Genomic DNA, 54502 nt, shown 5'->3' with positions numbered 1-54502 from the left:
CCTCGGTGGTGTTGGCGAAGTCGGCCTCGGTGGCCTCGTAGTAGTTGTTCCAGGCTTCGGTGTCCCAGATCTCAGCGCGATTACCCGCACCAATGACAGTCAGGTCTCGCCCCAGCCCGGCGTACTCGCGAAGCGAGGCAGGGATGGTGACGCGGTGTTGTTTGTCCGGCGTCTCTTGATTTGCGCCCGAAAGGAACAGACGCAAGAAGTCGCGACCCTGCTTGCTCGTTACGGGAGCTTTGCGGATCGCTTCGTGCATCACTTCGAATTCGCGCTGACTGAAGACGTACAGGCACCGTTCCTGGCCACGAGTGACCACAACACCGGAGGCGAGTTCTTCACGAAACTTCGCCGGCAGGATGATGCGGCCCTTGTCGTCGAGCTTGGGGGCGTAGGTGCCTAGAAACACGGCGCCCTCCCCTCAATCTCCGGCCCGGATTCTGGTTGCCTCCACTTTACTCCACTTTCAACCACATATCTAAGGTTTTCGACGAAGTTGCGTGAAAGTTATCCACAGATACCAGTAAATACAAGGATTTCCGGGGTGGAGGGAAATGGAGCAATTTTCCACGTTGGGGAGCAATCAACCCTGTTCAGGGCACAAAAAAAGGACCAGCCCGAAGGCTGGTCCTTGAAAGTGGAGTAAGTGGGAGCGCTAGCTGCGGCCGTCCTGGCGGCGATCCCAACGCTGGTTGATGGTGTCCATGAAGGACGAACCACGCTTCGGGGAACGCGCCGCTGAAGCCGGCGAGATATCCGGTTCGGTCTCGGCAGCACCGGAACGAGAAGGAGACACAAACAGGAGGACTCCGGCGAACATCACAACGAAACCGAGAACTCCAATGAGTGGCTGCTGAATGATTACACCGGTAAGCAGCGCGATGATTCCAGCGACGCCTACCAAGACGCCAATAACCATCATTCGATAGTTGGGCTTGCCTTTGCGGGGACTGACTGCGCTGACGAAATCGGCGTCGTTTTGATAGAGGCTGCGCTCCATCTCATCGAGGGCCCGCTGCTCTTGCTCTGAAAGCGGCATTCCGTTCCCCTCTCTCTGGGATTTACGGCTAGGTCTCCATAGTACGCCCCGATTCACTAGGTAGGCTAGACGAGTGCCTGAGAGTAACCAGTTAGTTGACCTTGTCCAGCTGAAGATTGACGAGTTTCTGAGCGAAAAGCGCAGCGAACTCGAAGCGATCGCCCCCGAGTTGACAGCCCTCACCGATGTGGGAGGTTCCCTTCTTGCTGGCGGCAAGCGCTTTCGTGCTCTCTTTTGCTACTGGGGGTGGCAGTCGATAGCGGGACTGGCTTCGCCACAGGACCCTTTCGCTGACGAGACCGACAGTCACGACCTCACAGGAGTGCTGCTTTCCGCCTCGGCGCTGGAACTTTTCCATGCAGCCGCGCTCGTCCACGACGACATCATGGACCGCTCCGACACCCGCCGCGGCGCCCCCTCAGCCCACCGACGCTTTGAGGGCATGCACAACGAAGGCGGCTGGAGCGGCAGCGCCGAAGCCTACGGCGAGGCCTCCGCGCTTTTGCTCGGTGACCTCCTGCTCGGCTGGAGCGACGAACTTCTCGGTCGAGGCATCGCCACACTCCCCCGCCCGTCAGCTCTTGCGGCGCGCAAGGAGTTCATGACCATGCGCACGGAGGTTATGGCAGGCCAATTCCTCGACATCCACGATGAGAGTGCCTGGGCTAGCTATCCCGAGTCCGAGGCCCTTGAACGCGCTCAGCGAGTACTGATCTACAAATCGGCCAAGTACAGCGTTGAAGCACCCCTAGTACTCGGTGCAAGCCTCGGAGCGGGCAGCGACGAGCAGTTAGCATCGCTCCGCGCCTTCGGCTTGCCGCTCGGAGTCGCGTTCCAGCTGCGCGACGACGTTCTCGGAGTATTTGGGGATCCCGAAGTCACAGGCAAGCCGGCCGGCGACGACCTTCGCGAGGGCAAGCGCACGGCAATAATCGCAATCGCACGCCAAAAGCTCTCGGCCAGCGCGAACTCGATCCTCGACGAGCTTCTCGGCGACCCTGACTTGAGTGACGAGCAAGTCAACATAATTCGCTCCACGCTCCAAGAATCCGGCGCAGTCGACCAGGTAGAGAGAGTTATCTCTCGCAACCTCGAGCGCGCATGTGAAGCGATTGAGACTGCGAACCTCGCACCGACGGCTCGAGCACGACTTCTTGAGCTCGCTACTGCCGCCACTACGCGTTCGTTCTAAGGGCTGAGGCGTCCGCTTACTCGCGTCAACGTGGGTGAGCGGACGCGATCGTCTTTCATCTCACCACGCGAGGCCGCCGAGCAGAATCGCGACTATGGCGCGAGGCGCAAAAAGAAAACGCGCTTAGAAGCCGAGCGCCTGAGCAACGCGACGTACTTCTGCCTTACGCCCGGCGCGTAGTGCCTCCACCGGAGAGACTCCCAAGCTCGGCTCGCTCGAGAGCAGCCAATTCATCGCCTCGTCGGAGCTGAATCCCGCGTCAGACAAGACGACAACGGTTCCTTTGAGTTCACGCAACGGAGCGCCATTAACGATGAAGACATCGGGAACTTGCCAGACGCCATCAATCTTGCTGGCGAGCAGGGCGCCCTCTTCGATAAGGCGACGCACTTGGCTCACCTTGAGCCCGAGGAGCTCGGTGAGGTCTGGAACAGTAAGCCAGTTGGTGGTGGGTGATTCATTCACACGTAAAGACTGCCACGGCATTGCGGGAAAACCTGACAGTTCGCACGGCATCCGCACATATTCATAAGTGAACTTAGGTAACACCAGTCACATCAGTCACTCCTGCCACAATGGTTGACACTAGATCGCTTCTGTGACAACTTTGGAGCGGTGATCTCAGTGATCACATACACCTTCTCGGGGCCGGGAGCAGGAAGAACGACATGACACAATTCACAATGGATGACACAGACAGCGTCGCATCGAGCGTTTTCGCAGGGCTAGTTCCCGCGACATCCGCTCGCGTTGACGAACGCGCACGCCGCACGGCGCAGCAGCGAGCTCGAGTTAATCGCAGCGTCATGAACACCGTTCCGGTATTGCTCGTGGGTTCGCTCGCCGCAGCGACGTTCAATCTGACTGGGCCTGTTGAGCCAGTCAACGCCAAAACGCCCGACGATCCCCGGCTATCCGCCGAACGCGCCAATAAACCCACCACCATCACAGCAAGCACGGTCAGTGAAGCCTCGGTGGCTGTCATCGGTCCGGCTCCCGCGAGCTACCGCGTGGTCGAAGGTGACACGGTCAGTGACATTGCCTCTCGGTACGGGCTCTCGACGGCATCCGTACTCGCTCTTAATGGGCTGAGCTGGTCGTCGATGATCTTCCCCGGCCAAGAGCTCAAGCTCACGAAAGAAACAGTGGAAACGCTGCCAAGCGTCAACCACGTCAAAACCACCAACGGGCAGTACACCATCGTTGCTGGCGACACCGTGAGCGGCATCGCCAACAAGTTCGGTGTATCCACTATCTCCGTGATGTCGGCAAACGGCTTGGGCTGGTCAAGCATTATCTACCCCGGCCAGACCATCATCATTCCCGGCAACCTGAGTTCACCCACTCAGGAAACCGAGGAGTACGACTTCACCCTCGACGAGGACTACGCCGACGATTCAGTTTCGTCAGAGGCACGCTCCAGCCACGTCGTCGAAGACGATGTCGCTGTCGAAGCCCCCGTCGAAGAAGTCGTCGAGGCCCCCGCAGCCGTCGTCGAACCAGAGCCGGATCCTGCGCCGGTGCCGGAGCCCGTTTCTGTTTCGGGAACTACGTACCTCGTCGTATCGGGCGACACGATTTCAGCAATCGCTTCACGCGTCGGAGTCTCAACTCAAGCGCTTCTCGACGCTAACGGCCTCACCGCATCGAGCATGATTTACATCGGCGACAAGCTCACGATTCCCTCGTCGAGCTCGGTTCCTGCTAGCAGCGGTGACAGTGTCACTTACTTGAATGCTGAAATGCGGGCGAACGCCGAAGTCATCATTCAGGCGGGCCGCGACCTGGGAGTCTCGGATTACGGCATTACGATCGCCCTCGCAACAGCGATGCAAGAGTCGAGCCTGCGCAACTTGAACTGGGGCGACCGCGACTCGGTCGGGCTATTCCAACAGCGGCCAAGCTCAGGTTGGGGCACGGTCAGCCAACTCACCACGCCCACACACGCAGCACGCCTGTTCTACGGCGGACCGAGCAACCCGAACAAGGGCATTACGCGCGGATTGCTTGATATCTCGGGCTGGCAAAACATGACTCTGACGCGCGCCGCGCAGGCCGTGCAGATCTCCGGACACCCCGATGCGTACGCAAAGTGGGAAACATCCGCCCGTTCTTGGCTCCAACAGCTCGGCTAACCGGCAGAACAGCCGTGTCTAGCGGCACTCTCGAAGCTCAGAACTTTAGACTCTCAGAGTGAATGCGAACTCTACTGATCCGATGATCGGCCGTCTGCTCGACGGCCGCTATCAGATTCGTTCGCGGATCGCCCGTGGCGGCATGGCTACCGTCTACCTGGCAACCGACCTGCGCCTTGAGCGCAAGGTTGCCATCAAGGTGATGCATGGCCACCTTGCCGACGACAGCAAGTTCAAAGAACGCTTCGTTCAAGAAGCACGTTCCTCCGCTCGCCTCGCCCACCCCAACGTGGTGAATGTCTTCGACCAGGGTCAAGACAGCGACATGGCGTACCTCGTCATGGAGTACCTGCCCGGCATCACGCTGCGCGACCTCTTGCAAGAGCACCGCATCCTGACAACCGAGCAAACGCTCGACATCATGGAAGCAGTACTCGCCGGTCTTGCCGCGGCCCACAAAGCGGGAATCGTCCACCGCGACCTCAAGCCGGAAAACGTTCTTCTCGCCGATGACGGGCGTATCAAGATCGGTGACTTCGGCCTCGCCCGCGCGGCCAGCGCCAACACGGCCACTGGCGCAGCACTTCTCGGCACCATTGCTTATCTCTCCCCCGAACTCGTCACGCGGGGTCTGGCTGATACCCGCAGCGACATCTACGCCGTTGGCATCATGATGTACGAAATGCTTGTCGGCGAGCAGCCCTTCAAGGGCGAGCAGCCCATGCAGATCGCCTATCAGCACGCCAACGAAGTGGTGCCCAGCCCCAGTGCAGCCAACCACCTCGTTCCTGCTGAGCTTGACGATCTTGTTCTCTGGGCGACTGCGCGGGAACCGGATGACCGCCCCAAGGACGCTCGCGCCCTTCTCGACCAGCTTTACCAAACGCACAGCTCGCTCATGACGGCGCTGCCGCCCACGGCATCCACTGCGGTGCAGCGCACGATGGTCTTGCCGAGCGCTCCCGCTGCCGAGCCGCAAAACTCCACCGCGGACACTCAAGTGTTCGGCGCCGAGCTTCAGCAAGTGGCCGCTCCTGCCCCCACTCAGGTTTCGGAGAACACCACGACGCTCTCGACACGCGCCACCAAGCGCAAGTCGCGCGGCTGGTGGCTCGTCGTTTTGATCGTGCTGCTCGTCGGCGGTGCTGCCGGCGCAGGCTGGTACTTCGGCGCCGGCCCCGGCTCTCAAGTCACCATTCCCGAAAGCATCAAGAGCGCGACTCCCGCCGAAGCTCAAGCCATGCTCGAAGAGCTCGGACTCGTGGTTAGCGACGAGCTGGGCGAAACCTACGACCCTGTCGTAGCCATTGATCTTGTCGCCAACGCCACTCCCGAAATCGGCACCGCCGTGCCGAACGGGTCGACCGTTCAACTTCTGATCTCGCAAGGACCACGCCCGATTGCTGTCCCCGACTTTCTCGGGATGACAGAGGAAGAAGCGCGCACCGCCATCAGCGAGGCGCCCTTCACCCTTGTGGAGCCGACCATCAAACAGTTCGACGGCGACATCGCTGCCGGCCTCGTTGTCGACGTTCTCGGCGCTGACGGGGCTTCTATCGTGGGTGCCGAAACGTACGGTGAGCTTCAAGACGTGAGCCTCATTGTCTCAGCTGGCGCCCTCCCCGACGTGAGCTGTTCAACTGTCGATGAAGCGACTCAAATTCTGGCGGGAGTGGGGCTCAACGCCCAGCTCGGCATCGAGGTGTTCAGCGATTGCGCCGAAGGCAGCGTTGTGACGATCGATTCGGAAAAGAACTCTGACGGAGTTGCTCGCACATTCCGCGAAGGCGACACCGTGACACTCATCACGTCCCGCGGTCCGGACCTCGTTCAGGTACCGGATGTGTCAGGCGAGACCATCAACGGCGCGATCTCGGAACTCGAATCTCTCGACTTTGTCGTCAACGTCGAAACTGATCTACCCCAGGGATTCTGGGGATCAGGCCTCGCCATCGTCTCAGGCACTGACCCGGCAGCAGGTGAAGCTATCAAACGCGGCTCAGAGGTCACGATTTTCGGGCCTCAGATCTAGCGAGGTTCTTCCTGCCCCGGGCTTGCGGGAATCTCGTTCGCGGCGGCGCCTTTGCACTGTTCACGTGGTGCTGTTCGCGTCGCATTTGGGCTAACTCCTGCGAAACAGGTTGACGTTTCTGTCGGATCAGTACGCAAAAACGCCCGCCACCCGCGCACTTTTCAGTGCGTCGCGGTGACGGGCGTTTGTTGTTGTTAGAAAGCGCGAAGCTCTTCAGCTACCAAGAACGCGAGTTCGAGGGACTGCATGTGGTTGAGTCGAGGATCGCAGAGCGACTCGTACCGTGTTGCGAGAGTCGCTTCGTCGATTTGCTCCGAGCCGCCCAAGCACTCCGTGACGTCGTCGCCGGTGAGCTCGATGTGGATGCCCCCAGGGTAGGTTCCTGCAGCGCGGTGCGCCTCGAAGAATCCCTTGACCTCATCGACAACGTCGTCGAAACGACGCGTCTTGTAGCCGGTGGGCGTGGTGAGACCGTTGCCGTGCATCGGGTCGGTTACCCAGAGCGGCGTAGCATCCATGCTCTTGATGGCCTCGAGTAGGGGCGGAAGCGCGTCGCGAACCTTTCCAGCACCCATGCGGGTGATGAAGGTGAGTCGGCCGGGCTCGCGCTCGGGGTCGAGCTTGTCGATGAGCTGCTTCATCGTTTCGGGCGTCGTGGTCGGACCGAGCTTGACGCCGATCGGATTACGCAGTCGCGAGAAGTAATCGATGTGAGCGCCGTCGAGATCGCGGGTGCGCTCACCGATCCACAAGAAGTGGGCACTCGTGTTGTACGGGGTGCCGGTGCGCGAGTCGATGCGCGTCATGGGGCGCTCATAGTCCATCAGCAAGCCTTCGTGGCTGGCGTAAAACTCGGTGCGCTTGAGCTCGTCGAAGTCGGCGCCCGCGGCCTCCATGAAGCGCACGGCCTTGTCGATTTCCTTAGCGAGGCTCTCGTACTGGCGGTTCGCAGGGTTAGCTGCGAAGCCCTTGTTCCACGAGTGAACCTGGCGCAGGTCAGCAAAGCCGCCCTGCGTGAAGGCACGAATGAGGTTCAGCGTCGAGGCAGCCGTGTGGTAGCCCTCGACGAGACGGGCAGGGTCTGCAGTGCGGGACTCTGGCGTGAAGTCAAAACCGTTGACGATGTCGCCACGGTAGGCGGGGAGCGTCACGTCGCCCCGCGTCTCTGAATCACTCGAACGCGGCTTAGCGAACTGGCCAGCCATGCGCCCCATCTTGACGATGGGCTTCGATGCTCCATAAGTGAGCACGACGGCCATCTGCAGAATGGTCTTGACGCGATCGCTGATCTGCTGTGCAGTCGCGCCGGCAAACGTTTCGGCACAGTCACCGCCCTGCAGCAAGAAAGCGTCGCCCTGAGCAGCACGCGCGAGGCGTGTGCGGAGGCGATCCACTTCGCCCGCGAAGACGAGAGGCGGCAGCGAGGCAATCTTGCTGGATGCTTCGCCTACGGCGTCGGCATCCGGCCACTGCGGCTGCTGCTTGATGGGGAGAGTGCGCCAGTTGTCTAGACCGGCAATCACGGCGGGATCAGCGAGCACGACTGGTTCTGACGGGTCGACCACGAGGAGTTTCCTTCATACATTTACTACGAGAATGACTGGGTTTGTGACCCACTAAGAGCCTACGGCACCGCACGGCGCTCAATGTCACCGTTACGAGGCTGTAAGGAGAGAGTTGCACGCCTTCTGGGCGGCGAAGAAGCTAGCGACGAGCTGCGCTGCGATCCTTGACGGAAGTGGCATACACATCGACGTACTCTTGCCCGCTAATGCGGTTGAGCTCGTACATGATCTCGTCGGTGATCGAGCGAAGGATGAACCGGTCGCCCTCCATGCCTTCAAAACGGCTGAAGTCGAGCGGTTCGCCGAAAACGATGCCGATGCGACCCATGCGAGGAATCTTGGTTCCAATAGGCATGACTTTTTCGGTGTCGATCATCGCTACTGGAACGACCGGCACGTGACCCTCAAGAATCATGCGCGCCACGCCCGTGCGGCCGCGATACATTTTTCCGTCGGGGCTACGGGTGCCCTCGGGATAGATACCGAGAACTTCTCCGCGAGCGAGAACAGCGAGCCCAGTGTTCAAGGAAGCCTCGGAGGCTTTGCCACCGGAGCGGTCGATCGGGAGCATGCCCGTGCCGTTGAAGAACGCACGCGAGAGGAAGCCCTTAATACCTTTGCCGGTGAAGTAGTCGCTCTTGGCAAGGAAGAAAATGCGACGATCCATCACAAGCGGCAAGAAGACTGAGTCAATGAAAGACAAGTGATTGCTTGCTAAGATCACTCCACCTTTACGCGGAATATTCTCCAAACCGGATACCCACGGACGGAAGACGGTCTTCAAGATGGGACCGGCAACCAGATTCTTCATAAACCAATAGAACATGGCACCTCTTCTCCTCGTCGCGGGACTACCCACTCTACCGTCCGGCGCCGCGCACCCAACAAACGGGTGCAAATATTCTCATGCGCCAATTCGCACGTGGTGTGTGCCCCCTCACCTAGCTAGAGTGGAGTAGACCACCTAACCGGTGCCAAAGGAGTTGCCGTGAAACAGTTTGATGTAACAGCCCTAGTTGAGGCTGACCCGGAAGCAAACGCTACCGATCTCTTGATAGATCGCGTTGCGGCCACACCCAATAACGCGTTGTTCTCGCTCCCTACAGCCAATGGAGGCTGGAGCGATGTGACGTCGACCGAGTTCCTTGCCCAAGTCAAGGCCCTCGCCAAGGGCCTTGTTGCTGCAGGCATTGAGCCCGGCGACAAAATTGGTCTTATGTGCAAGACCCGTTACGAGTGGACTCTGATCGACTTCGCGACGTGGTTTGCGGGAGCAGTACTCGTACCGATCTACGAGACAAGTTCGCCCAGCCAAATCCACTGGAACATTACGGATTCAGGCGCGACGGCAATGATCACCGAAACGCCGGATCACTTCGCTCGCTTCGACGAAATTCGCGCCGATGTTCCCGCCATCACCAATGTGTGGCAGATCGACCTTGGCGACCTCGACAAACTTGCTAAGTCAGGTTCCGAGGTCACCGACGAAGAGATCGAACGTCGCCGCAACCTTGCCAAAGGATCGGACCTTGCGACCCTGATCTACACGTCAGGGACCACAGGAAAGCCCAAGGGTTGCGTCATTACCCACTCGAACTTTGTCGAGTTGTGCCGCAACTCGCAGAAGGCGATCCCCGAGGTCGTCAATCCCGATTCGAGCACACTGCTGTTCATCACGACAGCGCACATCTTTGCTCGCTTCATTTCGATCCTCTGCATCCACGGTGGAGTGAAGGTCGGCCACCAGCCCGACACCAAGCTCCTGCTGCCGTCGATGGCGTCGTTCAAGCCGACCTTCCTCCTAGCAGTGCCACGCGTCTTCGAGAAGGTCTATAACTCGTCGGAGCAGAAGGCCGAAGCCGGCGGCAAGGGCAAGATTTTCCGCAAGGCTGCCGAAGTCGCTATCGCGCACTCCAAAGCGATCGATGCCGGTCACGTACCGCTGGGTCTCAAGATCCAGTTCGCGGTTTTCGATCGCCTCGTGCTCTCGAAAATCCGTGCTGCACTCGGTGGACGTGTCAAATACGCCGTTTCAGGTTCTGCACCTCTCGGCCTTCGCCTGGGACACTTCTACCGCAGCCTCGGACTGACCATTCTTGAGGGCTACGGTCTCACCGAGACCACCGCTCCCATCTCGGTCAACAAGCCGTCGAACTTCAAAATTGGCAAGGTCGGTCCCCCGCTTCCTGGAGTATCGGTCCGCATCGCTGAAGATGGCGAGATTCAGGCCAAGGGCGTCTGCGTGTTCGACGGATACTGGAACAACCAAGCTGCCACAGACGAAGTGTTCGAAGACGGTTGGTTCAAGACCGGCGACATCGGACAAATCGATGAAGAGGGCTACCTCGAGATCACCGGCCGCAAGAAGGAGATCATCGTGACCGCCGGAGGCAAGAACGTTGCCCCCGCCGCTCTCGAAGACCCGATTCGCGCTAACCCGATCATCGGACAGGTTGTCGTCGTCGGAGAACAGCGACCGTTCATCTCGGCTCTCGTAACCCTCGATGAAGAAATGCTTCCGACCTGGCTTGGCAACAATGGACTCGACGCCACGTGGACTGTAGAACAGGCAGCAGCCCATCCGGCAGTGCTCGCCGAGGTTCAGAAGGCAATCGACGTTGGAAACTCTCAAGTTTCCCGCGCCGAATCAATTCGCAAATTCCAGATTCTGGACGCCGACCTGACTGAGGCGAGTGGTCACCTGACCCCGAAGCTCAGCATCAAACGAAACGTTATCTTGGCTGACTTCGCCGATGTTATCGACGGGCTCTACTCGAACTCACCGGCGACTGAGGGAATCTCTCTCAAGTAGCTTCAACCGCAGAAAACCCCCGTCGCGCCTGCGTGACGGGGGTTTTCTTGTAACGTATCTGGTCACGGTAACCACCGCGAGATCACTGACTGTTAGTACCAGGGTGCCTTACGAATCTCGCGCATCGCTTCACGCTTGGTCTCAGCCTCGAGGCCCTCGATGTAAAGGTGTCCGTCGAGGTGATCCGTCTCGTGCTGCAGTGCCTGAGCCATCAGGCCATCACCGCTGAGCTCTACAGGTTCCCCCGCGAGGTTCACGCCCGTAACGCGTGCGAACGGGTAGCGACGGCGTAGAAAATAGAAGCCGGGCACCGAGAGACACCCCTCATCGACAAGCTCCGGCTCCCCCGAAACTTCCGCAAGCACCGGATTGATGATGTAGCCGATGTCTCCATCGATGTTGTAGCTAAATGCTCGAAGGCCAACCCCAATTTGATTGGCTGCAACCCCCGCTCGACCCGGCAGTTTCACCGTTTCGATGAGGTCTTCTACGAGCGCCGCGGCGCGCGGGTCTCTGATAGTGATCGGGTCGCACGCCGAGCGAAGAACAGGGTCGCCAAAAAGACGGATCTCACGAACAGCCATGGTGTCAGTTGACCCGAACCGCAGGAAGGCCGTCCATGACGACGGCGGCAAGCTCCGTGGCCGCAGCCTTTGTCAGCTTGTTAAGGTCGCGGTAGTGCACAACCGAGCCGGTAGCCAAGCTGGGGTCGTAAGGAACGCGGACGATTTCGCGAACCCGCGACTTGAAGTGCGCCTCAATCTCCTCGAGCTTGACCAAGTTAGTGCCCTGCGTGGCGGTGTTGATCGCAACGACGGCATTCTTGACGAGGTCTTCATGACCGTTGGACTCAAGCCAAGTGAGAGTTTCGGAGGCGAGGCGAGCTTCGTCGACGCTGCCGCCAGAAACGATGACGATCGAATCTGCGCGCTGCAACGTTGCCCGCATGACCGAGTGCACAATTCCTGTTCCACAGTCAGTGATCGCAACCGAGTAGAACCGCTCAGCCATATCGGCAACGACGTTGTAGTCGTCTTCGTCGAACGCTTCGGAAACATGAGGGTCGGTGTCGGACGCCAAGACATCGAGACGTGTCTCGTCACGAGACACGACCGTCTGGAACTCGCTAAAGGTGTGCAGTGATTCAGCACGCATGACGACGTCGCGCACCGTGGCACGCGTCTGCTTGTCGATTCGCTCTGCGAGGGTGCCGCGGTCGGGATTAGCGTCGATCGCAATGATGCGGTCTTCGCGAGTATCGGCCAGCGCCATCCCCAGCAGTGCAGTGATGGTGGTCTTGCCCACTCCACCCTTGCGGGTCAGAACCGGAACGAATCGCGTGCCGCCCACAAACGTCTTGGTGACTCGAGCTTCAAGCGCCTTGCGCTCACGCACACGGTAGGAGTCCCCCAGATTGACCAGGTGGAACGTCGCCGCGTAGACGAGCTCTTGCAGGAACCCCTCTGGTGCCGGCTGGCGGTTCTTCTTGCCCTGATTGATCAAGCGCTCCGCCGTGAGCATCGTCGCCGTCTCGGGTGTCGTGCGTACTTCGGTGCGCTGACGGCCACGACGAGTCGTCGGGCGGTCTGCCGGAGGAAGCTCCGGAATCACAGCAGCCTCGGGTACCGACTCCGGCGGAATCGTTACAACGGACTCCGGCGCAAACGCGACGGTCGTCGTTGCCATCGCTGCAGGGTCAACGTGATGGGCCGTAACGGCAACATCATCAATGGCCACAGCGGCCTCATGCTCAGGAGTCCCGCGAACGGCGACAGGCAGCGACAGCGTGAAGGTCACGCTGTCAGAGCTCGGCACCTGCTCAACCGTTGAGTCTTTCGTGTCGTGATCGGTCGACGAATCTTGCTCGTCGACGGACGACTGCACATCAGGTTCATTGCGCTTTGTAGTCACGTGTCGATCCCCTCCAGAAAGCAAACACACCACTTTACCGCGTTAACGAGCGAGACGTGACCGCTGCTTGCACACCGGTCACGTCTCTACCCTACAAAACACTGAGCGTTAGCTGGGCTCGATCTCCACAAGCAGGTCGCCCGCATCCACCTGTTGCGTCTTCGGAATAGCCAAACGCTTGACCGTTCCCGCAACAGACGCGGTGATCGCGGCTTCCATTTTCATGGCCTCGATCGAGGCAACAGCCTGGCCCGCTTCGACCTTGGCGCCCTCCTCGACCTGCAACGTGACGACGCCCGAGAACGGTGCGGCGACGTGGCCCGGCTTCGACGTGTCGGCCTTTTCTGTAGCGGTCGAATCAACCTGAATGCTCTTGTCGCGGATAAACACCGGGCGAAGCTGACCGTTCAACGTCGCCATCACCGTGCGAATACCCTGCTCGTCCGCCTCACCGATGGCTTCAAGACCGACGAACAGCTGAACGCCCTTCTCGATCTCGACCACGTGCTCTTGACCCTGCTGAATTCCGTAGAGGTAGTCAGTGCTGTCGAGCTGCGAAAGGTCGCCGTAGGTCTCGCGAGCCGTCTCAAAGATCTGAGTCGGGCCAGCGAACAACAGGCGGTTGAGTGCCGAGCGGCGATCCTGCGGTTCGCCATCGAGCGCAGCCTGGTCCTCAGCGCCGATCTCCTCAACACCGATCTTCACGTTGCGCCCCTTGAGCACCTTCGTGCGGAAGGGTTCAGGCCAGCCGCCGGGAAGCTCTCCCAGTTCGCCCGCCATGAAGCCCATAACGGAATCCGGGATGTCGTACTTGTCGGGGTTCTCCTCGAAGTCAGCAGGGTCAGCGTTCGCCGCAGCCAAAGCTAACGCCAAGTCACCAACGACCTTGGATGACGGAGTCACCTTCGGCGGACGCCCGAGCATCTTGTTAGCCGCAGCATAAAGATCTTCGATTGTTTCGAACTGATCGGCCAGACCGAGCGCAATCGCCTGCTGACGCAGGTTGGAGAGCTGACCACCGGGAATCTCGTGGTGGTAAACGCGCCCTGTGGGGCCGGGAAGTCCCGACTCGAACGGAGCGTAGGCGTGGCGCACGGCCTCCCAGTACGGCTCGAGATCCGAGACCGCGTCGAGGGAGATTCCGGTGTCACGTTCGGTGTGCGCGAGCGCAGCAACCAAAGCAGACATAGAGGGCTGGCTGGTTGTTCCCGCCATTGGAGCGCTAGCGACATCCACGGCATCCGCACCGGCACGCGACGCAGCCAAGAGGGTGGCCAGCTGGCCACCAGCCGTGTCGTGAGTGTGCACGTGGACCGGAGCGTCGAAACGCTCGCGGAGAGCCGTTACGAGCGTCTCAGCGGCTTCTGCGCGCAACAGGCCGGCCATGTCCTTGATCGCGAGCACGTGAGCGCCGCTCTCCATGATCTGGTCGGCGAGCTTGAGGTAGTAGTCGAGCGTGTACAGATCTTCGTTGGGGTCGAGAAGATCTCCCGTGTAGCAGAGCGCAACTTCGGCGACAGCAGTGCCCGTGTTGAGGACTGCGTCGATCGCCGGACGCATCTGCGAAACGTCGTTGAGCGCATCGAAAATACGGAAGATATCGACACCGGTGTCGGCGGCTTCGCGAACGAAGGCATCCGTCACCTCGGTGGGATACGGCGTGTAGCCCACGGTGTTGCGGCCGCGCAGCAGCATCTGAATAGCGACGTTGGGCAGAGCCTCACGCATCGACGCCAGTCGCTCCCACGGGTCTTCGGCCAGGAAGCGCAGCGCAACGTCGTAGGTTGCACCTCCCCACGCCTCGACCGACAGCAGTTCCGGCGTCAGGCGCGCAACGTGCGGCATCACCGCTACCAAGTCACGAGTACGCACGCGAGTCGCCAAGAGCGACTGGTGGGCATCCCGGAACGTGGTTTCGGTGACGGCAAGCGACTTCTGCTCGCGCAGAGCGGAAGCAAAACCCGCCGGGCCGAGCTCGAGTAGCCGTTGACGCGAACCAGCCGGAGCATCAACCGTGAGGTCAACTTCCGGCAGCTTCAACTGCGGCTTGATGATTCCCGCACCATCGCCGTTGGGCTGGTTGACGGTGACATCAGCGAGCCACGTGAGGATCTTGGTTCCACGGTCCTTCGAGCGGTGCGAGTTCACGAGCCACGGACGCTCATCGATGAACGCCGTACTCACATCGCCCGCAATGAACTCAGGATCGTCGAGAACGCCCTGCAAAAACGGGATGTTCGTGGTGACGCCGCGAAGACGGAACTCTGCGAGTCCACGACGAGCGCGGCGAACGGCCGACGCAAAGTCGCGGCCACGGCAGGTCATCTTCACGAGCATGGAGTCGAAGTGGGGTGAGATCTGCGCACCCGCAGAAACCGTTCCACCATCCAGACGGATGCCGGCGCCGCCGGGCGAACGGTACGTCGTGATCTTGCCGGTGTCGGGTCGGAACCCACTGGCAGGGTCCTCGGTGGTGATGCGGCACTGCAGGGCAGCTCCGCGCAGCTTGAGTTCGTCTTGACGGAGACCGAGTTCTTCGAGCGACTCTCCATAGGCAATTCGCATTTGCGACTGAACGAGGTCGACATCGGTGACCTCTTCGGTAACCGTGTGCTCGACCTGGATGCGCGGGTTCATCTCGATGAAGACGTGCTCGCCCTTGCGCTCCCCCGCCGTGTCAAGCAGGAACTCAACGGTTCCCGCATTGACGTAGTCGATCGACTTCGCGAAAGCGATGGCATCGCGGTACATCGCTTGACGGGTGTCTTCGTCGAGGTTGGGCGCCGGAGCGATCTCAACAACCTTCTGGTGACGACGCTGGACCGAGCAGTCACGCTCGAAGAGGTGAATCGTGCCGCCGTGCGAATCCGCAAGGATCTGCACCTCGATGTGACGCGGGCGAACTACCGCCTGCTCAATAAACATCGTGGGGTCACCGAAAGCGCTGTCGGCCTCACGCATGGCCTCTTCGAGAGCACCGCGCAGGTCTTCCTTCTTGTCGACTCGACGCATACCGCGACCGCCACCACCGGCAACAGCCTTGGCGAACACAGGGAAACCGATCTCATCAGCGCCAGCAAGAAGGGCCTCAAGGTCGGTGCTCGCGGGAGTGGACTTGAGCACGGGGACTCCCGCCGCAATGGCGTGTTCCTTAGCGGTGACCTTGTTACCGGCCATCTCCAGCACCTTGGTGGGTGGACCGATGAACGTGATTCCGGCATCCGCCGCTGCACGAGCGAGGTCAGGATTCTCCGAGAGGAAGCCGTAGCCGGGGTAGATCGCGTCTGCGCCCGACTCCTTCGCTACTCGAATAATTTCCGAGACGTCGAGGTAGGCCCGAACGGGATGCCCCTCCTCACCAATCTGATAAGCCTCATCGGCTTTCAGACGATGAACCGAGTTGCGGTCCTCGTACGGAAAAACGGCCACGGTTCTTGCCCCGAGCTCGACAGCCGCACGCATAGCGCGGATGGCAATTTCACCTCGGTTGGCAACGAGTATCTTCTTGAACATTCGGTCCTTCCTGACAAAAACCAAGCCTAGAGCGATTGAACTCTGGCAGTTTCCTCAAGGGTGCGCAAAAGTTGGCGGAGTTTTAGGTTTCTTAACTGTAGTGAAGGTATCGTCGTTACTCGTGCACGTACTTAGCGTTAGCTCCCTCAAGGGGGGCGTGGGAAAGACGACCGTTACGCTTGGGCTCGCTTCAGCAGCCTTCGCTCGCGGTCTTCGAACTCTCGTCGTCGACCTTGACCCCCAGTCCGATGTTTCGACCGGAATGGACATTGATGTCACCGGTCACCTCAACGTGGCTGATGTCCTTGCCTCGCCCAAGGAGAAGATTGTGCGCGCCGCGATCGCTCCCAGCGGCTGGACTAAAGGCCGCCCCGGCAAAGTGGATGTGCTCATTGGCTCACCGTCAGCCATCAACTTCGACGGCCCGCACCCCAGCATCCGCGATATTTGGAAGCTTGAAGAGGCCCTCGCCAACGTTGAAGCGGATTACGACCTCGTTCTAATCGACTGCGCGCCGTCGCTCAACGCCCTCACACGCACCGCCTGGGCTGCCAGCGATCGTGTATCGATTGTTACGGAACCCGGACTGTTTTCTGTCGCCGCCGCTGATCGCGCATTGCGCGCCATCGAAGAAATCCGTCGCGGCCTCTCCCCTCGTTTGCAGCCGCTCGGCATTATTGTGAACCGTTTGCGCTCGCAATCGCTCGAGCACCAGTTCCGCATCAAGGAACTTCGCGACATGTTCGGCCCCCTCGTGCTGTCTCCGCAATTGCCCGAACGTACGTCACTGCAACAGGCTCAGGGTGCCGCAAAGCCCCTTCACGTGTGGCCGGGGGAAAGTGCCCAAGAAATGGCGCGCTACTTCGACCAGATTCTCGACCGCGTCATGCGCGCAGCGCGCATGGGCGAGTACAACAGCGGCCAATAGCTCCGCACTGCGCGTGAAGCCAGCACTTCGGTGCTGGCTTTTTGCGTGCCCGGGAGCTGCGCCGCTCGCGCAGAGAGAAACGCAGGGAGAAAGAAGCGTCGTTTAGGAGGCGCGGGATGCGCGGCGCTTCGCCAGCTCATCCATGGGGTCTTCACCCTTGACGGTGTCGAGATCGATCAGGCTCGTCTCCACCTCGCGGAGAACCTTGCCGACGGCGATGCCGAACACACCCTGGCCGCGGCTCACGAGGTCGATTACCTCATCGTTTGACGTGCAGAGGTACACACCAGCGCCATCGCTCATGAGCGTGGTCTGGGCAAGATCGTGGATGCCGGATTCGCGCAGTTGATTGACCGCGATACGAATCTGCTGCAGCGAGATTCCGGTGTCGAGCAGTCGCTTGACGAGCTTGAGCACGAGAATGTCGCGGAAGCCGTAGAGTCGCTGCGATCCTGAGCCGGCAGCACCGCGAACCGTGGGTTCTACGAGCTGAGTGCGAGCCCAGTAATCGAGTTGGCGATAGCTGATGCCCGCAGCGCGAGCAGCTACAGCGCCGCGGTAGCCCGACGTGTCGTCGAGGTCAGGCATTCCGTCGGTGAAGAGGAGGCCAAGGTCGTAGCGTGATTCTTCGCTACGGTTCACTTCACTCATGGCTTTGCCCCTTTAGTTCTGATTGATCAGCACGAAAACAACGAACCTTCATGTTGAAGTTGACGCTTAATGTTTCGTGTTACCCCACGGTAGTCACGCCCACCGCCTCGATCAACGACATTCGCAAAAACTCGGCGGCGTGTCGGAATCAGTTGGATAAAACTGGGCCAACCTCACTGAACCGTCGTCGGCGGGAGCCGAAAAACGGTCAACAGATCGACCGTACTACGAATCGAGTCTGCTGAGGGCGGATCGAATAAGACTGCTGCGAACAATCTCTAACTGGCCCGCGATTTCGCGCGCCATCTCAGCCGCACGTGCGCGGCTTGACGCATCTTTGCGACGAGCAACCGGCATCAAAGCACTCTCAATCAGGCCCAGCTCGCGCTCTGCGGCCGCACGGAAGCCCCGAAGGTGTCGTGGCTCAATGCCGCTGCGCTGAAGCTCCACAAGAGACTTGAGCACGGCGAGAGAATCTTCACCGAAAACATCGGAGGCCACGATGAGCGATGACGAAATAGCGTCACCCAAAAGCATGGGGCTCGCGCCGGCCTCGCGGATCAGCTCATCGCGCGTGAGCTTGCGCTCCGCCGAGAGCATGGAAGCAGCAGCAACGGCACCGCCAGGAAGCTCAGGGGTACGCCCCGCATCCATCTCTTCTAAGTAGCCACGAATGACCTTGAGCGGAAGGTAATGGTCGCGCTGCATAGTGAGCACGAAGCGCAAACGCTCCATGTCTGCAGAAGAAAATTTGCGATACCCGGATGCCGTACGTGCCGGAGCAACAAGCTTGCGCTCTTCGAGAAAGCGAAGCTTCGACGGGGTCAAATCGGGAAACTCAGGACTGAGCTTGGCAAGAACTTGGCCAATACTCAGCAGCGCGGGAGCCGGGGCTGACCGCGCTTGGCGCGCGACGCTAGCCACTAACTGCCAGCCGGCGGCGTGAGATCGCGGCGCGACGCGTAGAACGTGAGCTTGTACTTGCCGATTTGAACCTCAGCCTGGTCCCGAAGCACAGCGGTCGTCGCAATGCGGTCTCCGCCGAGATAGGTGCCGTTGAGCGATCCAAGGTCTTTGACATCGAACGACGTGCCATTACGCAAGAACTCAACATGACGTCGCGACACCGTGACGTCATCGAGAAAAATATCTGCCTCGGGATGACGACCCACCGTGGTGAGGTCGGCATCAAGCAGGAAGCGGGCACCCACATTGGGGCCTCGGCGAACGATCAACAGCGCTGAGCCTGAGGGCAAAGCAGAAATTGCAGACTGCTCGTCTGCCGACACATCGGCGGCCATCGCAGCCACCTGCGCCGCAAACTCATGACTGTACCTAGCAGTGGTGTCGATGCGCTCGACAATAGGCTGCGCGGACGTCTCATTTGCCGACTGTACGTCGGCGCCGTGACCACTATTCATTGACTCAACCATCGCAAACCTCCCTGACTAACCAGCGTATCGGATCGGAGCACTCCTCAGACCCTCGGAAGGCGAGAAATTCGGACAGATTGTGCAACGTAAATGAAACCTGCCCACCAATACAAGAACGCACCCCACAGCGCGAATGCCCACCCCAGAGGATCGGTGACGCTCGCAATCGCAGGAAATGCCTGCCCCAGCATGAGTACGGGAAGCGCATAGAACAGGGCCGCGGTGGCCACTTTGCCCAAATGGTGAACGGGAAGGGGCCCGAAACCGTAGTTGGCAGAAATGATGCCCAGCACCGCCAACATGATCTCGCGCGCAACGATCACGAAGAACAGCCACCACGGAATCACGTTGCGAGCAGCGAGACCAATCAGAGCAGCAAAAATGAACAGGCGATCGGCGGCGGGGTCAAGCAACTGTCCCAATCGCGTCATCTGGTTAAAACGTCGAGCAATGAAGCCATCGAGGTAGTCGCTGAGACTGGAAAACACCAACACGAGCAGCGCGAGAGCGTCTTGCGCGGTGATGATGAGATAGAGAAAAACGGGGACGAGCCCGAGCCTGAGAAAACTCAAGATATTGGGCACAGTCCACACACGATTGCTGATCTCGGGTGAACTACTACTGGCCACAGTCTGAGTCTAGCGAGCATCCGCATCCAAAATGCCGAGAATGCAGCGCTATCTCGCAGGGGCTCACGAGTATCCTCGAGACCATGTCATGCATCCGGTTCAACACTCCTGCCCAACGGGCACAGATGCGAGCAATGGCCCCCTCGATGCTTAGCGCCGAGGAAGCTGCCGCGCTCCACCCCGCGCCCGAAGTTACTGACAGCAAGATTGCACGCCTGCGTCTTCTCGCGGCCGACCCCAATCCCAAAATTCGCGAGAGCGCTGCCAGCAGCCACCACACCCCGGTTGACGTATTTGAAGCTCTCGCTCGCGACAGCGATGCTGGCGTTCGCGCCTGTGTCGCCCGCAACGAACACGCCCCGTGCGATGTGCTGCGGATGCTCGTCGATGACCCCTCCGAGGTTGTGCGCGGCTTTCTCGCCATCAACTTCTATGTGCCCGATGACGCGATGAACACTCTCGCGGCAGACGGCAGCGCCACAGTGCAGCGCCTCGTTCAGTGGAAAACTGAACTCGCAACGGTCTAATGGCCGCGGGAACTGTTCGCGTCGACAGTTGGCTGTGGGCAGTGCGCGTCTATAAAACTCGCTCGCAAGCAACAGCGGCCTGCCGTGCTGGCCATGTGAAAATCGGCGGCACAAGCGTCAAGGCTGCCCAACCGGTTCGCATCGGCGACCAAGTGCGCATTCGTATCGCTGGCTTCGATCGCATCCTGGTGGTCAAGCAGACCATCGTGAAGAGAGTGTCGGCGGTGACCGCCGCCGAAAGCTACACCGACGAGACTCCCCCGCCGCCCTCTCGCGAGGAGCGGGCTTTCGCTCCCCTGCGCGACCGCGGTGCCGGGCGTCCGACCAAGCGCGAGCGTCGGGAGATCGACAAGCTGCGCGGCAGAGATGGCAACGAAGAATGGATGCCCGAACTCTAGTTGTGTCTAGGCTCGCGTCAGCCTTCGAGCGAGCGCGATTCGGCAGGAACCTCGTCGAGCGCTTGCGCCCGGGCACCTGAGCGCCGCGACACGAGCCAGACCACACCCGCGACTGCCGCGGAGAGTGCGACTACTGCGCCCAGGAAGAGGGTGTTATCGATGCTCGACCCGGTAGTTGCCGCCCACGACTCAGCGCGGTACTGGAAGGTGATAGGGATGACTCCCCCCAATGACGCGGTGCCGTCGCTCACCAGCAAAAGGATGCCGATTCCGATAGTCAGCGCGCCAGACACGATCATCGTCCACGAGTTTGACCACCCACGGATAGTGAGCGTCCGTGGCCGCAGCCAGCGACGCCCCCGCGCACCGAGCCGCTTCCAAACAGCAGCCAGAACGAGCAACGGCACCGTCAGCCCGAGCGCATAGAGCGTGAGCATGATGGCGCCGTAGACCGCGTTTCCGCCGAGCGCCGCGACGGCGAGTACGGAGCCGAGGATCGGGCCCGCGCAGACGCCAGCGACGGCATAAACCATGCCGAGTGCGAAGACCGAGACGGCAGAGGTGCGGTCGGTTGCAGCATCCGCACTCTCCGTTCTGGTCAGGCCGGGAACCGGAATGGCGAACAGCTGAACCGCACCCGCGGCGATGACGAGGACGGCAGCCCCGACAATCAGCGCGCCGCGGTTTTCGTTCACGAGGGAGCCCAGCGTTGCCGAAAAGACTCCCAGAGGAATGAGCGTCGTGATGAGGCCGCCAAAGAATAGCGCCGTCCGAGCAAATAGAGCCGAAGCAGAACCAAAAGCGTAAGCAAAGAACGCCGGCAACAGCATCACCGAACACGGACTCAAAAGAGCAAAAAGCCCGCCGATAAAGGCCCCGGCGTAACCAATATCCACTGTTACTGGGCTGCCAGTCTCAACTGCTCGTCGATGACATCCTGGAACACCTGAAGCGGCTGGGCGCCGGCAATGGCGACATCATTGATCACGATAGACGGGACGCTCGTTACACCGATTTGTTGAGCCTCCTGCGCGTTGATCTGCACCCGCTGCACCAGTGCGGGGTTCGCAAGGTCTGCTTCGAACTGCGCCATATCGGGCACACCGATGTCACGCGCGTAATCGAGAACCTTGTCGCGATCGATCTCGAGGTGCCCCGTCTCGGGCGCCGACGCGTAGACCGCCGTGTTGTATTCCCAGAACAGCCCCTGCTCACCGGCCGCGTGCGCAGCAACCGCGGCCAGCACAGACGTCTCGCCGAAGATGGGATTGTCGCGCCACTCGATGCGAAGCTGACCTGAATCGACATATTCGCTGATGAGCGTCGGAAGAGTTTCGCGCGACAGCACCCCGCAGAAAGGACAACGGTAATCCGCGTATTCCACGAGCACGACAGGCGCGTCGACCGCTCCGAGCGCAGTCGGGTCATCGGCAACCCGTCGGGCTAGTTCGACTGCGGGCTGCGCCTCCTCGCCGGCAGAAGCCGACGGGACCGCTTGACCGGGAGACGTCGCCGAATTTGACTGGGCTCCGGCCACGAAGGCGACGGCGAGAAGCGCCAACCCCACGAGCCCTCCCACGATGAACAGGCCACGCTTGGAGGATTCCTTGCGCCGATTCTGGGCTGCCCGAGACGGCTGGGGGGATTTCACGCTATCGATCTCCTCAGGGCACTCAAGTACCCACATCAGTGGCCCGATGAGGGCCACCATCCACCCTACCTACTGGAACCCCAGGAGCCTGACCGAGACCATTGTCCAACGCGAGCCAGCTGAGGATCTCGCCAGCTTTCACCGCGTCGTCGCAGCCTTTACTCCGAGCAATCGAGACGAGCTCACGCGGAGTTAGGCCCGTGTTCTTTTAGACGGTGTCGAGGTATGCCTAGAACGACATCGGTCAGCTGCCTGTCTCCTCGTCGTCGCCCAGAATCGCGGCGATCTGGCCGACAGCGAGTCGCATGCCCTCTTCCATGCCCATTTCGATCATCTCTTCGAGCTGCTCAAGCGACTCGAATTGCGAGAAGATTGTGAGCCGGGTTCCGTCGGCGGTGGGTTCAAACGTCAACCGGGCCGTCGTCACCCCGAGATCCTCCGAGGGCTCACCCTGATCATCCGCAAATCCATCTTCGATGAGCAACTCCGTCGGGGCCGAGATCGAGACGAATCTCCACCAGCCGTGAAGACGTTCACCATCCGGCCCTTGCATGTAATAGTGCGCGCGTCCCTCTGGCTCGAACTCGAAACGCACGAAGGTAGCGGGCCACTCGGGTGGGCCCCACCAGCGCTCCAGTTGCCGGGGGTCGCTGACGAGCTGCCACGCTCGCTCGGCCGACGCGGTGAACTCCGCCGTCGTGGTCATCGAGAGTGCGGCGGCGTCGGTGTGTGTCGAGATGTTCATTAGGGTCTCCCATGGTGGTGGATCATCGTCGTTACTCTTCGTTGAGCACGGCTTCCATGCGCAGCACTCGCTGCGTCCAGACGTTCTCTACACGAGCGAGCAACTCTTGGGCTCGCTGAATGGTCTGAAGATTGCCGCGAACGATTTGCTCGCGCCCGTGGCGCTCTTTCGTCACCAATCCTGCGGTGTGCAGGATCGCCACGTGTTTCTGCACCGCCGCGAAACTCATCTCGTACTTGCGCGCGAGCTGCGAGACAGAAACTCCCTCGCTGAAAACGCGCGTGACGATGTCACGGCGCGTGGCATCCGCCAGCGCTCGAAACATCGCGTCGACTTGAGAGTCGGACAGTTCATCTACAACCATTTGGTTGTAGATTACTGACGTGGGCGTGAACGCGCAAGAGCCACACGGGCAGAGCGTTCCGTCTCCTAAAGTTTTCGCAGCGTGAGGATTTGTTCCGCTCGCCCAAATGGCCCCTGGCTGTCATGCAGCACCGTTGAGGTAAGACCAACACCGTCGGTGCCAAAACTCACCGCATTCTCGAGACCGAGCCACTCGCCAACCGGAACGCGATAAAGGTGGATTTGAAGGTCAACATTGGGGAAGGCATAGCCACCCTCCCCCGGCTTCACCCGCGTCGCAATACCGTTGCTCGTATCGACGAGGCCCATGAGCCGCACGAAGTCAGAGATGGGCTCGGAGGCGAGCAGCGGAACAGGAGTGCGCAGCCAGACTCGCCCGCGGCCTGCTTCGTGCTCAGGTAGCGCTCGTGCCTCGATAGAGCGGATGTAGCCACCAGGCCACTGCGTCAGGTTGACGGGCGCGCCCGCGCTCTCTGGGCCGAGCATGCGTTCGTCAACGATGCCCGCAATCTCCGCAGTGTCCGAAGTGTGCAAACGCCAGGCCGTCGCGCGTACAGCGACACGGCCGCCGGCGCTCAACTCCGCCTGAACAAGCTCGATCGTGCGGCCCGGTCGCAACATCGAGACATGGATGTCGAACTCGCCATCCGGGATTAGTCCCAAAATTTCGTAGCTGATGCGCGCAATGCGTAGCTCTGGCCGTGCCTCGAAGCCCTCCAAAGCATGCGCCAGAATGCCGGCAACGGGAGCCATGTGCTGCTCGTGCGGATTCCAGGCGCCCTGAGCGTGAATGGTCGATTCGAAGCGAGTGTCGCTGTGCCTGAGGTAATACGAGGAGGGGGTTGAAGTCACCGCCCCAGCCTAATCAGCAGTGACCACCCGCCCCAAGGGTTCAGACTGAGGATGCTGCGTGCTCTCACAACTCCATACACACCAGCGCACGAGATGTGAGCGCTAGTGCGCACGAAGCTTGTCGATGAGCTCGCTCTTAGTCAACGAGGAATAGCCGTGAAGGTCTAGCTCCTTGGCGCGCTGTCTGAGCTCTTTCACCGTCCAGTCGTCGTACGAGCCCGACTCCCCACCCCGTCGGCCGATCTCGGAGCGGCCCTGATTCGCTGCCGCGTTCGAGATGCGCGCGGCTTTCTCTTTCGACGCGCCGTCCTCACGAAGCTCTTCGTAGAGCTCGGGATCTTTGAGGCTTGAATTCTTGCGAGAGGGCATGAGCGAACTCCTCAATCTGGTCGGCCGTGACGCTACGTATATGGCGCCGCCACCAGCCTAGGCAGAGGTGTGACCGTTGCGACGAACTGTCTGGAACCCTCAAGGAGCCACGGAGGAAGCGTTCAGAAAAGCGTTAGAACAGCATCGGTTGAGGCATTGCTCGCGCTGCCAATTGCGGCGGCATCTCCTCCGCGATCAACGAAGGTGCAACCGAACCCGAACGTGAGCGCACCCCGGCATGGACCCGCGGCTGGGCCCGAGAGCCGACGATTCCGGTGGCAGGATCGAGAGCGGTGCGCTGTAACCCATGACGCCGAATAATCGGCTGCAATTTAGCAGCAAGCCACTTGCGGTAGTCCTTGGGCGCGTAATTTCCCGCCGAGTACATCGAACGATACTTACCCACGAGCTCCGGATGCGCACCCTCCAGCCACTCGAAGTACCACTCTTTAGTTCCCGGCTTGAGATGCAGAGCCGAATACGTGATCGATGTACCGCCAGCGGCTTTGACCTGCTCCACGGCTCGCTCGAGATGATCCCGGGTATCCGTCAAAAACGGGAGAATCGGCATCAGGAACACAGCACAATCAAGACCAGCATTGCGTGCCGCGGTTACCGTGGCCAACCGCGCCTTGGCAGTCGGGGTGCCTGGCTCAACCGACTGCTGAAGGTCATCGTCGTAGATAGCAATCGACATGCCAAGATCTACCGGTACATGCTCACTCGCCTCCACCAAGAGCGGCAGATCTCGGCGCAGCAACGTTCCCTTAGTGAGGATGGATAGCGGCGTGCCGGAACCAGCCAACGCAGCGATGATGCCCGGCATGAGCCGATAGCGACCCTCAGCACGCTGGTAAGGGTCAGTATTGGTGCCCAACGCCACAGGGCTCCTCCCCCAGCTGGGTTTACTGAGTTCCTTTGCGAGCACCTCAGCCACATTGACCTTGACGATGATCTGAGTGTCGAAGTCTTTGCCCGCATCGAGATCGAGGAATTCGTGCGTGGGGCGAGCGAAACAATAGGTGCACTGGTGAAGGCATCCGCGCATGGGGTTAATCGTCCAACCGAATGGCATATCACTGGCAGTCGGCACCCTATTGAGCGCGCTCTTGGCGAGAACTTCGTAGAAGGTGACGCCGTCGAACTCGGGGGTTCGCACCGTTCGTACAAGATTGTTGAGCTTCGCGAGCCCGGGCAGAGCATCAGGTGCCTCGTTGCTCACTTGCTGCCCACTCCATCGCATGATGCTATTCGAACATATGTTCGAATAGACCGCAAGCCGACGCGCGAGTGGCGTTAGGCTGCTGCGACCTCGTGAGCGAACTGGGCAATCTCTCGCACCTGGGCGGAGTCTCGAGTGAGCTTTGCCGTCGTGAGGGCACCGTCATAGAGAACGATGAGACGCGACACGAGCGCATCAGTCACATCCGCACCGACGATCTCTTTCGCGTGCGCCCGAAGCACGCGCCGATAGCGGGCGATCGCGGCCTGCACATCCGGCATATCGGGGCATTCGATCGCGGCGTTCGTGAAAGGGCAACCGTAGAAAGTGCCGCCATCGACTTGGTCAGCCACTGCCAAGAACAGTCGCTCGATGCGGACTGCTGGCGGGGCATCCGCGTCATCGAGCTCAGTCACTCGATCGAGCCATGCGTCGGCCTCCTCATCCAAGTACGCCGCGATCAGCGCTTCCTTGCTCGGAAAGTGGTGATACATGCTGCCCTTTGCCACCCCAGCCTGAGCGATCACAGTGTCGATTCCCGTGGCATTGATTCCGTGCGCGTAGAAGAGATCTGCCGCGGTGGCGAGGAGTTTCATGCGCGAGGTGACGCGGATCTGCGGGGTTTCTGGAGCCATATTGCAATTCTAGACGAACCCGTCTATATTCTCTAGACGGATCCGTCTAGAAACGCTGGATGGCCGACACAAGGAGTTATTCATGTCAGATCTCAAGATTGCCGTAGTCATCCTCGAAACCCTCGAGAGCAACAACGCTCGCGTCTACCGTGGCCTCAAGACCGCCCTCGAGTTCAAGGCCGCCGGCGACGACGTCATCGTCATGTTCGACGGCTCGGGCGTAGGGACCCTCGCCAAGATCGCTGATGCTGGCCACCCGATGAACGGCCTCATCTCGGCCCTCGGCGACACGATCATCGGTGCCTGCGAATTCTGCGCCAGGTCGCACAAGGTCTTCGAACCCATCCGTGACGGCGGCTTCCCGCTGCTCTCCGACAACGGCGGCGAAGCCAGCGTTCGCAAGCTCGTTGTCGACGGCTACCAGATCATGAACTTCTAGCAGCTTCTCCCCCGAGAACGGCAACGGCCCGGGCCCTCACCACGGTGAGCGCTCGGGCCGTGCACTTTCTCCAACACGGCGGCTGCGACCGAGACACCGCGCCAGCGCTGCTAACGTCGTAGGAGTGTTCTCTAAAGTGACAGTTCCCACCACCCTGCAGACCCGCGACGGCGAAATGACTCTTCGCTACTCCGAACTCGGAGACATCGACACCATCCTGCAACTGCTCGCCGACGACCCCGTCAGCGCGCTGCGTGGAGATACTGCTCGCCCCGAAGACCGCCCGGCCTACGAAAAAGCCTTTCACGCGATCGCCACGACTCCCGCAAACGCGCTGCTCGTTGTCGTCGCACCGTCGGGCGATGTCGTCGCAACAATGCAGCTCACTGCCATTCCCGGGATGGCGCGTCGGGGCTCGCATCGCCTCCAGGTCGAAGCCGTGCGCGTTGCCGCGAGCCAGCGTTCGAGCGGAATCGGCGGCGCGATGATGCGCTGGGTTATCGACACCGCAGCGCCCACGCTCGGTGCATCACTCATCCAACTGACATCAGACGAGGCACGCACCGACGCGCACCGCTTCTACACCAAGCTGGGCTTCGAAGCCTCACACATCGGTTTCAAGTACTCGGTCGAGCTCTAGGCCAGTCAGGGCGCTGAAACTGGTTGGCGCCGATAGCTCGCGCCAGCGTGTTCAGCAGGCAAGCGATCGCCCCGGCCATGCAACTTCTGGCGCAACGTTCCCTCTACATACTCTTCGGGGTATGAACCACGAGCCCGCAGCACCGGGATGACATGCTCGACCACGTCTTCGAAGGTGCCCGGCGTGATCGCGTAGGCAAGATTGAACCCGTCGACGTCGGTCTCCGCCACCCACGACTCCAGCTCATCCGCAATCTCCTCGCCTGAGCCGATGATGAATGGGCCAAGGCCCCCAATGGCTCCCAGGCGTGCAATATCTCGCACTTTCCATTCGCTGCCGTCGCTGTTCGCCTTCTGAAAATTCGCCACCGTCGACTGGATGGCGTTGCTCTTTACATTGCCGATCGGCTCGTCGAGGTCGTACTGCGAGAGGTCGATTCCCATCCATCCCGACATAAAGACGAGTGCGCCTTCCTCGCTCGCGTAGCTCAGATAGTCGGCATATTTGGCGTGGGCCTTTTCGGAGGTCTCATCGGTAATGATCGTCAGCAGAGTGTAGATGCGAGCTGAGTAGCGGTCGCGGCCTGCTTCTTCGAGAGCATCCCGGATTCGACTTACTGTCTCCGTGAGCCCCGCTTTGGTCGAGGCCGCAACAAAGATTGCCTCGGCGTTACCGGCGGCAAACTGGATCCCTCGTGGCGAGGCCCCGGCTTGATAGATCACCGGCGTGCGCTGCACCGAAGGCTCCGCCAGATGGATGCCGGGCACCGAGAAGTGCTTGCCGCTGTGTTCGATGTCGTGAACCTTGCTGGGGTCGGTGAAGACGCCCGATTCTCGGTCGCGGATCACCGCATCATCTTCCCACGAGCCCTCCCACAACTTGTAGAGCACCTCGAGATACTCGTCGGCATGGTCGTAGCGGTCGTCGTGCTCGAGCTGATCGTCGTTCCCCATGTTGCGTGCCGCCGATGGCAAGTACCCCGTCACGACGTTCCAGCCGATGCGGCCCTTCGTGAGGTGGTCAAGCGTCGACATCCGTCGGGCGAAGGGATACGGATGCTCGTACGCGGTTCCCGCCGTAATGCCGAACCCCAAGTTCTCGGTGACATGCGCCATCGCCGACACGAGCAGCAGCGGATCATTCACGGGAACCTGAGCACCGTGGCGAATCGCGGCCTCGTTCGAGCCGGCGTAGACGTCGTAGGTGCCAAGGACATCCGCAATAAAGATGCCGTCGAAGGTTCCTTTTTCGAGCAGCTGAGCAAGCTCGGTCCAGTAGTCGAGATCTTTGTAGCGCCACGATTGGTCATCGGGGTGGCGCCACATTCCTGAAGATTGGTGAGCGACGCAGTTCATATCAAAGGCATTGAAACGGATTTGTCTAGGCATGCCCTCATCGTGCGCCCGGAGCCGACATTGCGCATCTGGCAACGAAACAAAGACGCAATAGTTGGACACATATCGACATATTCTCGCTTCGTGCCGCGCGGGAGTGCACGCTAGTCCGCATCCCTCGAACCATTGGATGGACGAATGCACACGACAACCCCCACCGCTCCCCGTTCTACCGAGCGCACCCCTGACACTCAGCGCGCCGATGAGGATGCCCTGCCTGCCACCGGGCTGAGCGCGGCCGAGTTCGCGACCGCGTTTCGCCGGTATCCGGGTGGAGTGGCGGTGGTGACAGCCGACTCTGCTCTCGGCCCTGTCGCTCTTACGGTCACGTCGATCGTGTCGGTGAGCGCGGATCCCCCGCTATTTGCGTTCTCGATTGGACATCAGGCATCCACCGCGACGGGGATTCGAAATGCGAACTCCTACGTCGTGCACTTTCTCGGCAGCGAACAATTGCCGATTGCCCAACTGTGCGCGACCAGTGGCGTCGACCGCTTCGCCGACCGTTCACTGTGGTCGCGCCTACCGAGCGGAGAGCCGTACTTTCCGAGCGCCCCCGTGCGCATCGTTGGCCAGCGCATTGATCAACTCGACACGGCGTCAGCGTCGTTGATTCTGGTTCTCGCGCAGGAGTCTCATGTAAGAACCGAGACGGATGCTGGCCCACCGCTGGTTTACCACGACCGCGGCTGGCACGAGCTGAGCTCTCAGTCGCAGCTCGGGCACCGCTAACTACAGGTTCTGGCGCCGCTAGCTACAAACTCGGGCTTGCGGAAGTTGCGGCGGTGTGAGCTGAGTCAGAATCTTGCGTCGACTCGGAAGCGGGCGTCAACCCGGCAGCTTCGTCGTCATCCCAGCTCTCGACGAGCGTGATGCGACCGCGGGATTCCTTGACTGCGAGCACCAGCGCAATGATGCCGGTCGCAATGCCCACGACCCCCAAGGGGTTCGCGATTCCGATGGCGATCCCCAGGGCTGGCTCGTTCGGCCCGCTCACGATCGTTTGCAACCCTTCCGGGGTGTTATCGGGAATGGTGAGCCCCAACAAGAAGGCGGAAAGGCCAGAGGAGATCAGCATCGCGTGCGTGATGGGGCGTGTAGTGAAGCCGCGCAGGTCGCTGCGGCGCATCGCAAGGCCGACAAGCACCAACAGAATCGCAAAAACGACACCGAGCGTCGCCGCGTAAATGACGGTGAGACCGCCGCCGAGGCCAAAGAGATGACGACCGAATGAGACCCAGCCCGCCACCGCAGTGCCGAACACAATCACCGCGACACCAGTGCGGCCAGAGCCTGGCTCTCCGGGAGTCTCTCGAACTCGAATAGCGCTATACGTCATGTGCGATCTCCACTCTCACAGTGTGATCTCCCATCGTACTGACGATTCTGATGCCCGCTCTGCTCGTGCAGGCTCTGTGAACTAGTCGAGATGTGATGTTCTAACGAATGCCCCGAATGCGGGGATTGTGTTGAGAGAGTCTCACGAGAAGACTGAGAGAAACTTTTCCCGAGGAGCCCCATTGGCTATGCCCAGCGAAGGCCGTGTGGCCGTCTACATCGACTTCGACAACATCGTGATCTCGCGCTACAACCAAGTTCACGGACATCAGCAATTTCAAAAAGACAAGGTACGAACGCACAGTCCCGGTCAAGAAATGTCGTCCACAGTTACTGCGAAACTCGTGGAAGCGAACGTGGATGTTGAAGCGATCGTCGACTACGCGTCGTCCTTCGGTACAGTCGCTCTCAGTCGCGCCTACGCCGACTGGTCAGTGCCCGTAAATTCGGGGTATAACAAGCAGCTCGTTAACCGAGCGGTCGAGCTAGTACAGCTTTTTCCTTTGACGGCACAAATGAAGAATGGAGCCGACATCCGGCTCGCAGTAGACGTGATGGAGGATTTGTTTCGGCTTCCCGATCTGACACATGTCGTGATCGTCGCAGGAGACTCAGACTACGTAGCGCTGGCGCAACGCGCTAAAACACTCGGCCGTTTCGTGGTGGGGATAGGTGTCGCCGGCGGAACTAGTCAGGCGCTGACTTCGTCCTGCGACAAATTTGCGGACTACGATTCGCTTCGTGGAGTCGAGTTCGTCACTCCTCCACAACCTCAAAAATCCGTGGGTATCGCCGGCACAACGCCGAAGAAGAATGCCCCGCAAGGTCCGTTGGTCCAGAGCACCAATGCCGCCTTACACGCTACATCCGGAACAGCTACGTCTACAGATGCTGCGAAGAAAGCGAAGCCCACAACGAAAGCGCCCGCGGCCCCTCCCAAGGCGAAAACAGACGCCTCTGAAACGCCAACTGGCAGTATGCGGCCATTCAAACTACTTGTACGTGCAATGCGACTCGTGCAACAAAAAGAGGACTCCGACTGGCTCAACGGTTCTGCCGTGAAGAGTCAGATGCTCAGAATCGATCCGTCGTTTGATGAAGCCGCTTTGAAATTCGAAAAGTTCAGCGACTTCATCACGTCACACCAATCAAGCGTTGAGATGCGCGAGCTCGAAGGCGTTCGACAGCTGCGCCTTCGAGCCACCGCAACACTCCCGAAGTAGCGCTACCGAAAACGGCCCTAGGCGAGCAACTGTTCGGCCAGCAGCTCGAGTGCGCGCACGCGCAGGGGTGACGTGTTCGCGGCGTCCTCGGTGTGTGCCGAGAGACCGGGCACGACCATGACTTCGTCAACACCAAAGCGGGTTGCGAGCGAGCGAATGCGGTTTGCTGCAGCAACTGGCTCGTCGATGACCCAGCGCTCGGCCATGTCATCCACCATCTGCTGCTGGGGCGCAGCGAGCTCGGTAGCCGCTGCTTCTTCGATCGTGGCCAGCGGCCCCAGCGGCATACCGCTGAGCAAGCGAGCCATCTGTTGCAATTGGGGCAGGGCTGCGGCACGAGCATCTGCCGCTGTTTCAGCGACGGCCACATTGAGCGTCAGGAAGGTTTTGGGCGCCTTCAGCTGCTCTGACGGCACAAAGTTGTCGCGGTAGAGCCCCAGAATGCGGGCGGTTCCTTCGCCCGAGAAGTGGTGAGCGAAAACATAAGGCATGCCCTGCGATGCGGCCAAGCGTGCCGAGTAGTCACTCGAGCCCAACAACCAGAGGTCAGCGACGGAGGCCGCATTCGGCGTCGCCCTGAGTTCGTAAGTGCGGCCCTGCTGCAGTTGAAGCGTGGCGCCCTCGGGGTTCATGAGGCTGCGGATGTCGGCCACGTTGCGCGGGAACGCATCGACATCGCTGGTCGTGCCCGTCATCCGCAAATACGAGGTGATCACGGGGTCGCTGCCGGGAGCGCGACCGATGCCCAGGTCGATGCGGCCGGGGAATGCAGCCTCGAGGATCGCGAACTGCTCAGCCACCACGAGAGGCGCGTGGTTGGGCAGCATCACTCCCCCAGAACCGAGGCGAATGTTCTTGGTCTGCGCCGCCAAAATACCAATCAGAACGGCCGGGTTCGTCGACGCGACAGCCTTCATGTTGTGATGCTCGGCCACCCAGTAGCGCGAAAAACCCAGATCATCAGCGCGCTGAGCGAGCGCAGCGGTCGCTGTAAGGGCGTCAGCAGAAGTCTGGTTGCTGCGAACGGGAATGAGATCGAGAACGGAAAGGCGAAGTGGTGTAGTCATCACTGCTATTCAACGCCCCTGAGTCGTGGATATTCCTGAAAGCGCCGCATCCCGTCGCCGCGCACTGGCCCACCCGCGCGGTGGGACCTTCGCACTCAATAGACTGGGGCAATGCCCGCTGCCGAACCGTCGTCCTCCGCCGCAAACGACCCCACCGAGTCGAGCGAGGCGACCGAGGCAACTGCTTCCGCTCCCGCGGCATCACGCTCTCGCACCCGCCGCATAGTCCGCAACGTCGTTATTTCATTCGCTGCCGTTATCGTTCTTGCAGTCGTTGGAATGCTCGTCTGGGCCAACGTCGGTGTGATGCAGGCCGAGCCGGACGCGCTCGAGAGCGTGCGCTCCAACCCCGCCGTGCACATCACCGAGAACTCGAACTCGTTCATCCTCACCCCCACCGGGGACGCCACCGGCGAAGGCTTGCTCTTCATCCCGGGCGCCAAAGTGAGCGCGGATGCCTACCTCTACAAGCTGTCGGGGGCGGTCGCCGAATCTGGCCTCACCGTGGTCGTGACCAAACCCATCCTGAATCTTGCGTTCTTCGATCAACGCTCGCTCGACACGTTCACGAGCGCTGTGCCGGATGTCGATTCCTGGTTCGTTGGCGGCCACTCGCTCGGCGGCGTGCGCGCCTGCCAATACGCGGAACAGCCCGACGTGAACGGCCTCGTACTCTTCGGCAGCTATTGCGCCAACGATCTCTCGGAGGTCGACACTCGTGTTCTCAGTCTCAGCGGCAGTAACGATCTCCTGAGCACTCCGGAGAAAATCATGAATGCCGCGCACCTATTGCCGACGTCGACCACGTTCTTTCCGATTGACGGTGCCAATCACGCGAGCTTCGGCGACTACGGGGTTCAGGCCGGAGACGGTGAAGCCACCCTCAACACCTCTGTTGTGCGCGATGTGATCGCCGCCGAGATCAACAGTTTCGTGCGCAATGGCTAACACCGACGAAGCTATGGGAGCGGCGAACTGGGGTCTCGTATTGATCCCCATTCTGGCTGTCCTGGCGCCGCTGCTCGCGCGGGCACTCTCCCCCGTCGTGCGCATTTCAATCGTCGTCTTCGAGCTCATCCTCGGCATCCTGATCGGGCCGAGCGTTCTGGGCTGGGTCGGTGAATCCGCATTCGTCGAGCAGCTTTCGGACTTCGGTTTGGCGATGCTGTTCTTTATGGCCGGAAACGAGATTCGGCTGAGCGCCATTCGCGGCCGTAACGGGCGGCGAGCATCCCTCGGCTGGCTCGTGGGCTTGCTGGCCGGCGTTGCGATTGGCTTTCTTATCGAACCCGGCCTCGGCGCTGTCGTCATCGGCATCGCTCTCTGCTCAACTGCGCTCGGCGCGATTATGCCGATCTTGCGTGATGCTGGTGAACTCCCCACTCGCTTTGGCGGCTCCGCAATCGCCCTCGGCGCTGTCGGTGAGTTCGGCCCGCTGATCGCTATCTCGATCTTCCTCGGGGCGAGCTCTCTCGGCGCCTCCACAGTCGTGCTGGGCATCTTCATCCTGATCGCGATGACGCTGCTGTTCCTTGCAGCCCGCATCGAGCACAACTCGCTCCACCGCCTCGTCACCGCAACGCTGCACACTTCAGGCCAGTTCGCGATCCGCCTAGTCATCTTTATCGTTGCAGCGCTCGTGGTGTTGAGCATCGTTCTTGACCTCGACATGCTGCTCGGCGCTTTCGTCGCCGGACTGCTGTGGCAGATCATGATGCGCCAAGCTCCCGAGCGCGACCGGGCGATGGTCGACTCCAAGCTGGATGCGATCGCCTTCGGATTCCTCGTGCCCATCTTCTACATCAACACGGGAGTGTCCTTCGAACTCAGTGCACTCACCTCCGACTGGAGTGTGGCCGCACTCGTGCCCATCTTTCTGGTGCTCCTGCTCATCGTGCGCGGCGTACCCTCGATGTTCGCCGCCCCGAAGGGTTCCAGCAAGCGCGAACGCGCCGCCCTCGGCCTTCTCGGGGCAACCGGATTGCCCATCATCGTGGCCGTAACCGCGATCGGCGTCGATAGTGACTACATCAGCTCAGGGATCGCTGCCGCCCTCGTCGGCGCCGGCCTGCTTTCGGTGCTGATCTACCCGGTTATCGCGATGGCTCTGCGCAGCGATGCTGCCGAGCTGAAGCAGCACGCCGACGATCTGCCTCACGAACCGCACATTGCCGAAGAAGCGTAGTCGGCGCTAACTCCGCCAGAATCGGGATCGTGCCCGTGGCCGCATAACCGGCCGACTGGGGTAAAGGCTCACCCAACACATCCGACGGTGTGTGCGCACCGTCCGCTGCCTCGGCGGCAGTCTCGTGGTGCATCGAAATGATCGGGATCGACTCAGTGAGCGCCACCAACCCGTCGCCGATCGTGACGAGCGGATCGGCATCCGTGCTCGAGAAAATCGGGAACGAACGCCCCTCATCCGGCAGTCGACGGCCACGACGAATCACGACGATCGTTGCCGCAGCAAGAGGAATCGCGATCACGCTCGGAGCCGCGACCCACATCGACGCGCTCAGAACGCCATAGGCACCCCACACGGTGTAGCCCATGACCAAGAGCCACTGCGTGGTCTCCGAGATTCCGGCAAGTCGAACCGCATCGTTACGGCTCTGCCAGGTGATGCGGGCCTGCGGCATCCACATGAGAAAAGAGAAACCAGTGCCCACAAATCCAAGCGCGTTAACAGCGAAGTCGGTGATGTTCATCCCGTTTGATCTGATCTTTCTGACGGTCCAGGGAAGAACTCCCGAATGGACACGATTGCTAGGCATCACCACGATGTCTCGGTAATCATAAGCACAAAAACGTGCGGGTGCTAGTACCCCAATTGGGCCCTGTAACGCAGGAGCACGAAGCTCGGCAGGTTACCCTCAGTACATGGGTTTCGGAAGTACACGTCGCGAGGGCGCGCTAGCTTCATGGAACGACGAACGCGGCTTCGGATTCATCGATGTTGACGACGCCGCTGGCTCTGAGGCTGCTGGCGGCCAGAGCGAACGCGTTTTCGCGCACATCTCAGCATTTCCGCCGCGCGAGATGCGGCCGGTGCCCGGCGAGCGGGTCAGTTTTGTCATCGAACGCACGCGAGAAGGCAAAGTTCGCGCGCGCAACATCCGCTATCTTTCAGCCTCGGGCCGCCCGCTTCGTGTGAAGCGACGCAGACCCGGCACCATGAGCTACGTAGTCTTGGCAACCTTCGTCATCGCCATCAGCATCGTGACGGCGATTGGTGCCCTACCGTGGATCTTCGCCGCGCTGTATCTGGTGATGAGCATCATTACTTACGGCTCGTACGCGAGCGATAAGAAGGCTGCGCAGACACGACAGTGGCGAGTGTCAGAGGGTGCCCTTCTCGGCCTCGGGCTCTTCGGCGGCTGGCCCGGAGCGATCTTGGCCCAGCAACGGCTGCGCCACAAAACACAGAAGCAGATGTTCCGCCAGGCATTCTGGGGCACCGTCGTGCTCAACATACTGGTCTTCGCCATTCTGACTACCGCTTTGCGGGAACCGGTTGTGGAGCTCATTCGCCTCATTCTCGAGGCAACTGCTCTCTAGCCCTGCCGGGTTCGCCGCCCAGGTTCTAGGGTGGTTGCATGGAGACTTCGACCAAGTTCCACACTGTCCGCCGCTCTCGCACAGCGCCCGCGATCGTAGCACTGCTTGCTGTTTCCGTTGCGGTCTCGGGATGCACGGCAGCGGCATCCAATGGCATTGAGGTCGTTACGGGCGACTCGCCTGCCTCTGACGTAATCGCGCTCAGCGCGGGCAGCAGTGACGTAGAAGTTGCACGCGCAGTTGCTGCTGCGGTTGAGCAACTTCCTGAGTTGGCCGAGGCGGCGATGGATGAGTCGGGCACACCGGGCATGGCAATCGGCGTCGTGCACAACGGCGACATGATCTTTGCTGAGGGGTTCGGGCTTCGCGAAGTCGGCACGAGCGACCGAGTGGATGCCGACACCGTCTTTCAGATCGCCTCGGTTTCAAAGTCGCTCTCTGCCACAGTCGTGGCTCGCGCTATCACGCAAGGCGCTGTGGAGTGGGACACCCCGGTGCGCACGCTGCTGCCCGACTTCTCTCTGGCGGAGTCGTACGTCACCGAGAACGCCACCATTGCGGACTACTTCAGCCACCGAACGGGGCTCGCCACCGGCGCCGGCGACGACCTCGAAGATGTGGGCTACGAGCGCGATTACATCCTGGATCACCTGCGTTACCAACCACTCGACGACTTTCGCAGTAGCTACCACTACTCCAATTACGGCATCACGGTGGGAGCCGAGGCCACAGCGGCGGCGCTCGACCTCCGGTGGGAAGACGCCGTGCGGGAGCTCGTCTACGAACCGCTCGACATGTCATCCTCGAGTTCTAGCTATGCGGAGTTTGTAACGCAGCCCAACCGAGCAACGCTGCACACGCTCGTTGACGGCGAGTTTCAACCGCTCTTCGAGCGAAACCCCGACCCGCAGTCCCCCGCCGGCGGCGTCTCATCGACCGTTGGAGACCTATCGAAGTGGATGACGATGGTGCTCTCCGGCGGGGAATACGCCGGCCAACAGTTCGTCACCCCCGAATCGCTGACGCCTGCCATCACAGCGCAAAGCATTAGCGCGCGGGCTTCCGCCCCCGACCAGCGCAGCGGAAGTTATGGCTTCGGCTTCAATGTGGGGAGCCAGGCGAACGGTCGCACGACGGTGAGCCACTCGGGCGGTTTCGTTCTGGGCGCTGGAACCAACTACCAACTCGTACCGAGTCTCGATCTTGGAATTGTGACGCTGACCAACGCTGGCCCGATCGGCACTGCCGAAGCGCTTAACGCACAGTTCCTCGATCTGGTGCAGTACGGGGAGATCACTCGAGAGTGGATTGGCGACTACCGCGGTGCCCTCTCCGGCCTCAGCGCGCCGGCGGGCGATCTCGTTGACACTACTGCTCCCGGCACCGCGGGAGCATCCGTCTACCTCAGCGACTATGCGGGCACCTACCGCAACAGCTACTTTGGCGACCTCGTCGTGACCGAAGTGGATGGTGCCCTGCAGGCAGCGCTTGGCCCCCGTGGCGGCTATCTGCTTGTGCTCCAACCGTGGGATTCCGACACCTTCACCTTCGTTCCCACCGGTGAAAATGCGCCGCCGGGTTCCCTCTCATCGGCAACCTTTGAACGCTCCGGCGGAGCGGTTGCCGGGGTAACTCTCGAGTTCTTCGACGCGCGGGGCCTCGGAACGTGGCGCCGCTAGCGTGCGATCAGATACCCCATGGGGTATAGTTTTGACATACCCCCTAGGGTATCCCGCTAATCCGCGATCAAAGGACCATTTATGTGTCGAGCCGTGACCTGCACCGTGTGCAACAAAACTACGTGGGCCGGATGTGGTGACCACATTCAGTCGGTGAAAAGCAGCGTTCCCGCGTCACAGTGGTGCAATGGAAAGCACTCGCAGGCAGACATCGCCGCCGCCAAAGCGAGCCAGGGTGGCTTCTTCGCCCGCCTATTCGGGCGTTGAAGATGAAGCGCTCACTCCTCGCCATCGCCGCCGCTGTCTTTCTCGTGACCTCGATCGCTGGATGCTCGACCTCCAGTGAAACAGTCGAGCTCAGCGCTGACACGATCCTCATCGACGTTCGCACCCCGGCCGAATACGACGCCGGTCATCTTGACGGCGCCACGCTTCTCGACCTCAATGGTGGAGACTTCGCCGCCGCACTCCCCACCCTCGACCCCGAGGCCGAGTACGCCGTCTACTGCAAGTCGGGCAACCGCTCCGGGCAAGCTGTTGCGATGATGGAAGATGCCGGCTTCGAAAACGTAATCGACCTCGGCTCCATCGGTGAGGCAGCAGCATCCACTCAGATCGAGGTTGTGCATTAGCGCACCGCCACGAATTCGGTGCCGCGCATTCATCCCATCCATTGCTGCGTCGGTTCCGAACCACTGAGGTGAACACGACACCCGCCACGAGCACGCAGTACAACGCCGAGAATCGGTTCGACCGCGCCACCGCGGGCATGACGCGTGTTGTGGTGCCGACAGCTCTCGGTGATGTCGTCGCGCATGTTGATCCGAACGCCGCCGCGCTGTCGGACTCCGCAACCATCCTTCTGCACGGCGCAGCGGGATCCTGGACGACCTGGCTCCCCCTTATTCGTGCATCGCACGCGACCGGTCGGCCGCTGACAAACGTGGTCGCCCTCGACTTACCGGGCTGGGGCGAGAGTGGCAGCATTGCTGCCAGCGCAACAGTCGAACACCTCGCGGATGCCGTAGCCCACGTAGCCAGAACGCTCGGCTACGCAAAGTGGAGCATTTTCGGCCACTCGCTCGGCGGACACCTCGCGCTCACCATTGCCGCCAGGCAGCCGGAGCGCACCGTGAGCGTGACCGCCATCTCAGCAACGGGGCCCGGCGCACTCTCAGTGCTGCGTCATCCAATTCGCCACTTCGGCGTCTTACCGTTGCTGGGAGGGATGCTCGGAGCGATGCGCTTTCTGAGCGCGCTTGGGGCAGCAGGCATTGCGCTCGTTCGAACGCTTCACCGCCTTCGACTGCTTGGCCCGCTGAGCTCTCCCCTGTTCGCACACCGCGGCACGCTCGATAGCTCAGTGATCGATTCGCTGGCGTCAGAGGTTCGACCCACCGCGTTCGTTCGCGCGGCGGTGGCCGCGGCGCGGTACGACGAAACGCAGTGGGCGAGCATCCTGTGCCCCGTTACTCTTGTGCGCGGTGATCGCGACGTATTCGTGAGTTCCGCGGATGATGTCTGGTTCGCGTCGGTCCTCCCGCACGCGTCGCAGCAAGTTGCCTCGAATGCTGGACACTTCGCACACATCGAGTCGTTCGAGGCACCGCACTCGACGACCGACGGAACTCGCCTCGCCGCCTGATGAGCGGCTAGACCAGCGCGGTGATGTGCTCGTTGTCTGCGGGCATCGCATCGCGCGTCTCTGATTCATCGTTGATAGTGATGTCAGCGAAAAGCATCGGCAGTCCGTGGCCTGTCCAAGCGGATGCCCGATCCATCAGCTGCGCATGAACGTGCGGTTCACTGGAGTTGCCCGAGTTTCCGCACGCGGCGATGGGCTGACCTGCCACCACAGCGTCGCCGACCTTGACGAGCGCGGAGTGCTGCTTCACGTGCGCGATAAGCGCGAACACACCATCCTCACCGCGAATGGTGATGTGGTTGCCGATGATGAGGCGGGGGCCGCCGATCTCTCGAATCGTGCCTTCCATCAGCATGTAGATGTACCCAAGCACTGAGGACCGAGCGCGATGATCGCGCTGCGAGTCACTAGCGCGAACGACGACGCCGTCGATCATTGCGCGAACGGGCTCGCCGAAAGCCGGGTACTCATTCGGATACCGCAGTGCCATTCCCGTGTCGAAGGCGGGTCGGGCACGTTCCTTCGGATCGAAAACGAGGTCGACTGCGTAGGTTTGGCCATAGGCCCGAACGCCGTGGCTGGGCACCCGCGTCGCGGGGCTATTCAGCGCAGACCATCGCCCCGTTACGGGAGCCGCCACGGTCAGGGGCTCACGATTAGGCACGAGCTTGAGCCCCGGAACCAGCACAGCGAGCACCAGCAGCATTCCCACGATTCCTACCAATGGCAGCAGCGTGAGCACGGTTTTTACGAGGGCTATCGGAATGACTTGAGCGCCGACGGTTCCCACGAAAATGGTCATAACCGAGACGTACATGATCACTACGCGAGCACGATAGACGCCCGCGATCACGCGCCTCATGCTGCGGCCACGAGGGTGTCACGAAGCGCCCCGGGGAACGCGAATTCAGATACCGGAAGATCGTCGATCTCTGCCACGTCTAGTCTTCGACGATCGGCTCGGGAGGCAGCTTGCGCACCTTCGCCCGGCGGCGACGACGAGCCGGAATCATGGCCCGCATTTCTTCGAGCTTGCCAAAGCACAGCAGGCGGTCGTTCGCTTCGAGAACGGTGCTGCGGCGAGGGTTGGGCACCACGTTGGAGCCACGGTGCAGAGTGAGCACCGTGATGTCCTTCTCTCCCAAACCGGATTCGCCCAGCTGCTTGCCCACGAAGTCCGCGTCGCTACCGACGACGATCTCGGCAACGCCGTACCCCGTCGAAACGCTGAGGCGCTGGCGAACATCGATCTCGGGGAACGCCACTTGGTTAGCGATGTAGTCAATTATCGCGCCCGCGACATCCAACTCGGTGGCTCGCTCGATGCCTTCGAGACCGGGCGACGAGTTGACCTCCATCACGAGGGGGCCATCTTTACCCTCAAGCATGTCGACGCCGGCAACACGCAAGCCCATGATCTGGGCGGCCTTCACCGCGGCGCGGTGGTATTCGGGCGAAAGCTCAACGGCTTCAACATTGCCACCACGGTGCACGTTCGAGCGGAACTCGTCCCCCACCGCGACCCGACGCATGGCAGCAACTACACGGTCACCCACCACGAGGGCACGGATGTCGCGGCCCTTGCTTTCGGAGATGAAGCTCTGAATCAGCACGTTCTGCTTCGTTGAGTGCAGAGTCTCGATGATCGCCTTGGCGACCTGGGTGTCCGGAGCAAGGATTACGCCAATCCCCTGCGTGCCCTCGAGCAGCTTGATCACGACGGGTGCACCGCCGACGCGCTCGATGGCCATCTCGACATCCGCCCGGTTGTGCACAAAGGTGGTCGCCGGCATAGCGATGTCGTGGCGAGAAAGAATCTGGGTGGCACGCAACTTGTCGCGCGAGTTCGTGATGCCACTCGAGGTGTTGGGCGTGTAGACATCCATTTGCTCGAACTGGCGAACAACAGCCGTACCGAAGTAAGTGATCGAGTTGCCGATGCGGGGCAGGATGGCGTCGTAGTCCGAGAGCAGTTTGCCGCGGTATTGCAGATCAGGTTCGTCACCCGTGAGATCAATCGCGAACCGCAAAGTGTTGAGCACTTTGACCGTGTGGCCTCGCTGCTCGGCAGCCGCACGAAGTCGCTGCGTGGAATATGCATGCGGCGCACGGGAGAGGATAGCGAGTTTCATGGGGCGACCTGTCAAGATATGGGGGTGATAGAACCTACCCATTCAAACACGGTCGCGGGCTGGCGTGAGTGGGTCGCCCTACCCGAAATCGGCGTTTCGTGGATTAAAGCCAAACTCGACACGGGTGCGCACAGTTCTGCCATCCACGCGACGAATGTTGAAGAATTCACCGGCGCCGATGGCAGCGATTGGGTTCGGTTCACGGTCGTGCCATGGCAGAAGTCGGATGCCGACGCTGCGGTTGTCGAACGCGAGATTCACGATCGTCGTGCCGTGCGCAGCTCTTCTGGTCACAGTGAAGACCGCATCGTGGTTTTGCTGCACGTCGAGCTCTTCGGGCAGACGGTCACCGCGGAGACCACGTTGACGGATCGCAGCGACATGGGCTTCCGGATGCTCATAGGGCGTGAGGCCCTCGGCCAGGGGTTCTTGATCGACTCGAGCGCCTCGTTCTTGGGCGGTCGTGCCCCGCGCGCCATTCGTCGCCGCAATCAAGGCCGCGGCTAGCGGGCATCCGCCTCACGCTGAATGCAATTGCGCTCAGGGGCGGCCGCGCCACAAACGCCCTCTTCCAGTCAACCATAATGACCTGATTGCGTTCCCAGTCGCTCTCGATATGGTGACGGCATGAGCATCGATATCCCCACTCATGAAGACCTTGTAGAACTCTCGCAGCAACGGAACGCGGCAAGCGTTTCCTTGTACGTGTCACCGGGATCCACCGATGGCGGTCCCCCCATCGGCCGCGATACTGAGGCTGCACGCCTCGCCCTTCGCTCCTCGGCTACCGAAGCGATTGCCGAACTCGGCGTGCTCGGTGTCGAGAAGGCCGAGTTGGATGCGATCGGCCAGGCATTGGCCGCGCTTGATCACGACACCGACTTCTGGTCATCATCCGCACGCTCCGTGGCGGTCTTCAGTTCGCCTGAAGTCACGCGAGCGTTTCGCGTGCGCAACGAACTTCCCTCCCATGTCGCCACCGGCGATCGGTTCGACCTCGGCCCGCTGCTCCGCGCCACGACTTTCGGGCACTCGGGCTACGTGCTCGCGCTCACTCAGGGCAGCGTGCGGCTGTTGGCTCTCAATGCTGACGATTCGAGCGTGGAACTCGCTCTGCCGACCCTTCCCGACGACCTCGGGCGTTCCCTCGAAACCGCCGACAACGAGGGCAAGGCAGATATGCCCCGGGCCGATGGCGCCCTAGGACCCAAGGTCGAACTTCGACGCTACTGCTCTCGCGTACAGGAAGCAGTACTTGATGTCATCGGCGCATCCGGACTGCCGCTCGTGCTCGCCGCATCCTCCGACCTGCAGCCCGCCTACCGCGAAGTATCCACCTACCGGGCACTCCTAGAGGCGGCTATCGACGCTAATCCCAGCTCGCTGTCGCTGGAAGACCTCGAGGTTCGCGGCCGCGCGATTCTGGCCGAGAGCCATGCGAAAGAACTGGAATCGTGGCGCTCTAGCTTCGGAAACAAGCGGAGTAACGGCGTCGCCAGCTCTCAACTCAGCGATGTTGCGCACGCCGCCACCGCGGGACTTGTAGACACGTTGCTGTTCGATCTGGAATCGACGGATGAAGGCGATATCGACGAGTACGGAACAGTGAAGTTCGCGAGCGAGCCAGGCCCCACCACTTACGGCTTAGTCGACGAGATTGCTGCCCGCGTGTTACGCACCGGTGGCACGGTGAAGGCCGTGCGCAGCGATGATCTCCCCGATGACTCCCCCGTCGCTGCGACGTTCCGCGGGCCCCTGTAAGAGTAAGACTGAACAACACAAGGGCGCTGTGGCTGACATTCCTGTCAGCCACAGCGCCCTTCGTGTGTCACGGGTCTCGCACTCTGCACAGCGCAACTAGTCCCGCCGCGGTCCAGCCAGGGAGATCGTTCGGCGCTACTCCACTACTGGTGAGCGCCGCCGTCGATTCGAATCTCGGTGCCCGTTACAAAAGCCCCATCTTCACTTGCGAGCATTGCGACAACTCCCGCAACCGCTTCGGGGCCCGCATACCCTTCCTTGATGGCCGGGCTCATCTTCATGAACAACGAGGAGTCCGCATCCTCCGGAATACCCGGCCCCATGCTCTGTTTGCTTTCGCCGACTCCCTCGGTCATCCCCGATGAAATCGACCCGGGTTGCACAGCCGTGAATCGGATGCCCTGCTTCGCGTATTCCGCGGCGAGGGCGTGCGTCATCGACTGCACTCCACCTTTGCTGGCGGCGTAGGCCGACATATAGGGATGACCGAACGCGGCTGACGTGGAGCTGAAATTGACTACGGCTGAACCGTTGCCTTCGAGTAGAGCAGGAATGCTCTCTCGAATCATGAGGAAGGTACCCACGAGGTTGACGTTGATCACCTGCTGAAAGAGATCCAGTGTCGTCGAGTGCGTGTGTGATGAACGCAGAATCCCCGCTGCATTGACGAGCACGTCGAGCCCGCCCAGCGTGGCCAGAGCTGTTGCAACGCCGGACTTTACCGACTCCTCGTCAGCGATGTTGATAACGACGGTCGAGAGTTGGGCGCTGTGGGATCCCGCTTTGCTTACGGTATCGGCGAGCCCTGCTTCGCTCACATCGACGGCCACCACGGTGGCGTTTTCAGCGAGAAGGCGAAGCACTGTCGCTTGGCCGATGCCTGATCCTGCACCAGTGATGATGGCGCGGCGTCCGGAATATCTGTTCATGGGAAAATCTCTCTTCGATGAGTGTCGGACCCACGCTACGCGAAATTGGCACAATGCGCCGGACTGGCAGTTTCTGCAATCAGCGCACAACCGCGTACGCTCCTTGTATGGATGTCGAACCCCTCAGCCTGACGGAACGTCGCAAACGCGACACCCAGCTTGAGATCGCACGAACCGCCGCCCGATTCTTCGCTGACCGCGGTGCCGACGGCGTGACCGCCGAGGAAATAGCGCGTCAAGCGGGCGTCTCGATTCGCACGTTTTATCGCTACTTCAGCGCTAAAGAAGATGCTGTGGCTCCGCTCCTTACGATCGGCGCGGACCAATGGCATGCGCTTGTCGCAGCAGCTGATCCCAGCGAGGACATCATCGTCGCCCTCGAGCGCACCATCTCGGCCGTACTCACTCCGCGCAGCGAGGAAGAAATTGAAGGTCTCCGATGGACTCTGGGGCTTCTTCACTCCAGCACGAGTGATGTTCCGTTGCAGCACGTCTGGCATCGAGTGAACTCTGACTCAGAGGTTCAATTGAGGTTAGTTCTCGGCCCCATCATGCGAAGCGAAACCACCTCATTGACATTACGTTGTCTCGCGGCCGCTGCTACTAGCGCGGTGCGGATTGCCCTGGAAACAAGCGCCGAAAGCGATCGCGAGTTGCACGATCCGAGCGCGCTCGCAACGCAGGCGTCACTCGCTTTTAGACAACTATCCGCTGGCTTAGATCTTGGACAACGCCGCTAACTAAAGCCGGAACTTGCCTGCGATTCCGCCGGCGATGCCACCACCCGTCGAGTTGCGGGCACCGCGCACAGCCTTGTTGTTGGCGCCCGACATTCGCGCGTTCGTGAGTCCCTTTTTCGACTTGATGAAGTTGTCGGTTTCGTTGAGGTTCACCATCGCCGCTTCCGTCTCCGACTCATGACTGTGCCGTTTGTCGGTGTTGCGGTAGCGGAGGTAGATAGCGGAATAGAAGATGAACCCCGACAGGAGAAAGACGAGCCCGAGACCACCCGAATCGTCGTCAGAGGATCCAGCAGCGAGCACTTGACCGCTCTCGGTCAGCCACAAGGTAAAACTCAACATTAGATTCCCACCGCCACGAGAACGAGTCCGATCACGGTGCCGACCAACTGCACCGCACCAGAAACGAGAAGCAAGCGGCTTTGGTGCACCGGAACGCTTCCCATTGTTTCTCCCGTGCGAGCGTTAACGGCAACGTAATGCAAGAACGTCTTTCCGTTCGATTTCCGTTGTTGATAGCTGTAAAGCCAGACCGGCAGGTACGCCGACACCCAGCGTTGGCCGTGCACATCGACCTTTTCTGACGACCAGCGCACTCCGCGGTCATAGAACGCGAGCGTGCTGTTCACCTTGTGGCGAGCAATGTCTTCAGCTTGGGTATGAGCGATGGGCGCGAGTTGATCGAGATTGCTGTCGCGACGCTCAGAGGTGAAGCCCGAAAGATAGTTCGAGTCGTACCGCACCGAGTTTTCGACATCGAACGGCATGATCGTGTTGATGATGTTGTTCGAGTTCTGCGAAGTGTTCTGATCGAGACGATCGCTCGACGATTCCACAGTGAGGTCATTGACGTGAATGTCGAATTCGCGTGCCACCGAGTAAAGATCCGCGTCGTAGCGCCGTTGATCGTTATCGCCCACCTTGACCGTGTACGAACGGGTTTGGTGCTCCCCTTCGCCCTCGAGCCTGGCGTGAGCGTTGATGTCGACCACCATGTAGGGCATGTAAACGCCCATAACGTTTTCGGCATTGAACTCCGCCCGGAACGTCGGATGCGCGAAGAATTTCCGCTTGCCGACGAAGTGCGCGATCTTCTCCACCGCAGATGCCTTCTCTACTTTGAAGGGCAAGATCATGTCGGGGACAGCACCGTTAGGAACTTGCTGATTCATCGACAGAGTGTTGCGACACCAGTGGCAGCGTGCTTGAGTGCTCGTATTGGTATCAATCACGACCTCGGCGCCGCACGCTGTGCACTTGAACGTCAGAATTTCTTCGGTCGAGGGCACGATGTCGCTTGAGCCGGAACCGACGAGCGTTCCCGTCAATGCGCTGATATCGCCGTTGAGATTGAACGCATCGACCGCGTTGTCGGTAGACCACTCGAAGCGGCAAAATCCACATCGCAATAGGCCAGTGGCAACGTTGAGCGAGATTTCGGTGGCGCCACAGCGCGCACACTTCGCTAGTCCGTCTTTCGCTCCATCGTCCGTGTTGATGACCCGGCGAGCGTCTTCAGCATCGGCCGGCGCTGGAGTATCGGGTTCGACAGCATCCATCGACATCGGGAACTACAGCCCGAGAACTTTGGCTTTAGCGGCTTCGTAGTCGGCCTCGGTGATCAAACCTTGGTCGAGCATTGTCTTGTACTGCTGCAGTTTGGCCATAGGGTCGTCGGCCGCTGGTGCTGCTGCAGCGGCGGGTGCCGCTTGCTGTTGCGGAGCGGCGTTCGGCTGCTGGAATCCACCAGCAGCGCCGCCGGCTGCGTTCATACCCATACCGAGGAAGGCCATTCCTGCGCCCCCACCGCCGCTACCCTCATTCGATCCTGCCGCTTCGAAACCGCGCGCAGCGGCCTGCTGCATGAAGGAATTACCGCGGGCACCGCCGAGAGCATCCGCCTTCTTGACGTCGCTCAGCAGAGCACGAGTGTCTTCGTCATACTCGATGGACTGAAGGGCGACCTTTTCAATGGTGAGGCCGCGGTCGGTTGTCCACTGGTAGCCGTCATCCACTGCTGCACTCAATGACTGGGCGAAGCCAACCGCGTCGCCCTGGATCTTGGCGATGCGGTTTCCCTTGCTGGGGTCGTTTGTGTAGTACGAGAAGGCAGCCGCGAGGGAACCGACGACCTCATTGAAAAGTTGGCTGGCAGCGTCGTTGTCGAGATCGGAGAAGTCGAAAACCTTGGGCGACTGGCCCAAGTAGGTCAAGGGAACGAAGTTCTTCACCAAGAGGATGGGGTCGACGATCTTAAGAGAGTAGCTACCGCGAGTGATCGCGCCGACCTGTGCGTTGAGGTAAGCGTCATCCCAGTAAATCTCGGACTGAGTGCCGAACTTGTTATTGGGGATTTCTTTGAGGTTGACGTAGAAAGCGAGCTGCTGCGAACCGGGCTGGCCACCGAACTTGAAACGCTCCCATGACGTCTTCACGGTGGAGCTGATGATGCCGTCGCCCGCAAAGAACGACTCGGCGTTCTGGTCTTCGGACGTAAACACGAAACCGCCAGGCTCCCCCACAAAACCGGTCAGCTGACCATCTTGGAACGTCACGAGGCCGTAGCCCTCGGGCACCACAATGCGGCTGCCGTTGGTAATGATGTGCTCGGAAGCTTGAGTGTTAGAGCCACGTCCTGCGTTCGTGCCCTGGGCCACGGCGGGGAAAATGGCGGCGGTGGGAGCAAGGTGAGCGGGCGGGGTCAGGAAGTCTTTCCACTGGTCAGCGAATGTTCCGCCGATTGCTCCTGCGAACGCCTTGATGAAACCCATCTATCTATCCCGTCGACTCATTGTGCGGATCGACCGCCGATAGAGCAGTTTCGTCAGTGCAGTGTGTTGCACGGGGACGAAAAACATCGGCGAGCGACAATCTCTCAGCATGGTAGCGGTTCACAGCATCCGCTGTCTTGCTTTCGCGCAATTGGTTCTGTGCATCACCGCGACTGGAATGCGAGGCGTAATCGCTTCGCGACGGGAACCCAGCACTGCCCCGAGAGCCTACTGAAGCGCTACCAGCCCATCGTGCCCGGCGCGCCTTTGAATGGCCCAACGAGGTTCTTTGTAATCCATCCGCCGTAAAAGTCACCCTCTTGCGAAGTGACGAGTTCACCATCGATTTCGCACGAATCCATCTGGCCGGGGTAGAGCGCGACGCGAGTTGCCAGCTCATCAAATGATCGCGTCGGCTCTGGGTACACCCAGCCGGCCCGTTCAGCAACCACTCCGCCCGCGACGACATCGAAGTAGTGCGCTTCGCCCTTGAATTCGCAGAAGCTGGTACCGCGAACCGGCACGAGCGCCCCCTCGGGGAAGGCCACGATGGGCACGTAATACACCGGTGGATGACTTGTCTCGAGCACCCGCACAGCATCCGTCGTATCCACGATCACCTTTCCCCCGAGACGCACCACAACGCGCTGAGACATGTGCTCGACGCGAGGCGGGCGCGGATAGTCCCACACGGACTCTTGGCCAGCTTTAGGCGTGATGGGCGTCGGACGCGAAAGACGACGAGGGACAGGTGCGGGAGTCATGACTCCATCTTGCAGGGGTGCGCTGAGATGCTGCTGCATGGTCGGCGAATACTCACACAACCCCATACTCAAGACAGGCATTCACGTCGCTGATCTACACTGACCGTCATGAACGATGCCTCAGCTTCTGCTGCCGCCCGCGGCGCGAAGAACAGCACTGCGCTGCGTATCCTTGCTCGACTCGGTTTTGCCGTCAACGGTCTCGTGCACCTTCTTATCGGTGCCCTCGCCATCGGCATCGCCACGGGAGGGGGCGAAACCGACGCCGACCAGTCCGGCGCCTTTCAGCAACTAGCGTCGACTCCGGGCGGTGTTTTTCTCCTCTGGGCTGTCGTCATCGGCATGGTTGCGCTCGGAGCATGGCTCTTGATTTCGACGTTTCTTTTGCAGCCGAACGATTCGAAGCAGAAGTGGGCGAAGCGCGGGGCCGAAGCCGCGAAAGGTATCACCTATTTTGTTCTCGGTTCCACAGCGTTGACGTTCGCGCTCGGCGGTTCGTCAGATTCGTCGAGCAGCACGAGCAGCCTGACTGCCGACCTCATGGGCAACCCAATCGGAATCGTCGTGCTCGTGATTGCCGGTGTCGCGGTGATGGGAGTTGGCGGGTTCTTTATCTACAAGGGCGTCTCGCAGAAGTTCACGGAAGACATTTCGGTACCCCACAACACTCTGCGCTCCGCTGTTGTGGGCTTAGGAGTCGCCGGGTATGTGGCGAAAGGCCTGGCTATCGGCGTGGCCGGGGTGCTCGTTGTCATAGCCGCGTTCACACACGACCCAGAAAAATCATCCGGCTTGGATGCTGCGCTGACCAGCCTCACCGAACTTCCTTTCGGCGTTGTCGTGCTTGTGGTGATCGCCATCGGGCTCATCGCGTACGGCATTTACTGCTTCGTGCGGGCTCGTTTCGCGCGTCTTTAGTGGTCAACGGCTCGAGGGCAGCGAGAATGCGAGCGATGTCCATGGAGATAGCGGCGGATGCCCCCATGGTGGAGGCCGACGCGGTGTCTTTTCGCTCATCCAGTTCCGCCGTCAAGGTCGCGAGAGCATCCGTCGCGAGAGCATGAGCATCCTCACGTTCTTCGACGGAATCCCACTCGCCGAGGGCCCGGGCCACAGCCGCGATGGCAGCGCTGAGGGTTGGTCGCAACTCGGTTCGCAGCTGCACCTTGATGGGAGTACCCCAGACCGCTCCGGTCAGCACGTCCGTAATGTCGCGCACATGAAAAGTGACGTTCTCTAACGTCGCGAGTTCTTCGTAATCTGCTTTGAGGTCGCGGCGATATCGGCGCGCTCGGGGATTAGCTTTACGGCTCTCGTCGGCGAGCAGCACCGCTTCGCGTACCTCTCGAGAGACCGCGACGAGGGAGTCTTTGCCTGTTGCCCAACCGTCGCGTTCTGGCGGCCAACTTTCAGCGAGAGCTTCGGCCATATCGGCGAGATGGCTCGAGAGTACGGTCCGAAAATTCGACAACTGCTGGTCGACTGCGTTGTGGGTTAGCGCGGGGAAGATCAAGAAATTGACGAGGAGACCGACTATGATGCCGAGCGTCGCCTGCTCAAGATAACCGAGGGAGTAGTCATCGGCATCCGGTCCCCCGATGATCAGCACAAAGAGCACGGTAACGGGGATGTACTCCCGGTTGGATCCGAACCACCCTGTCGCGGCGATCAACGCGCCGAGGCCCACCGCAAGTGACATGGTGAGCACGCTCGGAGCACTGAAGATGATCACGGCGCCAGCCAGGGCAATGGCTACCGCGAGACTACCCAGGGTCTGGGCCGCATTCTTCATCGATCCCATGAGCGTCGGATACATCGCGACGATCGCTCCCAGAGGTGCGTAGTACGGATAGTTGTCCGCCACCCCCGGTAAATATGGTGCGACGGTCCACGCGATCCCCACCGCGATGCCAGTTTTCGCTGCTTGAAGCATGCGCGTGCGAGTGATGTCGGCGCGCATCCGCCCCGCCGTTTTCTTCACCGGTTGCAGCGAGTTGCTCACTGGCTGCAACTTGCTCGTGTCGAGTCTTATTCGCTTCACGCATTCACCGTGATCTCAGCCGTACCCGGCGATGGTTCAGGATGCTCGATGCGCAGGCGATCGGGGCGAAAACCGTGCTCGATCCCCCAGAGCACGGCGTTAGTGCGGCTCGCTACGCCGATGGTGCGGTAGCAACTGCGGATGTAGGTCTTGATGGAGTTGATCGACAGGTGGGTGCGTTGGGCAATCTCGACGTTCGAGAGCCCTTGAGTGATGAGCGCAAGCACTTCTGCTTCGCGCTCGGTGAGCCCTTCTTCTCGGCCAGGCCAATCCCCGCCGATGATGGTCGGGATGCTGACCCCACCCGCGTGAACACGCTCTGTGCCTGCGTAGATTGCTTCGAGCGCCTTCACAAGTTGCGAGGCGGGCAACCCTTTGGAGATGTACCCGTCGGCACCGTTGTTGAGCACGGTCGCGATGTGCGTCGGGTCGAGGTTCCAGGAATAAACCACAACGACTCTCACGGCAGGGTTGCTCGTCAGTTGTGCAATGGCGGCTCGATCACCCTGCGTGCCGGCGAAGGTGTCGTACAGCGCGATATCGACGCGCTCGTCCACCCGTTTGTTGAGGTCGAGTTCTACGACGCGAACCCTATTTTGGTAGGTGCGCAGCATCCCGACGACTCCGCGGGCGACGACTTCATAGTCGTTAACGAGGGCAATGTGTACAGCGGTCATTCCTCAACGATAAAGCGACAATTCGACGTTGAGGGAAAGTTCACCCCTAGGGGTGAAGTCTCCCACCGGGCGCGCAGAATACTCTCAGACTGTGGGGTGCTCGCCGCACTACGCCAGCGTTGGCGAGCACTCCATACCACCGCACTCCCCCGACGATGAGTAATTCACCCATGAGCGCATCAGACAAAATCGAAAACGCTGCCGAAGACGTCGCTGGCAAGGCCAAAGAGGCCACCGGCGAAGCCACCGACAACGAAAAGCTTGAAGCTGAAGGTCAAGCTGATCAGACGAAAGCGAGCCTGAAGAAGGCTGGCGAGAACGTCAAAGACGCGGTTTCCGAGTAGCGCATACCGCTACCACCTCGCTCACCCTACTGCTTTCGAAAGGCACCACTTCATGAACACTCTTCTCATCATCATCGCCGTTATCGCCGTCGCACTTCTTCTGACCGGAGGCCTTGTTCAGTCACTGAATTTCCTCCTCTGGGTGGGAATCGTGCTGGCAGTAGTCGCCGTCATCGTCTTCCTCGCTCGCAAACTGACCGGTGGACGGGTCTAACCGCAGCATTTTGTAGAGCTAGCTGGAGCAGTTCATCGCCCCCTCCCCAGAAGGCGATGGACTGAACGAGGGGCGCACGACCACGTGGTCGTGCGCCCCTCATCTTTCATCCGGCACGACCCTAAGGATCCCCCGAATGTATAGAGAAACTGGCACTCCCGTCACGAGTGCCCCGCAACCGTCGTCGCTGGCTCCTCAACGATTGTGCCGAGATGACGCTGAGGCTATCGCGCCGCCGTTCCCTCCGCTCTCAGCGAGTGAGCACGCAGCACTTCACGCGAACGAAGACCCGATCGCCGAGTGGGTTGAAGAACTGGCCCCTACGACCGAGCCGTAACTAGGCGCGTTTCGTCCCGACATACACGGTGTTGGATGAGACGCCACCGGTCAACGCATTGTCGAAGTCGACCGCGTGCGCGATGGGGTTCTCGAAGACCTGCGCCAGGCGCTCCATGAATTCATCGTCGGCCGGGTCATCCGACCACAGCGCAAAAACTCCGCCGTCGCTGAGATGAGCGCGCACGCGGCGAAGACCGTCGACGGTGTAGAGGTCAGCGTGGCTCGGGTCGAGCTGGTGACGGGGTGAGTGGTCGACATCCAGCAGGATCACGTCGTACGGCTCCGTCGGCTCCGCACGCATTACGGCAAAGAAATCGGCGTGCGTGAGGGTGGTGCGGCTATCGCCGGTAAGTTCTGCGGATACCGGGAGCAGGCCGCGATTGTGCCAATCGATCACGGCGGGCAGGGCATCGATCACTTCGAGTGAGCCGACGCGCGAATCGGCAAGCGCGGCAACCGCCGTGTACCCGAGACCGAGCCCGCCGTTGACGACGCGCAAGTTGTCGCCACTAGCCGCCGCAAGCCCGAGATCAGAGAGGGCGATTTCGGCAACGGTAAAGAGGCTCGACATGAGGTACTCCTCGCCAAGTTTCACCTCGTACACGTCCACGCCGAGCGTGGGCTCTCGTCGGCGCCGCAGGTTGAGCTCCCCCATCGGGGTCTCTTGAAAGTCGAGCTCTTCGAAGCGGGAGATAGCCATGGGTTGAGCCTACGTGGCTTGCGCCGCACAGGCTGCTCATCGCTGAGTAGCCCGCGCCGTTCCTCGCGTCGTTTGCTACCGCGTCGGGCGCGCTAGCGCGTCTCGGGAACTTCTGGCCCTTCCGGCAGCACCACTGGTTCCGCTTCGGCGCGATGACGCCCAGGTTGCGGCTTCTGATGCCCCATTTCGCCTCCGATACGGCCACCAAACGGACGACCATGGTCGGCGTACTCTTCGCGGAAGAATCCGAGGCGCCACTCTCCCATTTCCATTCGCGCGCCCGTTCTGAGCGTGCGCGCACCGGGATCTTGCCCCCTGAGCGGACGTGATCCGCCGCCCACCGCTCCGATAGCGTGAAGGACGTACTCGTCGTCATCATCGTGACGAATCTCGGCGTGGATAGGTTCGAGCCCCGGCAGCTGCAGGTCAGCAGCAGAGGATGACCCAATGGTGGTCACTTCTGATCGCAGCTCGAACTCGCGCGGCATCTGACCGTTCCAGTTTTCAGAGCCGACGACGAAGAAGAGTCGAGGGCGGCCAGCCCCCGGCGCGTAGTGCGTCGTGGTGATCTGTCGGCGCACGAAGCGGTCGAACGTCGGTACGAGCGGCAGAAGCGTGCCGGGTGGAAATTGCATTTCGGATGCCGTCGCCGCGGCCGAATCTCGGCGCCGCAACAGCGGAGCAATCGCAGCGCGGCTGCCGAGGGCGATATGCGGCGAACCCGTGAGCACCCGCTGCGCAACGGAGGGTTTGATTGCCCCGACACGAGCGATGAGCCCGAGCGGCCCGGTGAGCGCCACGGTGAGCCCGCGCTCGGCCAAGGCCTTGGCAGCGACGCGCACGTCTTTGAGCTTGACCGTGCGTGCCTGCAGAAACAGTTCCGGCTTGCTGGAAAAGACTTCAATGTCCGTGCCGCTGGCACTGATCGTTCCGGTCATCTTCTCTGTCTCGAGCGGTGCTGCTCCAGACTCTCCGCTGCCTGAGGACGCGTCATCCGCATCGTCAAATATTGGTTCGATGAGGGAGAAGGACAGATCGATGTCGAACCTCGTTGAGGTACTCATCGTTACGGGGCGGTCGGTTCGGAGCCGGATCCCTCGCTGGTGGTCACCCGAAGGGTGCCGTTGAATTTCCAGGTTGCGCGCGGCGCATCCTGACCAACATCGCGAGGAACTTCGACCGTCATGTCGATGAAGTTGTAGTCGATTACTGCACTTCGACCGGTGAGATACGACCACATTTCTTTACCAAGATCTGTCCAGTCTTGGATGTTGTGGGCGTCGGGGCCAGAAGCGCTGCTCGAGGCGGAGGGGCTATTGAGATCAGACATGGTTTCTTCCTTTTCGCTCGCGTTGAGGAATCGGGCAACCATCGTGTTCGGTAGCCGCCCACTGTAATGTCACGATAATCGCGCACCGCAGTCGGAGGAAGAGTTGCGGCCCAGGTCACGGCATACTCACTGGGAAGGACGGAGCGATGGGCGGATGCTCGCGCTCCCCTGACGC

Annotated in this window: 61 protein-coding genes and 1 pseudogene (1 of these 62 running past the window's edge); 25 read left to right on the top strand and 37 right to left on the bottom strand. The window is 60.7% G+C overall.

The window, feature by feature from the left end; genetic code table 11:
- Both mraZ and ACWTV1_RS00575 read right to left on the bottom strand, forming a co-directional pair.
- On the bottom strand, positions 1–409 hold the 5' portion of the coding sequence (gene mraZ / locus ACWTV1_RS00580; RefSeq protein WP_100389094.1) for a division/cell wall cluster transcriptional repressor MraZ. The gene continues 23 nt to the left of window position 1, outside the view; only the first 409 of its 432 coding nucleotides appear in the window; its start codon is at positions 407–409; the stop codon falls past the left edge of the window.
- Between the two features lie 246 nt (positions 410–655).
- The gene (locus tag ACWTV1_RS00575) at positions 656–1039 is read right to left on the bottom strand and encodes an SCO2097 family morphological protein (protein ID WP_498503713.1); all 384 of its coding nucleotides are present in this window, start codon (positions 1037–1039) and stop codon (positions 656–658) included.
- 73 nt (positions 1040–1112) lie between these two features.
- Here ACWTV1_RS00575 and ACWTV1_RS00570 point away from each other — a divergent pair, with 73 nt between their 5' ends.
- Positions 1113–2231, top strand: coding sequence for a polyprenyl synthetase family protein (locus ACWTV1_RS00570; RefSeq protein WP_498503712.1), 1119 nt, complete (start codon positions 1113–1115; stop codon positions 2229–2231).
- 123 nt (positions 2232–2354) lie between these two features.
- On the opposite strand, the gene ACWTV1_RS00565 is transcribed toward ACWTV1_RS00570, so the two are convergent.
- Positions 2355–2696 carry an Rv2175c family DNA-binding protein gene (locus ACWTV1_RS00565; protein WP_341620053.1) on the bottom strand — a complete coding sequence of 114 codons (342 nt, stop codon included), beginning with the start codon at positions 2694–2696 and terminating at the stop codon, positions 2355–2357.
- A 203-nt stretch (positions 2697–2899) separates the two neighbouring features.
- Here ACWTV1_RS00565 and ACWTV1_RS00560 point away from each other — a divergent pair, with 203 nt between their 5' ends.
- Both ACWTV1_RS00560 and pknB read left to right on the top strand, forming a co-directional pair.
- Entirely contained in the window at positions 2900–4366 is a 1467-nt protein-coding gene (locus tag ACWTV1_RS00560; protein WP_498503711.1) for a muramidase family protein, read from the top strand.
- Between the two features lie 58 nt (positions 4367–4424).
- Complete coding sequence (gene pknB / locus ACWTV1_RS00555) at positions 4425–6398, top strand: Stk1 family PASTA domain-containing Ser/Thr kinase (RefSeq protein ID WP_498503710.1); 1974 nt, start codon at positions 4425–4427, stop codon at positions 6396–6398.
- 194 nt (positions 6399–6592) lie between these two features.
- Here pknB and ACWTV1_RS00550 read toward each other — a convergent pair whose 3' ends face one another.
- Together ACWTV1_RS00550 and ACWTV1_RS00545 are read right to left on the bottom strand one after the other, a co-directional pair.
- Complete coding sequence (locus ACWTV1_RS00550) at positions 6593–7963, bottom strand: class II 3-deoxy-7-phosphoheptulonate synthase (protein ID WP_100389100.1); 1371 nt, start codon at positions 7961–7963, stop codon at positions 6593–6595.
- A 139-nt stretch (positions 7964–8102) separates the two neighbouring features.
- Entirely contained in the window at positions 8103–8789 is a 687-nt protein-coding gene (locus tag ACWTV1_RS00545; protein WP_100389101.1) for a lysophospholipid acyltransferase family protein, read from the bottom strand.
- A 162-nt stretch (positions 8790–8951) separates the two neighbouring features.
- Here ACWTV1_RS00545 and ACWTV1_RS00540 point away from each other — a divergent pair, with 162 nt between their 5' ends.
- Positions 8952–10775, top strand: a complete 1824-nt coding sequence (locus tag ACWTV1_RS00540) for an AMP-dependent synthetase/ligase (protein ID WP_498503709.1) — start codon at positions 8952–8954, stop codon at positions 10773–10775.
- A gap of 92 nt (positions 10776–10867) precedes the next feature.
- On the opposite strand, the gene ACWTV1_RS00535 is transcribed toward ACWTV1_RS00540, so the two are convergent.
- The 3 genes from ACWTV1_RS00535 to ACWTV1_RS00525 all read right to left on the bottom strand — a co-directional run bounded on the left by ACWTV1_RS00535 (position 10868) and on the right by ACWTV1_RS00525 (position 16199).
- Entirely contained in the window at positions 10868–11359 is a 492-nt protein-coding gene (locus tag ACWTV1_RS00535) for a peptide deformylase (RefSeq protein WP_498503708.1), read from the bottom strand.
- Positions 11360–11363: 4 nt separating this feature from the next.
- A complete protein-coding gene (locus ACWTV1_RS00530) occupies positions 11364–12686 on the bottom strand; it encodes a MinD/ParA family ATP-binding protein (protein ID WP_498503707.1) in 1323 nt (440 codons plus the stop codon).
- Between the two features lie 108 nt (positions 12687–12794).
- Complete coding sequence (locus ACWTV1_RS00525; protein WP_498503706.1) at positions 12795–16199, bottom strand: pyruvate carboxylase; 3405 nt, start codon at positions 16197–16199, stop codon at positions 12795–12797.
- Positions 16200–16320: 121 nt separating this feature from the next.
- Between ACWTV1_RS00525 and ACWTV1_RS00520 the strand changes: the two genes are divergently transcribed.
- Positions 16321–17127 carry a ParA family protein gene (locus ACWTV1_RS00520; protein WP_100389315.1) on the top strand — a complete coding sequence of 269 codons (807 nt, stop codon included), beginning with the start codon at positions 16321–16323 and terminating at the stop codon, positions 17125–17127.
- 102 nt (positions 17128–17229) lie between these two features.
- Here the strand turns inward: ACWTV1_RS00520 and ACWTV1_RS00515 are convergent, their stop codons facing one another.
- The 4 genes from ACWTV1_RS00515 to ACWTV1_RS00500 all read right to left on the bottom strand — a co-directional run bounded on the left by ACWTV1_RS00515 (position 17230) and on the right by ACWTV1_RS00500 (position 19840).
- Positions 17230–17778, bottom strand: coding sequence for a MerR family transcriptional regulator (locus ACWTV1_RS00515; RefSeq protein WP_100389106.1), 549 nt, complete (start codon positions 17776–17778; stop codon positions 17230–17232).
- Positions 17779–18003: 225 nt separating this feature from the next.
- Entirely contained in the window at positions 18004–18702 is a 699-nt protein-coding gene (gene ftsR, locus ACWTV1_RS00510; RefSeq protein ID WP_100389107.1) for a transcriptional regulator FtsR, read from the bottom strand.
- Positions 18702–19211, bottom strand: a complete 510-nt coding sequence (locus ACWTV1_RS00505; RefSeq protein ID WP_498503705.1) for an FHA domain-containing protein — start codon at positions 19209–19211, stop codon at positions 18702–18704. Before ACWTV1_RS00505 ends, ftsR begins: the two co-directional genes overlap by 1 nt.
- A gap of 44 nt (positions 19212–19255) precedes the next feature.
- The gene (locus ACWTV1_RS00500; protein ID WP_498503704.1) at positions 19256–19840 is read right to left on the bottom strand and encodes a CDP-alcohol phosphatidyltransferase family protein; all 585 of its coding nucleotides are present in this window, start codon (positions 19838–19840) and stop codon (positions 19256–19258) included.
- 83 nt (positions 19841–19923) lie between these two features.
- On the opposite strand from ACWTV1_RS00500, the gene ACWTV1_RS00495 reads away from it, so the two are divergent.
- Positions 19924–20367 carry a hypothetical protein gene (locus ACWTV1_RS00495; RefSeq protein WP_100389110.1) on the top strand — a complete coding sequence of 148 codons (444 nt, stop codon included), beginning with the start codon at positions 19924–19926 and terminating at the stop codon, positions 20365–20367.
- Entirely contained in the window at positions 20367–20765 is a 399-nt protein-coding gene (locus ACWTV1_RS00490) for an RNA-binding S4 domain-containing protein (RefSeq protein WP_498503703.1), read from the top strand. Before ACWTV1_RS00495 ends, ACWTV1_RS00490 begins: the two co-directional genes overlap by 1 nt.
- Before the next feature lie 17 nt (positions 20766–20782).
- Here the strand turns inward: ACWTV1_RS00490 and ACWTV1_RS00485 are convergent, their stop codons facing one another.
- The 9 genes and pseudogenes from ACWTV1_RS00485 to ACWTV1_RS00445 form a co-directional block, all read right to left on the bottom strand.
- Positions 20783–21661 carry a cytochrome c biogenesis CcdA family protein gene (locus tag ACWTV1_RS00485; RefSeq protein WP_498503702.1) on the bottom strand — a complete coding sequence of 293 codons (879 nt, stop codon included), beginning with the start codon at positions 21659–21661 and terminating at the stop codon, positions 20783–20785.
- Between the two features lie 2 nt (positions 21662–21663).
- Positions 21664–22416, bottom strand: coding sequence for a DsbA family protein (locus ACWTV1_RS00480; RefSeq protein WP_229820211.1), 753 nt, complete (start codon positions 22414–22416; stop codon positions 21664–21666).
- Between the two features lie 22 nt (positions 22417–22438).
- Positions 22439–22612 (bottom strand): annotated as a pseudogene (locus ACWTV1_RS00475) (DUF4287 domain-containing protein); the annotation flags it as partial.
- Between the two features lie 48 nt (positions 22613–22660).
- Positions 22661–23161 (bottom strand): SRPBCC family protein, encoded by a 501-nt coding sequence (locus tag ACWTV1_RS00470; RefSeq protein ID WP_498503701.1) that lies wholly within the window; start codon positions 23159–23161, stop codon positions 22661–22663.
- A 31-nt stretch (positions 23162–23192) separates the two neighbouring features.
- Positions 23193–23525 (bottom strand): ArsR/SmtB family transcription factor, encoded by a 333-nt coding sequence (locus ACWTV1_RS00465; protein WP_486175177.1) that lies wholly within the window; start codon positions 23523–23525, stop codon positions 23193–23195.
- Positions 23526–23590: 65 nt separating this feature from the next.
- A complete protein-coding gene (locus tag ACWTV1_RS00460) occupies positions 23591–24376 on the bottom strand; it encodes a thioesterase family protein (RefSeq protein ID WP_498503700.1) in 786 nt (261 codons plus the stop codon).
- Between the two features lie 102 nt (positions 24377–24478).
- Positions 24479–24745, bottom strand: a complete 267-nt coding sequence (locus ACWTV1_RS00455) for a DUF7218 family protein (RefSeq protein ID WP_498503699.1) — start codon at positions 24743–24745, stop codon at positions 24479–24481.
- A 133-nt stretch (positions 24746–24878) separates the two neighbouring features.
- Entirely contained in the window at positions 24879–25988 is a 1110-nt protein-coding gene (locus tag ACWTV1_RS00450; RefSeq protein ID WP_498503698.1) for an Rv2578c family radical SAM protein, read from the bottom strand.
- Positions 25989–26041: 53 nt separating this feature from the next.
- Positions 26042–26602 (bottom strand): TetR/AcrR family transcriptional regulator, encoded by a 561-nt coding sequence (locus ACWTV1_RS00445; protein WP_498503697.1) that lies wholly within the window; start codon positions 26600–26602, stop codon positions 26042–26044.
- Between the two features lie 82 nt (positions 26603–26684).
- On the opposite strand from ACWTV1_RS00445, the gene ACWTV1_RS00440 reads away from it, so the two are divergent.
- On the top strand, positions 26685–27041 hold the full coding sequence (locus ACWTV1_RS00440) for a sulfur reduction protein DsrE (protein WP_498503696.1): 357 nt from the start codon (positions 26685–26687) through the stop codon (positions 27039–27041).
- A 175-nt stretch (positions 27042–27216) separates the two neighbouring features.
- Positions 27217–27681 (top strand): GNAT family N-acetyltransferase, encoded by a 465-nt coding sequence (locus ACWTV1_RS00435; protein WP_189621871.1) that lies wholly within the window; start codon positions 27217–27219, stop codon positions 27679–27681.
- A gap of 5 nt (positions 27682–27686) precedes the next feature.
- On the opposite strand, the gene ACWTV1_RS00430 is transcribed toward ACWTV1_RS00435, so the two are convergent.
- Positions 27687–29069, bottom strand: coding sequence for an LLM class flavin-dependent oxidoreductase (locus ACWTV1_RS00430; protein ID WP_341620084.1), 1383 nt, complete (start codon positions 29067–29069; stop codon positions 27687–27689).
- 144 nt (positions 29070–29213) lie between these two features.
- On the opposite strand from ACWTV1_RS00430, the gene ACWTV1_RS00425 reads away from it, so the two are divergent.
- Complete coding sequence (locus ACWTV1_RS00425) at positions 29214–29807, top strand: flavin reductase family protein (RefSeq protein ID WP_498503695.1); 594 nt, start codon at positions 29214–29216, stop codon at positions 29805–29807.
- A 22-nt stretch (positions 29808–29829) separates the two neighbouring features.
- Here the strand turns inward: ACWTV1_RS00425 and ACWTV1_RS00420 are convergent, their stop codons facing one another.
- Positions 29830–30414: a hypothetical protein gene (locus tag ACWTV1_RS00420; RefSeq protein ID WP_498503694.1), complete on the bottom strand. Its 585-nt coding sequence runs from the start codon at positions 30412–30414 to the stop codon at positions 29830–29832.
- Between the two features lie 187 nt (positions 30415–30601).
- On the opposite strand from ACWTV1_RS00420, the gene ACWTV1_RS00415 reads away from it, so the two are divergent.
- Positions 30602–31636, top strand: coding sequence for an NYN domain-containing protein (locus ACWTV1_RS00415; RefSeq protein WP_498503693.1), 1035 nt, complete (start codon positions 30602–30604; stop codon positions 31634–31636).
- A 17-nt stretch (positions 31637–31653) separates the two neighbouring features.
- Here the strand turns inward: ACWTV1_RS00415 and ACWTV1_RS00410 are convergent, their stop codons facing one another.
- Positions 31654–32703: an MsnO8 family LLM class oxidoreductase gene (locus tag ACWTV1_RS00410; protein ID WP_498503692.1), complete on the bottom strand. Its 1050-nt coding sequence runs from the start codon at positions 32701–32703 to the stop codon at positions 31654–31656.
- Between the two features lie 111 nt (positions 32704–32814).
- On the opposite strand from ACWTV1_RS00410, the gene ACWTV1_RS00405 reads away from it, so the two are divergent.
- Positions 32815–33651, top strand: a complete 837-nt coding sequence (locus ACWTV1_RS00405; RefSeq protein WP_498503691.1) for an alpha/beta hydrolase — start codon at positions 32815–32817, stop codon at positions 33649–33651.
- Positions 33644–34888, top strand: coding sequence for a cation:proton antiporter (locus tag ACWTV1_RS00400; RefSeq protein WP_498503690.1), 1245 nt, complete (start codon positions 33644–33646; stop codon positions 34886–34888). The genes ACWTV1_RS00405 and ACWTV1_RS00400 overlap by 8 nt, the downstream gene beginning before the upstream one ends.
- On the opposite strand, the gene ACWTV1_RS00395 is transcribed toward ACWTV1_RS00400, so the two are convergent.
- A complete protein-coding gene (locus ACWTV1_RS00395; RefSeq protein WP_498503689.1) occupies positions 34797–35411 on the bottom strand; it encodes a hypothetical protein in 615 nt (204 codons plus the stop codon). The two genes, ACWTV1_RS00400 and ACWTV1_RS00395, sit on opposite strands and share 92 nt — an antisense overlap.
- Positions 35412–35583: 172 nt before the next feature.
- Here ACWTV1_RS00395 and ACWTV1_RS00390 point away from each other — a divergent pair, with 172 nt between their 5' ends.
- The 5 genes from ACWTV1_RS00390 (at position 35584) to ACWTV1_RS00370 (ending at position 39585) form a co-directional block, all read left to right on the top strand.
- A complete protein-coding gene (locus tag ACWTV1_RS00390; protein ID WP_498503688.1) occupies positions 35584–36261 on the top strand; it encodes a DUF1294 domain-containing protein in 678 nt (225 codons plus the stop codon).
- 38 nt (positions 36262–36299) lie between these two features.
- The gene (locus ACWTV1_RS00385; protein ID WP_498503687.1) at positions 36300–37940 is read left to right on the top strand and encodes a serine hydrolase; all 1641 of its coding nucleotides are present in this window, start codon (positions 36300–36302) and stop codon (positions 37938–37940) included.
- An 81-nt stretch (positions 37941–38021) separates the two neighbouring features.
- Positions 38022–38207 carry a DUF8730 family Cys-rich protein gene (locus tag ACWTV1_RS00380; protein WP_341620104.1) on the top strand — a complete coding sequence of 62 codons (186 nt, stop codon included), beginning with the start codon at positions 38022–38024 and terminating at the stop codon, positions 38205–38207.
- 2 nt (positions 38208–38209) lie between these two features.
- Complete coding sequence (locus tag ACWTV1_RS00375; protein ID WP_498503686.1) at positions 38210–38572, top strand: rhodanese-like domain-containing protein; 363 nt, start codon at positions 38210–38212, stop codon at positions 38570–38572.
- A 68-nt stretch (positions 38573–38640) separates the two neighbouring features.
- Complete coding sequence (locus ACWTV1_RS00370; protein WP_498503685.1) at positions 38641–39585, top strand: alpha/beta fold hydrolase; 945 nt, start codon at positions 38641–38643, stop codon at positions 39583–39585.
- Between the two features lie 7 nt (positions 39586–39592).
- Here the strand turns inward: ACWTV1_RS00370 and ACWTV1_RS00365 are convergent, their stop codons facing one another.
- Together ACWTV1_RS00365 and ACWTV1_RS00360 are read right to left on the bottom strand one after the other, a co-directional pair.
- Positions 39593–40447, bottom strand: coding sequence for a M23 family metallopeptidase (locus tag ACWTV1_RS00365; protein WP_498503684.1), 855 nt, complete (start codon positions 40445–40447; stop codon positions 39593–39595).
- A gap of 79 nt (positions 40448–40526) precedes the next feature.
- A complete protein-coding gene (locus ACWTV1_RS00360) occupies positions 40527–41717 on the bottom strand; it encodes a RimK family alpha-L-glutamate ligase (protein ID WP_100389151.1) in 1191 nt (396 codons plus the stop codon).
- Positions 41718–41735: 18 nt separating this feature from the next.
- On the opposite strand from ACWTV1_RS00360, the gene ACWTV1_RS00355 reads away from it, so the two are divergent.
- Positions 41736–42224, top strand: a complete 489-nt coding sequence (locus ACWTV1_RS00355; RefSeq protein WP_100389152.1) for an ATP-dependent zinc protease family protein — start codon at positions 41736–41738, stop codon at positions 42222–42224.
- A 120-nt stretch (positions 42225–42344) separates the two neighbouring features.
- The gene (locus ACWTV1_RS00350; RefSeq protein ID WP_498503683.1) at positions 42345–43478 is read left to right on the top strand and encodes a baeRF11 domain-containing protein; all 1134 of its coding nucleotides are present in this window, start codon (positions 42345–42347) and stop codon (positions 43476–43478) included.
- 143 nt (positions 43479–43621) lie between these two features.
- On the opposite strand, the gene ACWTV1_RS00345 is transcribed toward ACWTV1_RS00350, so the two are convergent.
- Positions 43622–44407, bottom strand: coding sequence for an SDR family NAD(P)-dependent oxidoreductase (locus ACWTV1_RS00345; RefSeq protein WP_498503682.1), 786 nt, complete (start codon positions 44405–44407; stop codon positions 43622–43624).
- A gap of 107 nt (positions 44408–44514) precedes the next feature.
- On the opposite strand from ACWTV1_RS00345, the gene ACWTV1_RS00340 reads away from it, so the two are divergent.
- The gene (locus ACWTV1_RS00340; protein ID WP_498503681.1) at positions 44515–45147 is read left to right on the top strand and encodes a TetR family transcriptional regulator; all 633 of its coding nucleotides are present in this window, start codon (positions 44515–44517) and stop codon (positions 45145–45147) included.
- Here ACWTV1_RS00340 and ACWTV1_RS00335 read toward each other — a convergent pair whose 3' ends face one another.
- The 4 genes from ACWTV1_RS00335 to ACWTV1_RS00320 form a co-directional block, all read right to left on the bottom strand.
- A complete protein-coding gene (locus ACWTV1_RS00335) occupies positions 45148–45489 on the bottom strand; it encodes a hypothetical protein (protein WP_498503680.1) in 342 nt (113 codons plus the stop codon).
- A complete protein-coding gene (locus tag ACWTV1_RS00330; protein WP_498503679.1) occupies positions 45489–46706 on the bottom strand; it encodes a TFIIB-type zinc ribbon-containing protein in 1218 nt (405 codons plus the stop codon). Before ACWTV1_RS00330 ends, ACWTV1_RS00335 begins: the two co-directional genes overlap by 1 nt.
- A gap of 12 nt (positions 46707–46718) precedes the next feature.
- Positions 46719–47918, bottom strand: a complete 1200-nt coding sequence (locus ACWTV1_RS00325; protein WP_341620118.1) for an SHOCT domain-containing protein — start codon at positions 47916–47918, stop codon at positions 46719–46721.
- 239 nt (positions 47919–48157) lie between these two features.
- Positions 48158–48682 carry a DUF427 domain-containing protein gene (locus ACWTV1_RS00320; RefSeq protein ID WP_498503678.1) on the bottom strand — a complete coding sequence of 175 codons (525 nt, stop codon included), beginning with the start codon at positions 48680–48682 and terminating at the stop codon, positions 48158–48160.
- 108 nt (positions 48683–48790) lie between these two features.
- Between ACWTV1_RS00320 and ACWTV1_RS00315 the strand changes: the two genes are divergently transcribed.
- Positions 48791–49600, top strand: a complete 810-nt coding sequence (locus tag ACWTV1_RS00315; RefSeq protein WP_498503677.1) for a DUF1206 domain-containing protein — start codon at positions 48791–48793, stop codon at positions 49598–49600.
- On the opposite strand, the gene ACWTV1_RS00310 is transcribed toward ACWTV1_RS00315, so the two are convergent.
- The gene (locus tag ACWTV1_RS00310; protein WP_498503676.1) at positions 49548–50723 is read right to left on the bottom strand and encodes an FUSC family protein; all 1176 of its coding nucleotides are present in this window, start codon (positions 50721–50723) and stop codon (positions 49548–49550) included. The two genes, ACWTV1_RS00315 and ACWTV1_RS00310, sit on opposite strands and share 53 nt — an antisense overlap.
- Positions 50720–51400, bottom strand: coding sequence for a response regulator transcription factor (locus tag ACWTV1_RS00305; RefSeq protein ID WP_498503675.1), 681 nt, complete (start codon positions 51398–51400; stop codon positions 50720–50722). The genes ACWTV1_RS00310 and ACWTV1_RS00305 overlap by 4 nt, the downstream gene beginning before the upstream one ends.
- 170 nt (positions 51401–51570) lie before the next feature.
- Here ACWTV1_RS00305 and ACWTV1_RS00300 point away from each other — a divergent pair, with 170 nt between their 5' ends.
- The 3 genes from ACWTV1_RS00300 to ACWTV1_RS00290 all read left to right on the top strand — a co-directional run bounded on the left by ACWTV1_RS00300 (position 51571) and on the right by ACWTV1_RS00290 (position 52295).
- Positions 51571–51744 (top strand): CsbD family protein, encoded by a 174-nt coding sequence (locus tag ACWTV1_RS00300; RefSeq protein WP_341620123.1) that lies wholly within the window; start codon positions 51571–51573, stop codon positions 51742–51744.
- Between the two features lie 52 nt (positions 51745–51796).
- Positions 51797–51958: a hypothetical protein gene (locus ACWTV1_RS00295; RefSeq protein ID WP_341620124.1), complete on the top strand. Its 162-nt coding sequence runs from the start codon at positions 51797–51799 to the stop codon at positions 51956–51958.
- Positions 51959–52094: 136 nt separating this feature from the next.
- On the top strand, positions 52095–52295 hold the full coding sequence (locus ACWTV1_RS00290; RefSeq protein WP_498503674.1) for a hypothetical protein: 201 nt from the start codon (positions 52095–52097) through the stop codon (positions 52293–52295).
- Here the strand turns inward: ACWTV1_RS00290 and ACWTV1_RS00285 are convergent, their stop codons facing one another.
- The 3 genes from ACWTV1_RS00285 to ACWTV1_RS00275 form a co-directional block, all read right to left on the bottom strand.
- Complete coding sequence (locus ACWTV1_RS00285; RefSeq protein ID WP_498503673.1) at positions 52296–52997, bottom strand: polyamine aminopropyltransferase; 702 nt, start codon at positions 52995–52997, stop codon at positions 52296–52298. It abuts the gene before it with no gap.
- A gap of 92 nt (positions 52998–53089) precedes the next feature.
- Entirely contained in the window at positions 53090–54061 is a 972-nt protein-coding gene (locus ACWTV1_RS00280) for an FHA domain-containing protein (RefSeq protein ID WP_498503672.1), read from the bottom strand.
- A 2-nt stretch (positions 54062–54063) separates the two neighbouring features.
- Positions 54064–54327: a hypothetical protein gene (locus tag ACWTV1_RS00275; RefSeq protein ID WP_341620129.1), complete on the bottom strand. Its 264-nt coding sequence runs from the start codon at positions 54325–54327 to the stop codon at positions 54064–54066.
- Positions 54328–54502: the final 175 nt, after the last annotated feature.

The organism is Salinibacterium sp. VpJ6 (genome assembly GCF_059767345.1).
Note: the sequence above shows the minus strand (reverse complement) of the source record. Positions and strands in the feature narration are given on the sequence as shown.

Excerpts from the sequence above, each read along its gene's own strand:
- ACWTV1_RS00575 (WP_498503713.1), bottom strand. The coding sequence starts at position 1,039 with ATGCCGCTTTCAGAGCAAGAGCAGCGGGCCCTCGATGAGATGGAGCGC.
- ACWTV1_RS00560 (WP_498503711.1), top strand. The coding sequence starts at position 2,900 with ATGACACAATTCACAATGGATGACACAGACAGCGTCGCATCGAGCGTT.
- ACWTV1_RS00545 (WP_100389101.1), bottom strand. The coding sequence starts at position 8,789 with ATGTTCTATTGGTTTATGAAGAATCTGGTTGCCGGTCCCATCTTGAAG.
- ACWTV1_RS00535 (WP_498503708.1), bottom strand. The coding sequence starts at position 11,359 with ATGGCTGTTCGTGAGATCCGTCTTTTTGGCGACCCTGTTCTTCGCTCG.
- ACWTV1_RS00525 (WP_498503706.1), bottom strand. The coding sequence starts at position 16,199 with ATGTTCAAGAAGATACTCGTTGCCAACCGAGGTGAAATTGCCATCCGC.
- ACWTV1_RS00515 (WP_100389106.1), bottom strand. The coding sequence starts at position 17,778 with ATGAGTGAAGTGAACCGTAGCGAAGAATCACGCTACGACCTTGGCCTC.
- ACWTV1_RS00505 (WP_498503705.1), bottom strand. The coding sequence starts at position 19,211 with ATGGTTGAGTCAATGAATAGTGGTCACGGCGCCGACGTACAGTCGGCA.
- ACWTV1_RS00495 (WP_100389110.1), top strand. The coding sequence starts at position 19,924 with ATGTCATGCATCCGGTTCAACACTCCTGCCCAACGGGCACAGATGCGA.
- ACWTV1_RS00490 (WP_498503703.1), top strand. The coding sequence starts at position 20,367 with ATGGCCGCGGGAACTGTTCGCGTCGACAGTTGGCTGTGGGCAGTGCGC.
- ACWTV1_RS00470 (WP_498503701.1), bottom strand. The coding sequence starts at position 23,161 with ATGAACATCTCGACACACACCGACGCCGCCGCACTCTCGATGACCACG.
- ACWTV1_RS00465 (WP_486175177.1), bottom strand. The coding sequence starts at position 23,525 with ATGGTTGTAGATGAACTGTCCGACTCTCAAGTCGACGCGATGTTTCGA.
- ACWTV1_RS00455 (WP_498503699.1), bottom strand. The coding sequence starts at position 24,745 with ATGCCCTCTCGCAAGAATTCAAGCCTCAAAGATCCCGAGCTCTACGAA.
- ACWTV1_RS00450 (WP_498503698.1), bottom strand. The coding sequence starts at position 25,988 with ATGCGATGGAGTGGGCAGCAAGTGAGCAACGAGGCACCTGATGCTCTG.
- ACWTV1_RS00445 (WP_498503697.1), bottom strand. The coding sequence starts at position 26,602 with ATGGCTCCAGAAACCCCGCAGATCCGCGTCACCTCGCGCATGAAACTC.
- ACWTV1_RS00440 (WP_498503696.1), top strand. The coding sequence starts at position 26,685 with ATGTCAGATCTCAAGATTGCCGTAGTCATCCTCGAAACCCTCGAGAGC.
- ACWTV1_RS00435 (WP_189621871.1), top strand. The coding sequence starts at position 27,217 with ATGACTCTTCGCTACTCCGAACTCGGAGACATCGACACCATCCTGCAA.
- ACWTV1_RS00430 (WP_341620084.1), bottom strand. The coding sequence starts at position 29,069 with ATGCCTAGACAAATCCGTTTCAATGCCTTTGATATGAACTGCGTCGCT.
- ACWTV1_RS00425 (WP_498503695.1), top strand. The coding sequence starts at position 29,214 with ATGCACACGACAACCCCCACCGCTCCCCGTTCTACCGAGCGCACCCCT.
- ACWTV1_RS00420 (WP_498503694.1), bottom strand. The coding sequence starts at position 30,414 with ATGACGTATAGCGCTATTCGAGTTCGAGAGACTCCCGGAGAGCCAGGC.
- ACWTV1_RS00415 (WP_498503693.1), top strand. The coding sequence starts at position 30,602 with ATGCCCAGCGAAGGCCGTGTGGCCGTCTACATCGACTTCGACAACATC.
- ACWTV1_RS00410 (WP_498503692.1), bottom strand. The coding sequence starts at position 32,703 with ATGACTACACCACTTCGCCTTTCCGTTCTCGATCTCATTCCCGTTCGC.
- ACWTV1_RS00405 (WP_498503691.1), top strand. The coding sequence starts at position 32,815 with ATGCCCGCTGCCGAACCGTCGTCCTCCGCCGCAAACGACCCCACCGAG.
- ACWTV1_RS00400 (WP_498503690.1), top strand. The coding sequence starts at position 33,644 with ATGGCTAACACCGACGAAGCTATGGGAGCGGCGAACTGGGGTCTCGTA.
- ACWTV1_RS00395 (WP_498503689.1), bottom strand. The coding sequence starts at position 35,411 with ATGAACATCACCGACTTCGCTGTTAACGCGCTTGGATTTGTGGGCACT.
- ACWTV1_RS00390 (WP_498503688.1), top strand. The coding sequence starts at position 35,584 with ATGGGTTTCGGAAGTACACGTCGCGAGGGCGCGCTAGCTTCATGGAAC.
- ACWTV1_RS00385 (WP_498503687.1), top strand. The coding sequence starts at position 36,300 with ATGGAGACTTCGACCAAGTTCCACACTGTCCGCCGCTCTCGCACAGCG.
- ACWTV1_RS00380 (WP_341620104.1), top strand. The coding sequence starts at position 38,022 with ATGTGTCGAGCCGTGACCTGCACCGTGTGCAACAAAACTACGTGGGCC.
- ACWTV1_RS00375 (WP_498503686.1), top strand. The coding sequence starts at position 38,210 with ATGAAGCGCTCACTCCTCGCCATCGCCGCCGCTGTCTTTCTCGTGACC.
- ACWTV1_RS00365 (WP_498503684.1), bottom strand. The coding sequence starts at position 40,447 with ATGAGGCGCGTGATCGCGGGCGTCTATCGTGCTCGCGTAGTGATCATG.
- ACWTV1_RS00360 (WP_100389151.1), bottom strand. The coding sequence starts at position 41,717 with ATGAAACTCGCTATCCTCTCCCGTGCGCCGCATGCATATTCCACGCAG.
- ACWTV1_RS00355 (WP_100389152.1), top strand. The coding sequence starts at position 41,736 with ATGGGGGTGATAGAACCTACCCATTCAAACACGGTCGCGGGCTGGCGT.
- ACWTV1_RS00350 (WP_498503683.1), top strand. The coding sequence starts at position 42,345 with ATGAGCATCGATATCCCCACTCATGAAGACCTTGTAGAACTCTCGCAG.
- ACWTV1_RS00345 (WP_498503682.1), bottom strand. The coding sequence starts at position 44,407 with ATGAACAGATATTCCGGACGCCGCGCCATCATCACTGGTGCAGGATCA.
- ACWTV1_RS00340 (WP_498503681.1), top strand. The coding sequence starts at position 44,515 with ATGGATGTCGAACCCCTCAGCCTGACGGAACGTCGCAAACGCGACACC.
- ACWTV1_RS00335 (WP_498503680.1), bottom strand. The coding sequence starts at position 45,489 with ATGTTGAGTTTTACCTTGTGGCTGACCGAGAGCGGTCAAGTGCTCGCT.
- ACWTV1_RS00330 (WP_498503679.1), bottom strand. The coding sequence starts at position 46,706 with ATGGATGCTGTCGAACCCGATACTCCAGCGCCGGCCGATGCTGAAGAC.
- ACWTV1_RS00325 (WP_341620118.1), bottom strand. The coding sequence starts at position 47,918 with ATGGGTTTCATCAAGGCGTTCGCAGGAGCAATCGGCGGAACATTCGCT.
- ACWTV1_RS00320 (WP_498503678.1), bottom strand. The coding sequence starts at position 48,682 with ATGACTCCCGCACCTGTCCCTCGTCGTCTTTCGCGTCCGACGCCCATC.
- ACWTV1_RS00315 (WP_498503677.1), top strand. The coding sequence starts at position 48,791 with ATGAACGATGCCTCAGCTTCTGCTGCCGCCCGCGGCGCGAAGAACAGC.
- ACWTV1_RS00305 (WP_498503675.1), bottom strand. The coding sequence starts at position 51,400 with ATGACCGCTGTACACATTGCCCTCGTTAACGACTATGAAGTCGTCGCC.
- ACWTV1_RS00300 (WP_341620123.1), top strand. The coding sequence starts at position 51,571 with ATGAGCGCATCAGACAAAATCGAAAACGCTGCCGAAGACGTCGCTGGC.
- ACWTV1_RS00295 (WP_341620124.1), top strand. The coding sequence starts at position 51,797 with ATGAACACTCTTCTCATCATCATCGCCGTTATCGCCGTCGCACTTCTT.
- ACWTV1_RS00290 (WP_498503674.1), top strand. The coding sequence starts at position 52,095 with ATGTATAGAGAAACTGGCACTCCCGTCACGAGTGCCCCGCAACCGTCG.
- ACWTV1_RS00285 (WP_498503673.1), bottom strand. The coding sequence starts at position 52,997 with ATGGCTATCTCCCGCTTCGAAGAGCTCGACTTTCAAGAGACCCCGATG.
- ACWTV1_RS00280 (WP_498503672.1), bottom strand. The coding sequence starts at position 54,061 with ATGAGTACCTCAACGAGGTTCGACATCGATCTGTCCTTCTCCCTCATC.
- ACWTV1_RS00275 (WP_341620129.1), bottom strand. The coding sequence starts at position 54,327 with ATGTCTGATCTCAATAGCCCCTCCGCCTCGAGCAGCGCTTCTGGCCCC.